39 protein-coding genes and 1 pseudogene are annotated in these 45,891 nt (G+C 68.8%); 16 read left to right on the top strand and 24 right to left on the bottom strand.

Annotated elements, in window-relative coordinates:
• The 3 genes from B1729_RS09825 to B1729_RS09835 all read left to right on the top strand — a co-directional run.
• The coding region (locus B1729_RS09825) for a glycosyltransferase (RefSeq protein WP_204318900.1) at positions 1 to 1,256 on the top strand (1,256 nt) is incomplete at its 5' end.
• Positions 1,257 to 1,434: 178 nt separating this feature from the next.
• Positions 1,435 to 2,952: a sugar transferase gene (locus B1729_RS09830; RefSeq protein WP_163632463.1), complete on the top strand. Its 1,518-nt coding sequence runs from the start codon at positions 1,435 to 1,437 to the stop codon at positions 2,950 to 2,952.
• Between the two features lie 23 nt (positions 2,953 to 2,975).
• Positions 2,976 to 4,166 carry a glycosyltransferase gene (locus tag B1729_RS09835; protein ID WP_163632465.1) on the top strand — a complete coding sequence of 397 codons (1,191 nt, stop codon included), beginning with the start codon at positions 2,976 to 2,978 and terminating at the stop codon, positions 4,164 to 4,166.
• Positions 4,167 to 4,611: 445 nt separating this feature from the next.
• On the opposite strand, the gene B1729_RS09840 is transcribed toward B1729_RS09835, so the two are convergent.
• From B1729_RS09840 to B1729_RS09865, 6 genes are read right to left on the bottom strand one after another with little or no spacing between them, the layout of a single operon-like run.
• A complete protein-coding gene (locus B1729_RS09840) occupies positions 4,612 to 5,583 on the bottom strand; it encodes a glycosyltransferase family 2 protein (RefSeq protein WP_163632467.1) in 972 nt (323 codons plus the stop codon).
• 38 nt (positions 5,584 to 5,621) lie between these two features.
• Positions 5,622 to 6,566, bottom strand: a complete 945-nt coding sequence (locus B1729_RS09845) for a glycosyltransferase (protein WP_163632470.1) — start codon at positions 6,564 to 6,566, stop codon at positions 5,622 to 5,624.
• Entirely contained in the window at positions 6,563 to 7,426 is an 864-nt protein-coding gene (locus B1729_RS09850) for a GDSL-type esterase/lipase family protein (protein WP_163620750.1), read from the bottom strand. The genes B1729_RS09845 and B1729_RS09850 overlap by 4 nt, the downstream gene beginning before the upstream one ends.
• Positions 7,423 to 8,280: a glycosyltransferase gene (locus B1729_RS09855; protein ID WP_163632471.1), complete on the bottom strand. Its 858-nt coding sequence runs from the start codon at positions 8,278 to 8,280 to the stop codon at positions 7,423 to 7,425. The genes B1729_RS09850 and B1729_RS09855 overlap by 4 nt, the downstream gene beginning before the upstream one ends.
• On the bottom strand, positions 8,277 to 9,851 hold the full coding sequence (locus tag B1729_RS09860) for an O-antigen ligase family protein (protein ID WP_163632473.1): 1,575 nt from the start codon (positions 9,849 to 9,851) through the stop codon (positions 8,277 to 8,279). The genes B1729_RS09855 and B1729_RS09860 overlap by 4 nt, the downstream gene beginning before the upstream one ends.
• Positions 9,852 to 9,881: 30 nt before the next feature.
• A complete protein-coding gene (locus B1729_RS09865; protein WP_163632475.1) occupies positions 9,882 to 10,775 on the bottom strand; it encodes a hypothetical protein in 894 nt (297 codons plus the stop codon).
• Between the two features lie 227 nt (positions 10,776 to 11,002).
• On the opposite strand from B1729_RS09865, the gene B1729_RS09870 reads away from it, so the two are divergent.
• The 6 genes from B1729_RS09870 (at position 11,003) to B1729_RS09895 (ending at position 17,363) form a co-directional block, all read left to right on the top strand.
• Positions 11,003 to 12,247: a glycosyltransferase family 4 protein gene (locus tag B1729_RS09870; RefSeq protein ID WP_275575841.1), complete on the top strand. Its 1,245-nt coding sequence runs from the start codon at positions 11,003 to 11,005 to the stop codon at positions 12,245 to 12,247.
• The gene (locus tag B1729_RS09875; RefSeq protein WP_163632479.1) at positions 12,234 to 13,166 is read left to right on the top strand and encodes a glycosyltransferase; all 933 of its coding nucleotides are present in this window, start codon (positions 12,234 to 12,236) and stop codon (positions 13,164 to 13,166) included. The genes B1729_RS09870 and B1729_RS09875 overlap by 14 nt, the downstream gene beginning before the upstream one ends.
• On the top strand, positions 13,163 to 14,518 hold the full coding sequence (locus B1729_RS09880) for a wax ester/triacylglycerol synthase domain-containing protein (RefSeq protein ID WP_163632481.1): 1,356 nt from the start codon (positions 13,163 to 13,165) through the stop codon (positions 14,516 to 14,518). Before B1729_RS09875 ends, B1729_RS09880 begins: the two co-directional genes overlap by 4 nt.
• Positions 14,515 to 15,078 (top strand): acyltransferase, encoded by a 564-nt coding sequence (locus B1729_RS09885; RefSeq protein WP_163620743.1) that lies wholly within the window; start codon positions 14,515 to 14,517, stop codon positions 15,076 to 15,078. The genes B1729_RS09880 and B1729_RS09885 overlap by 4 nt, the downstream gene beginning before the upstream one ends.
• Positions 15,079 to 15,121: 43 nt before the next feature.
• Complete coding sequence (locus tag B1729_RS09890) at positions 15,122 to 16,786, top strand: S8 family serine peptidase (protein ID WP_163632483.1); 1,665 nt, start codon at positions 15,122 to 15,124, stop codon at positions 16,784 to 16,786.
• 283 nt (positions 16,787 to 17,069) lie between these two features.
• Positions 17,070 to 17,363, top strand: a complete 294-nt coding sequence (locus B1729_RS09895) for a GIY-YIG nuclease family protein (protein WP_163632485.1) — start codon at positions 17,070 to 17,072, stop codon at positions 17,361 to 17,363.
• Positions 17,364 to 17,814: 451 nt separating this feature from the next.
• Here B1729_RS09895 and B1729_RS09900 read toward each other — a convergent pair whose 3' ends face one another.
• The 6 genes from B1729_RS09900 to B1729_RS09925 all read right to left on the bottom strand — a co-directional run bounded on the left by B1729_RS09900 (position 17,815) and on the right by B1729_RS09925 (position 24,275).
• Positions 17,815 to 19,425: a lipopolysaccharide biosynthesis protein gene (locus B1729_RS09900; RefSeq protein WP_163632487.1), complete on the bottom strand. Its 1,611-nt coding sequence runs from the start codon at positions 19,423 to 19,425 to the stop codon at positions 17,815 to 17,817.
• Positions 19,422 to 20,705 (bottom strand): hypothetical protein, encoded by a 1,284-nt coding sequence (locus tag B1729_RS09905; protein WP_163617000.1) that lies wholly within the window; start codon positions 20,703 to 20,705, stop codon positions 19,422 to 19,424. The genes B1729_RS09900 and B1729_RS09905 overlap by 4 nt, the downstream gene beginning before the upstream one ends.
• Positions 20,702 to 21,751 (bottom strand): acyltransferase, encoded by a 1,050-nt coding sequence (locus B1729_RS09910; protein ID WP_163632489.1) that lies wholly within the window; start codon positions 21,749 to 21,751, stop codon positions 20,702 to 20,704. Before B1729_RS09910 ends, B1729_RS09905 begins: the two co-directional genes overlap by 4 nt.
• A gap of 14 nt (positions 21,752 to 21,765) precedes the next feature.
• Positions 21,766 to 22,458 (bottom strand): hypothetical protein, encoded by a 693-nt coding sequence (locus tag B1729_RS20605; protein ID WP_204318901.1) that lies wholly within the window; start codon positions 22,456 to 22,458, stop codon positions 21,766 to 21,768.
• 153 nt (positions 22,459 to 22,611) lie between these two features.
• Positions 22,612 to 22,770, bottom strand: coding sequence for a hypothetical protein (locus tag B1729_RS09920; RefSeq protein ID WP_163632491.1), 159 nt, complete (start codon positions 22,768 to 22,770; stop codon positions 22,612 to 22,614).
• A 536-nt stretch (positions 22,771 to 23,306) separates the two neighbouring features.
• Positions 23,307 to 24,275, bottom strand: coding sequence for an acyltransferase (locus B1729_RS09925; protein WP_163632493.1), 969 nt, complete (start codon positions 24,273 to 24,275; stop codon positions 23,307 to 23,309).
• A gap of 355 nt (positions 24,276 to 24,630) precedes the next feature.
• On the opposite strand from B1729_RS09925, the gene B1729_RS09930 reads away from it, so the two are divergent.
• The 3 genes from B1729_RS09930 (at position 24,631) to B1729_RS09940 (ending at position 27,368) form a co-directional block, all read left to right on the top strand.
• The gene (locus tag B1729_RS09930) at positions 24,631 to 25,833 is read left to right on the top strand and encodes an acyltransferase (RefSeq protein ID WP_163632495.1); all 1,203 of its coding nucleotides are present in this window, start codon (positions 24,631 to 24,633) and stop codon (positions 25,831 to 25,833) included.
• A gap of 89 nt (positions 25,834 to 25,922) precedes the next feature.
• Positions 25,923 to 26,099 (top strand): hypothetical protein, encoded by a 177-nt coding sequence (locus B1729_RS09935; RefSeq protein WP_163632496.1) that lies wholly within the window; start codon positions 25,923 to 25,925, stop codon positions 26,097 to 26,099.
• 123 nt (positions 26,100 to 26,222) lie between these two features.
• Positions 26,223 to 27,368, top strand: coding sequence for a hypothetical protein (locus B1729_RS09940; RefSeq protein ID WP_163632498.1), 1,146 nt, complete (start codon positions 26,223 to 26,225; stop codon positions 27,366 to 27,368).
• 278 nt (positions 27,369 to 27,646) lie between these two features.
• Here B1729_RS09940 and B1729_RS09945 read toward each other — a convergent pair whose 3' ends face one another.
• From B1729_RS09945 to B1729_RS09995, 11 genes are all read right to left on the bottom strand, one after another.
• On the bottom strand, positions 27,647 to 27,979 hold the full coding sequence (locus B1729_RS09945) for a hypothetical protein (RefSeq protein WP_163632500.1): 333 nt from the start codon (positions 27,977 to 27,979) through the stop codon (positions 27,647 to 27,649).
• Complete coding sequence (locus B1729_RS09950) at positions 27,936 to 28,364, bottom strand: hypothetical protein (RefSeq protein WP_163632502.1); 429 nt, start codon at positions 28,362 to 28,364, stop codon at positions 27,936 to 27,938. The genes B1729_RS09945 and B1729_RS09950 overlap by 44 nt, the downstream gene beginning before the upstream one ends.
• Before the next feature lie 549 nt (positions 28,365 to 28,913).
• Positions 28,914 to 30,101 (bottom strand): hypothetical protein, encoded by a 1,188-nt coding sequence (locus B1729_RS09955; protein WP_163632504.1) that lies wholly within the window; start codon positions 30,099 to 30,101, stop codon positions 28,914 to 28,916.
• Positions 30,102 to 30,215: 114 nt separating this feature from the next.
• On the bottom strand, positions 30,216 to 31,199 hold the full coding sequence (locus B1729_RS09960; protein ID WP_163632506.1) for a glycosyltransferase family 4 protein: 984 nt from the start codon (positions 31,197 to 31,199) through the stop codon (positions 30,216 to 30,218).
• Positions 31,196 to 33,034: a glycosyltransferase gene (locus B1729_RS09965; RefSeq protein ID WP_163632508.1), complete on the bottom strand. Its 1,839-nt coding sequence runs from the start codon at positions 33,032 to 33,034 to the stop codon at positions 31,196 to 31,198. The genes B1729_RS09960 and B1729_RS09965 overlap by 4 nt, the downstream gene beginning before the upstream one ends.
• Positions 33,016 to 34,086, bottom strand: coding sequence for a glycosyltransferase (locus tag B1729_RS09970; protein WP_163632510.1), 1,071 nt, complete (start codon positions 34,084 to 34,086; stop codon positions 33,016 to 33,018). The genes B1729_RS09965 and B1729_RS09970 overlap by 19 nt, the downstream gene beginning before the upstream one ends.
• Before the next feature lie 96 nt (positions 34,087 to 34,182).
• Positions 34,183 to 35,325, bottom strand: a complete 1,143-nt coding sequence (locus B1729_RS09975) for a glycosyltransferase (RefSeq protein ID WP_163632512.1) — start codon at positions 35,323 to 35,325, stop codon at positions 34,183 to 34,185.
• A gap of 30 nt (positions 35,326 to 35,355) precedes the next feature.
• A complete protein-coding gene (locus B1729_RS09980) occupies positions 35,356 to 37,323 on the bottom strand; it encodes a sugar transferase (RefSeq protein WP_239539583.1) in 1,968 nt (655 codons plus the stop codon).
• Between the two features lie 75 nt (positions 37,324 to 37,398).
• The gene (locus B1729_RS09985; RefSeq protein ID WP_163632514.1) at positions 37,399 to 38,253 is read right to left on the bottom strand and encodes a hypothetical protein; all 855 of its coding nucleotides are present in this window, start codon (positions 38,251 to 38,253) and stop codon (positions 37,399 to 37,401) included.
• 38 nt (positions 38,254 to 38,291) lie between these two features.
• On the bottom strand, positions 38,292 to 39,950 hold the full coding sequence (locus B1729_RS09990; protein WP_163632516.1) for a polysaccharide biosynthesis tyrosine autokinase: 1,659 nt from the start codon (positions 39,948 to 39,950) through the stop codon (positions 38,292 to 38,294).
• Between the two features lie 69 nt (positions 39,951 to 40,019).
• Complete coding sequence (locus B1729_RS09995; RefSeq protein ID WP_163632518.1) at positions 40,020 to 40,610, bottom strand: low molecular weight phosphatase family protein; 591 nt, start codon at positions 40,608 to 40,610, stop codon at positions 40,020 to 40,022.
• Between the two features lie 34 nt (positions 40,611 to 40,644).
• Here B1729_RS09995 and B1729_RS10000 point away from each other — a divergent pair, with 34 nt between their 5' ends.
• The 3 genes from B1729_RS10000 (at position 40,645) to B1729_RS10010 (ending at position 43,070) form a co-directional block, all read left to right on the top strand.
• The gene (locus tag B1729_RS10000) at positions 40,645 to 41,499 is read left to right on the top strand and encodes a type II CAAX endopeptidase family protein (protein WP_163632520.1); all 855 of its coding nucleotides are present in this window, start codon (positions 40,645 to 40,647) and stop codon (positions 41,497 to 41,499) included.
• Positions 41,500 to 41,691: 192 nt separating this feature from the next.
• Positions 41,692 to 42,219, top strand: coding sequence for an LPXTG cell wall anchor domain-containing protein (locus B1729_RS10005; protein ID WP_163632522.1), 528 nt, complete (start codon positions 41,692 to 41,694; stop codon positions 42,217 to 42,219).
• Positions 42,220 to 42,413: 194 nt separating this feature from the next.
• The gene (locus tag B1729_RS10010) at positions 42,414 to 43,070 is read left to right on the top strand and encodes a CPBP family intramembrane glutamic endopeptidase (protein ID WP_163632524.1); all 657 of its coding nucleotides are present in this window, start codon (positions 42,414 to 42,416) and stop codon (positions 43,068 to 43,070) included.
• A gap of 85 nt (positions 43,071 to 43,155) precedes the next feature.
• Here the strand turns inward: B1729_RS10010 and B1729_RS10015 are convergent, their stop codons facing one another.
• Positions 43,156 to 44,013, bottom strand: coding sequence for a universal stress protein (locus B1729_RS10015; RefSeq protein WP_163632525.1), 858 nt, complete (start codon positions 44,011 to 44,013; stop codon positions 43,156 to 43,158).
• A 257-nt stretch (positions 44,014 to 44,270) separates the two neighbouring features.
• Here B1729_RS10015 and B1729_RS10020 point away from each other — a divergent pair.
• Positions 44,271 to 45,891, top strand: a pseudogene (locus B1729_RS10020) (hypothetical protein); the annotation flags it as partial.

Consider the following 45,891-nt stretch of genomic DNA (forward strand, 5'->3'; position numbering starts at 1 on the left):
CCGCCGCGAACGGTCGCCGTCGGCGCGCCGGCGCGCGTGGTGCGAGAGCTGGTGCCCGGGTGACGGAAGCGGACTCGCGCTTCCACCGCACGACGGCCGGGAGCACAGCCGAAGGCACCGACGACTTCGTCTTCACCTTCTCCTTCGAGACCTACGCCGACGCCGTGCGTCGTGGCATGATGCGGCCGCCGGATCGCATCGTCTCCAGCCTCATGCGCAGCCCGAACGTCGGCCGCTTGGTGGTGGCGAATCCGTTCCGCTGGCTGCCCCGCGTGACGATGTCGCCGGTGCTCGACCGGGACGCCCGGTTTCCGGCATCCGATCGGATCTGGCTCCATTCGCCCGCCCGCCGCAGGCGCGCAGACCGCCTCGATCCGACGGAGGTCGCCGCCGAGTACGCGGAGTACGACGCGTCGCTGCGTCGAGAGGCGCAGCGGCGCGGGCTCAGCGAACCGGTGGCGCTGACCTGCAACCCGCTCGTCGCCGGCTTCTCGCCCTTCGAGTGGACCCGTCACACCACGTTCTTCGCGCGCGACGACTGGCTGAGCTCGCCGGGCCGCAGCGAGTACTGGCCGGCCTTCCGCGAGGCGTACCGTCGCATCTCGGCGTCCGGTCGCAGCGTGGTCGCCGTCTCGGCGCAGATCCTCGAGCGCATCGAGCCGACCGGGCCCCACGAGGTGGTCCCCAACGGCGTGGAACCCGCCGAATGGCTGCAGGCGCCGCCGCCGGAGCCCGACTGGCTCGCCCGCGTGCCGCGATCGCGGGCCGTGTACGTCGGCACGCTCGACAGCCGGCTCGACGTGGAGGGGATCGCCGATTTCGCGCGTGCCCGGCCCGACGTGCACACCGTGCTGCTCGGTCCGCTGCCCGACGCGGCGTACATCGCGCCGCTGCGCGCGCTGGCCAACGTGCATGTGCACGGCAGCGTCGGCCGCGCAGAGCTCATCGCCACCCTGCGCAACTGCGATCTGGCCCTTGTCGCGCACCGGCGGACGCCGCTGACCGAGGCGATGAGCCCGCTGAAGCTCTATGAGTACCTTGCCGCGGGTCTGCCTGTGCTGTCGATCGATCTGCCGCCGGTGCGCGACATCAGTGACCGCGTGTGGCTGACGCCTGCGGTCTCGGACTTCGTCGACGTGGTGGACGACGCCCTGCGGGCCGGTCCGGCCGACGAGATCGCGAGGATCGCCTTCGTCGAGGGCAACTCGTGGACCGCTCGCCACGAGCGGATCATCGCGCTCGCCCGCGGCTGCTGACGCCGCGGTGTTTCGCGCGTGTCACGCGCACCCGAAGCCTGTGTAAACAGGTGGTGACCTTCCTGGCATCGGGCCGATGGCGAGGCTAGCGTGGCCTTCGCGAGCGGGGATCGCATCGACGGGCACTGGGGCCGATGGCCTCGTTATGCGTGTCGGTTGCGTTCTTGGGGGTGCGCCCGTGTCATCTGCTTTTCTCGATCTTCGTTCGACGGCCCGACCGGCGTCTCCCGTCGAGTTGTTCTCGACGGTCGCCGAGATCGCGCCGCAGCCGCGCAGGCTGGGCTGGCGTCGCCGTCTCGCCTGGGGCATGATCGCGACGGATGCCGCCGCCATCGCGGTCGCCGTGTTCACCGCTCAGCTCCTGAGGTTCGGCGACCCGGTTCGCGCCGGTGCCGTCTCGACCGCGGACGTCGCTTACGGGCTCATCAGCATCGCGCTCATCGTGGTCTGGCTGGTCGCGCTCACCGCGACACGCAGCAGGCTGCTGCGCAACACCGGCACGGGCATGGTGGAGTACCAGCGCGTGCTGCAGTCGACGCTGCTCACCTTCGGCGCCTTCGCGGTCGTCGCCTACCTGTTCCAGCTGCAGCCGGCGCGCGGCTACCTGGCGATCGCGCTGCCGTTGGGGCTCGTGCTGCTGATCGTGGGGCGCGGCGTGTGGCGCACGTACCTGCACGCGCTGAGGCGCGCGGGACGGTGCATGACGGGCGCGATCGTCGTCGGCGAGCAGGACGACGTGCTGCGCGTCGTGTCGCAGCTGCGCAGCCATTACCGCATCGGCTATCGCGCGATCGCGGTGAGCACGCCGGGGTCGCCGCACGCGGGCCCGGTCGAGGAATCGACCGAGGTGCTGCCGTTCGTGCCGCTCGACGAGGTCGCGCGGGTCTCGAAGAACCGCCGGGCGCGTGCGGTCATCGTCGCGGGGAGCCTGCCCGGCGGCAATGATGCGATCCGGCGGCTCGGATGGGAGCTCGAGAACTCGCAGGTCGAGCTGATCCTCATGTCGCGGCTCACCGACGTCGCCGGCCCACGCATCCATATGCGGCCGATCAGCGGCCTTCCGATGGTGCATGTCGACCTGCCGCAGTACTCGGGGTACAGCCATGCGGTCAAACGACTGTTCGACGTGTCGGTCGTCACGGTGGCGCTCTTGCTGCTTGCGCCGGTGTTCGCCGCCATCGCGGTGGCCGTGCGCCTCGGCAGCCCGGGTCCGGTGATCTTCCGGCAGGAGCGGGTCGGGGCCCACGGCGCACGGTTCACCATGCTCAAGTTCCGCTCGATGGTGGTCGACGCCGAGGCGCGGCTGGCGGAGCTGCGCGCGCTCGACGAGGGCAACGGCGTGCTGTTCAAGCTGAAGGACGACCCGAGGGTCACCCGCGCCGGCCACTTCCTCCGTGCGTACTCGCTCGACGAGCTGCCGCAGCTGTGGAACGTGCTGCGCGGCGACATGAGCCTGGTCGGCCCGCGTCCGCCGCTGCCGAGCGAGGTGGAGCAGTACGAGGGCCCGGTCAGTCGCCGCCTGCTCACCCGCCCGGGGATCACCGGGCTGTGGCAGGTCAACGGCCGCTCCAACCTCTCGTGGGAGGACAGCGTGCGGCTGGATCTGTACTACGTCGAGAACTGGTCGATCACCGGCGACATCGTCGTACTCGCGAAGACTGCCAAAGCCGTGCTGCACCGTGACGGCGCCTACTGAACCACCCGAGAGGTCGTAGGAACATGCCAGGTCTCATCGTCCAGGAATGGATAGAATGCTCGGGCGGCGCCGAACAGGTGCTGGACGCCTTCCGGCTGGCGCTGCCCGACTCACGGATGTTCGCGCTGTGGAGCGACGACGGCGAGCGGTTCCCTCGCAGCTCGGTGCGCGAGTCGTGGATGGCGCGCACGCCGCTCCGCCGCCACAAGGCGATGGGGCTGCCCCTCATGCCGGCGACGTGGCGTGCCGCCAAGGTCGGCTCGCTGCCGGACTGGGTGCTGACGAGCAGCTATGTGTTCGCGCACCACTGCGACTTCGGCACGCGTCGCGACGGTGTGCCCAAGTTCTCGTACGTCCACTCGCCCGCTCGCTACCTGTGGGAGCCCGAGCTCGACGGGCGCGGGAGCTCCGCGGCGCTGGCCGCCGCGCGCAGCATGCTCAAGCGCGTGGATCGCGCAGCGGCGGTGCACGCCGGCGATCTCGCGGCGAACAGCGAGTTCGTGCGCCGGCGCATCGTCCGCTCGTGGGAGCGCGACGCGCGCGTGATCCACCCGCCCGTGAAGGCGCGCGAGATCATCGAGGGCGGCGAATGGGCTGAGGCGCTCACCGGCGAGGAGCAGGCGGTGCTCGAGGCGCTCCCCGAGCGCGGCTACCTCATGGCGGCGTCGCGACTGGTGCCGTATAAGCGCCACGACGCGGTGATCCAGATGGGCGATCGGCTGGGCGTGCCCGTGGTCGTGGCCGGCACCGGGCCCGAACGCGAGCACCTGCAGGCGCTCGCCGCGTCGGCGTCGGTGCCCGTGCACATGCTGGGGTTCGTGTCGGACGCGCTCATGCGGGCCCTGTTCCAGCGCGCGCTCGCCTTCGTGTTCCCGCCGGTCGAGGACTTCGGCATCATCCCCGTCGAGGCGATGGCGGCAGGATGCCCCGTCATCGTGAATCGCGAGGGCGGCGCCGCCGAGTCGGTGATCGACGGCGTGACCGGCTTCACGGTCGATCCCGACGACCCGGTCGAGCTCGCCGCGGCGGTGGCGGGCCTGGAGCGCATCGACCCTGCTGCCGCGCGGGAACGCGCCGCGGAGTTCGACATCTCACGCTTCGTCGCCGAGGTGCGGACGTGGGTGCTGGGCGAGGGCGCGACGGATGCCGGGTCGCCACGTGCTTCGTCGGCGCCCGCGTCCCCGCGCACCGACGCCGCGCGGGTCTCGGCCTGACGCAGGGCCCGCACGGCCCCTTCCCGGTCGTTGAGCGAGCGAGGTGCGAGCGAGTCGAAACGCGCCGCTCTGCCCTGCTGCCGGTCGTTGAGCGAGCGAGGAACGAGCGAGTCGAAACGCGCCGCACCCGGCGCACTCCGACCCCGACATTCCCGCACACCAGGGGCGTTTCGACTGCGGGCGCTAGAGCGCCCTCCGCTCAACGACCGGGGGTAGAGGCCTCGTTGCGACTGCGGGCGCTAGAGCGCCCTCCGGTCAACGACCGGGGGTAGAGGCCTCGTTGCGACTGCGGGCGCTAGAGCGCCCTCCGCTCAACGACCGGGGGTAGAGGCCTCGTTTCGACTGCGGGCGCTAGAGCGCCCTCCGGTCAACGACCGACGGGGTGTTCCCCTCTGCCGGTCGTTGAGCGAGCGAGGAACGAGCGAGTCGAAACGCGCCGCACCCGCTACGCGGCGGCGGGCTCGGGCAGCGGCCGGCCGAACAGCGCCGCCTCGGCGTGGGGATAGCCCGATGCCCAGTCGGCGCGGCGCCGCCAGACCGTCGTCCACGGCCGGTTCGCCCGGCGCGTCACGGTCTCGAGGGCGGCGCGCACGGCGACGCCCGTCTTCAGCAGCAGCACGCCGACGGCCGTGCGTCGCGGCGGCCAGGACTTCTGGAGATAGGTGACCTTGCCGGCGAGCACCATCGAGCCCTTCGAGCTGCCCGCCGACGATCCGCCCACGGTGTGGATGATCGCCGCCGGGGGATAGACGACCCGGGCCATGCCCCGCGCGGCAGCCCGCATGCTGAACTCGGCGTCCTCGCCGTAGAGGAAGAAGTCCTCGTCCATGCCGCCCAGCTCGACGAAGTCGTCCCGGCGGATGAGCAGCAGGCATCCGGTGATGATCGGGACCTCGCGGATCGTATCGCGGGGCCACGTGCCCAGCGACTCGGGATCGAACAGGCGGGAGCGCCGGAAGACGGTCGACAGCATCGTCGCGTACATGCTGAGCGACCACAGCGTCGGCGCGCCCCAGCACGAGGAGGGCTCGAGCGTGAGGTCGGCGCGCAGCGTGCGCCCGCCGACGATGCGGTACTGCGGATGCTCGCGGGCGAACCCGATCATCCGTGGCAGCGAGTGCTCGAGCATGAGCGCGTCGGGATTGAGCAGCAGCACGAACTCGCCGCGCGCGAGGGCGGCTCCGCGGTTGACCGCGCGGGCGAACCCGAGGTTCTCACCGGCCTCGACCACGTCGATGCCCGGGTGCGCCGCGCGCAGCGCGGCCGCGCTGCCATCACCCGATCCGTTGTCGACCACGACGATTTGCGCATCGAGACCGCCCAGGTGCGCGAGCACCGAGCCGACGCACGCGACCGTGTCGTCGCGGGTCTCGTAGTTGACGATGACGACGGTGATGTCCGGGGCCGGGGTCTGCACGGGGTGGTCCTCCAGAGGTGGTCGCGTGGGTGCTGGACTCAGAGAGGCACGGGTGCGAGGTCGTTCGAGCTCACCGCGCGCCAGCGGCGCGCAGTGTCGAGGGTGGACGCGCGGAGCGAGGTGGGCTCGCACACGATGGCCAGCCCGCGCTCGCCCAGGAACCGCGCGAGATCCTGCTGGTGCGCGTCGACGTGCTCGCCGTGCTCCACCGACCGCGGTGCGAGCACCGGTACCTTGCCGGCGGACAGCGCGGCCAGGGCGGTGCCGGTGCCGGCGTGCCCGATGATCACGTCGGCCTGCCGCAGAGCCGCGCCGAGCTCGCTCGAGGGCAGCGACGAGACCGCTGTGATCGGAAGGTCCGACACGTCCGTGGCTCCGACCTGCCACAGCGTCTCGACGTCGCCGTCGAGGTCACTGAGAGCGGCGCGGGCGCCGTCCACGAGCCGTCGGTACCCGAAGTCGCCGTTACCGCCGACGGTGACCACGGCGCGGCGGATCGGCGCGGGGTCTTCGACCGGCTCGACGCGGAAGCCGTCGAACACCGAGAGCGCGTACCGCCACCGGGCGTTCACCGCGTGCGGGTACTGCACGTAGCGGTCGACCCACGGCACCCGCTCCATCACCTTGCCCGTCGCCGAGATCCCGGTGACGCGCGTCGCGCTCTCGATGTAGGTGAACGGCACGCGCCGCGCCGACGCGGGCACGAGCGCCGACAGCGCGATCTGGGCGCCCGTGCTGATGACGCGATCGACACGGTGGTCCCGCATCGCCTGCAGCGCGATGCCCGTGTCGCGCATGACGCCGGCGTAGTCGCGCGGCGGCCGGGTGGGCACGTGGTACACCGTCTCGCCCTCGAGCAGCGACCGGCTCTGCGCGGTGTCGTCGGTGAGCCAGACGACGTCGTCGCCGTCGGCGACGCGGGGGGCGAGCATGGTCAGCTGCGTGAGGTGGCCGCCCGAGATCGCGACGAGGAGCGTGGTCATGGTGCGGCCTCCATGAGGGTGTCCCAGGCGATCTCGGCGATCACCTGCTGGCCCGCCACGGACGGGTGGAAGTGGTCGATCGCCGAGATCTCGGCGGGCGAGAACTCGTAGGCGAACACGGCGCCGCCGTCCGAGATGCAGGCGCTGTCGGCGGCGCACACCTCGGCGATGACCGCGTTGAGCTCGTCGGTGCGGGCGGCGACGGCGTCGCGCCGTTCGGTCGAGGCCGCGTCGGTCGCGGCGGCGTCGCCGAGCAGGTTGCTGCACGACGGACTGCTGTCCCAGACCTGACGGGTGCCTTCGTCGTCGCGGCCGACCTCCCACAGCCGGTGGAGGTCGGGGATCGACAGCGCGAGCACGCGGGCGTCCGGCAGGCCCTCGCTCAGCGCGGCGAGCAGTGCTGTGTACGACGCCCGGAAGTCCTCGACGCTCGTCATGCCGTCGACGTCGGCGGCGCAGACGTCGTTGCCGCCCAGCAGCACGAGCACGAGCTCGGGCGCGGCCACGATCACCTCGTCGACACGCGCGACCGCGTCCGCGACCGTGCCGCCGTCCTTCGCGGCGTTGACGGTGTCAGGAACGCTGCCGTTGGCTGCGCCGATGCGCATCGCGACGGAGCCGACGGCGGGTTCGTCACCGGTGGCCCAGCTCGCGGCGGTGCAGCGCCCGGGCTCGGCGCAGGCGTTCACTCCCAGGGTCATCGAGTCTCCGAGTGCGCCGATCGTGGAGACCTGCGAGAGCGTGGGACTCGACTCGAGCTCGTCGAGGTCGACCGGCTCGGGTGCGGGCGCACCCGCGCAGGCGGTGAGCACCGCCAGGAGGAGTGCTATCGCGGCGGTCGTCGCGGCTGGTCTTCTCATGCCATCACCCGGCTCGTGTCGTCTCGGTTCCAGGTCCGTGTGCGCGCGCGAGCGATGTCGCGACGGGCGAGCACGTTGGGAAGCGTCCAGCTGACGCAGTACACGGCGAAGGGCACCCAGAGGCCCGGCCGTGCGGCGACCCGACGCGCGAGCCCGCCGCGGGATGCCGCGGACGGCCGCGCGGCATCCTGGTGCTGCATCCGGTCGGGCAGCTCGCGGTTGCCGCGGGCGATGCGGACCGAGCGGCGCAGGTGCGCGCGCATGTCGGCCGCCGAGCGCACACTGAACGTGTGGTCCGCGAGCATCGCGCGCTCGGCGGGAGCGAAGAGCTGCTGCACGAACCGGTCGTCGGCGATGACGTCGGGCCAGCCGTCGAACCGGGCGCGGCCCGCCCGCGTCAGCGCGTAGACCCCAGAGCCGATGTGGTCGCTGCGGCGGTAGTCGCTGAGCTCCCAGATCCGGTAGTGCTGACGCACGAGCCACGACGCCCCGGAGGTGTCCACGTGCAGCCGAGGAGATGCGACCTCGATCCCGGGCGCGTCGAGGGCGTCGGCGAGCGCCAGCAGCGCGTCGGGGTCGATCCGCACGTCGGCGTCGACGTAGGCGCGGGGGAAGGCGGTTGCGGCGTCGTCACCGGCCTGCAGCGCGGCGACCTTCGAGGTCTCGGATGTCTCGACGACCTGGACGCCGTCGTAGGCGCGTGCGCGGGCGGCGGTGTCGTCGGTGCAGCCGTTCGCCGAGACGATGATCTCGAACTCGTCCCTCCTACCGGAGCCGCACAGCGCGCCGAGCACGCGGTCGATCACCGCACCCTCGTCGTGCGCGGGGATGACGATGCTCAGCCGCGCGGTCATCGGCAGACCTCCGGGGTCCATGCCGGTGTGGGAGCCGCGGCCGTGCGCGATCCCTCGGTGACGACCCACGCGGCGACCGCGAGCAGCATCATGTGCACGAGGAACGACTGGAAGAAGCCGAACGCGTCGAAGAAGAACAGCGCCGCGCTGTAGCCGGCGATCGAGACGGCGAGGGCGAAGGCGAGCAGCGCGTGCCGGGCCTCGGCCGCCCAGCGCAGGGCGTAGACGAGGAGCATGACGACCGGCGTGAGCATGAAGATCGCGTAGCCGATGACGCCGAGTGCGCCGCCTTCCATCAGGATGCTGAGCACCTGGTTGTCGAGGATGAAGGAGTTCGCCTCGTCCCCGACGACGATGCGACTGCCGAAGCCCTGCCCGAAGAAGGGGTACTGGCGCACTTCGACGAAGGCCGGTTCCAGGTCGGCGAGACGCCCGGCTCCGGTCATCCCCGCCGAGGTGTACTGCGACGCGATGAGCGTGTCGACGTCGAGGAACGACAGCAGCATCGACTCGACCTGGGCCGGCACGAGGAACATCGCCAGCAGCAGTGCCGGCACGGCGAACGCCGCCAGCAGCAGCGCGACCTTGGGTCGCAGCACCAGGGTGAGCAGGAACATCACGCCCATCACCACGACGGCCGTGCGCGAGATGGCGGCGACGATTCCGCCGAACACGATGACGGTCCCGATTCCGTACGCGATGCGCCGATTCCACACGTTGCGCGGCCAGATGGCGTACTTCGCCAAGTAGATGAGGATGGGCAGGAACATGCACAGCATGACCGCGAGGGCGATCGGATGCTGCGCCGAGCCGTATGCGCGATTCACCCCCGCCCGCATGGCGTCGCCGCCGTCGTCACGGATCACGACCAGCGGCAGGAAGTTCGCGAGCATCAGGAACACATTGGTGCGGGCGACGCGCTCGAAGACGGCGAGGAAGGCCACGATCACGGCCATCCACGTGAGCACCATGAGGAAGCCCATCACCATGCGCTCGCTGGTCAGCAGCTGGCGCACCGAGAAGAACACCGACAGCAGGACGCCGAGCTGGAAGAAGCCCGACAGCGCGGTCGTGGCCAGCCCCTCGTTCACCAGCCGCGTGCCGTTCGCGATGAACGACACCAGCAGGGTCGCGAGGAAGATGCCGATGGGCCAGCCGAAGGCGACGGGCCGCCAGCGCCGTGACCGGTCGAACAGGAACGCGAGCCCGAGCGCGACGATCGCGACGAAGATCATGAGGCGGTACGCCTCGAGCGCGAAGGGCAGAGGGATCGGCAGCGCGTAGCGGCGGGCCGGGATGAACATGATGGTCGCCGCGAGCAGGAACAGCAGCGCCGGCCACGTGAACAGGATGCGGCGCAGCAGCACGATGAGCGCGATGCCGAGGAGGGCGGCCCCGACCGCGATCGGCGGAAGGAGGATCACCCCGGCGATCACGATCGCAGCGAACAGGACCGCGATCCCGGCGACGGCGCCCCAGCGGGGCCGTGTTCCGTCGCCGGGCGCGCCCTGGACAGGTGGAGCGTCGGCCTCGTCGGCGGGTGTGACAGGCGGTGCGCTGCCGGACGACATGTCGTGGCTCCGAAGCCGCGCGACCGACGCCTACGCGGTCTCGTTCTCGTTGACGGCGCGCCCGGCTCGGCGCGAGGGCGGGCCCGCGCCCACGAGCTCGCCGACCTCGGTATCGACCGCGATGCCGGTGGGCTCGGCTGCGGCGACGCCGGGGTCGGCATCCGTTCCGCTCGCCGGTTCTTCCGCCGCGTCGCCGGCCGCCTGTGCGCGAGCGGCCTTGCGCCGGGCGGAGCGCGAGCGCAATCCGGCGATGATGAACACCAGGACCACGAAGGCGAGGAACACGCCCACGAAGGTGACGACGACGGGGATCGCAGGGTTCGAGGAGTCGCCCTCGACGGCGTCGCTCGCGCCGAGCGGCTCGATGAGCACACGCAGCTCGGGCGCGATCTCCTGTTCGTCCTGCTCGGCGACGACGTAGGCCGTGAAGGCGGTCGCGGCGGCGCGCGAGATCTCCTCGGCGCGCGGGGCGGTCTCGGCGGTGCCGACGGCCTCCAGCACGGGCAGGTCGTAGCGACCGGGGAAGCGTTCGTCGCCGGTGGGCTGCGTGGTGCGTCGCAGCGCCGTGATCGACTCGGTGTCGTCGTCGAGCGGACCGATCTCGGCTTCGACCGTGTCCTGGATCATGTCGCTCGACAGGATGTACGCGTACACGAGCGCGATCGACGACATGTCGATGACCTGCGGGTCGGACGTCCCCTGTTCGATGGGAACACCCGGCACCTGCGACTGGTACAGCCGGTCGGACTCGCTGGTGAGCAGCATGGTCGTGGCGGCCGTCCACGTCTGCTGCGCTCGCGAGACGACCTGCCCTTCGACGATCGCGAAGCCGGCGAAGAACGCGGCCACGGCGGCGACGAGCGCACCGAAAGCCAGCACCCACTTGTAGTTCCAGAGGACTTGCAGATACTTCGGAGTCTCCATGAGACACCCTCTCTCCGTGTGCTTTCGGACGCAGACCGTCCGAACCCCCAGCACGCCATCGGGCCGTCCACGTCGCGCACCGGTCCCAGATGTGGTGTCGCGACAAGACTTGCTCTGCCATAGTCGCCCCGCATTGTTAACGGCGCCCTGTGCGTTTGTTGCACGGGTGTAAAGACTGAGCGACATTCGCCAGCCCGGGTTGTGTCCGTCTTGACGGCTCCCACAGAGTGGTCAGCGAGAGCCGGCATGGCTCCGTTGGTGGCGGGCCTCGTCCTGGGGGAGGTGGCGTTCTGGCAGTCCTGTACAGCTTTCCGTTTGCGCTCGGGTCACCCGGCATCGGCTGGACCGCATGGAACCAGGCGAATGAACTGGTGCGTGCCGGAGTCGAGGTGCACATCGTCGCCGCATCGATCGCGAAGCCGATCGAGGGCGCGGCATCCGTGCGTACAACCCTGACCGTTCGCGGCCGGCGCGTGCCGCACCGTGTGATCGGACGTGACCGCGCGATGCGCCTCCATGACGCCGTCGCTGCCGGTCTCGTCGGCCGGCTGCTGGACGGCGGCGCGGACGATGTCGTGCACGCGTGGCCTCTCGCGTCGGCCCGCACGCTGCGGGCGGCGCGGCGGCGCGGCATCCCGGGGGTTCGCGAGGTGCCCAATACCCACACGGCGCATGCGTACGAGGTCGTGGCGCGCGAGTACGCGACGCTCGGCCTCGAGCCCCGCCGAGGTGAGAGCCACACCGTCGACACGCGACGGCTCGCCACCGAGCAGGACGAATACACCGCGGCAGCGGGGCTGCTTGTGCCGAGCGAGGCCGTCGCCGGCTCGTTCCTGGAGCGCGGGTTCGATGACGACCGGCTGCTGCGGCACCGCTACGGCTGCACGGTCGCCGCGCCACCTGCCCGCGCCGACGGCGGCAGGCCGTTCACCGCGGTGTTCCTCGGCCGCGGGTCGCCGCGCAAGGGACTGCATACCGCACTGCGGGCGTGGACGGCGTCGAGGGCGGCAGCCGACGGTCGCTTCCTCGTGTACGGACTACTCGACGAGGACTACGCGGCGATCCTGGCGCCCCTGCTCGCCCACCCGAGCGTCGAGGTGCGCGGCGTCACCGCCGAGCCGATGAGCGTGCTGGCCTCCGCGGATGTCCTGCTGCTCCCGACGGTGGAGGAGGGCAGCGCCCTCGTGACCTACGAGGCGCAGGTGGCCGGATGCGTCCCGCTCGTCTCGACGGCTGCGGGCGCGGTGATCGACGAGGGCGTGACCGGGATGACGCACGGCGTCGGCGACGTCGATGCTCTGACGGCGCAACTCGATCTCCTGGCCGACCGACCCGAGCTGCTCGCCGCGATGTCGAGTGCCGCGATGGCACGGGCGGACGAACTGAGCTGGGCCGCGGCGACGCAGGCGACGCTCGCGGCCTACCGCGAGGCGGCACGTCTGGTGAGGAGATCGTCGGATGCCGCGGCCTGAGGACGTGACGCTCGCGATCTGCTCCCGCGAGCGGGCGGAGATGCTCACCGCGGCGCTCGCCTCGTTCACGGCGGTGACTCCGCCGGGCGTGCAGATCCTCGTGATCGACTCGGCGTCGACGACGACGGCGACCCGGAGCGTGGCGGACGCCGCGGGCGTCGACTACGTGCGCAGCGACATCAAGGGGCTCTCGATCGCCCGCAACCTGGCGCTCCAGACGAGCCGCCGCCCGATCATCGTCTTCACCGACGACGACTGCGCCGCGGTCGACGGCTGGATGGCGCCGATCCTCGAGGGCTTCGAGGCGCCCGTCGTCGGAGCGGTGACCGGAAGGATGCTGGACCACACGCTCGTCGGCACGCAGCCGGCTCCGCCGCCCCGGCGCTTCACCCGCACGATCGAGGGCATCGACGCCGGGCACGGCGCGATCATGGCGTTCCGGCGCGAGCAGCTCGTCGCCCTGGGGGGCTTCGATCCGGTGCTGGGCGCGGGACGCCGGCTCGCCGGCGCGGAGGACCTCGACATGTTCTGCCGCGTCCTCGATGACGGCGCGCACATCCTCTACGACCCCTCGTGCGTCGTGCACCACGTGCACACCCGAGCGGACGACGCCTACACCGCGCTGCACCACGGGTACGGACTGGGGCTCGGGGCGCTCACGGCGAAGTGGGTGCGCCTGCGCGCGATCGTCGGGGTGCGGCTGTTCGCGGTGGCGACCAAGCGCACGCTGTCGCGCGCGCTGCGCAATCGGCGCGAACCGCGGCGACGGGATGCCGACCTCGCACTGTTCCGCGGAATCCTCAGGGGGTTCTTCACCGCCGTGCGCTTCGCGCTCGACGGGCGCGTCTTCGTCGACGGCGACCCGCCGGCGCCGATCTCGCTCGGGGTCCCGACACGCAGCGGAGGCGACGACTCATGAGCGCGCACACCGATCTCCCGCGCCGGGCCGAGCTGATCAGCTCGCTCGACGAGAAGTACGTGTCGAATGCGGTCACCTTCGCGGCGATGCACGCGGCGGGCACGATGATCGTCGACGGCGCTGCGCTGCGCGCGCCCGACGGCACGCTCGACCGTGCCGCGATCCGCCGGCGGGTCGAGCGGCTGAGCTGGTTCGCGCCGGCGATGCGCCAGCGCCTGGTGCAGACTCCGCTGCGCTTCACGACGCCGGCGTGGGTGCCGGTGTCGAGTCTCGACCTCGACTATCACGTGCGGTTCGCCGACGGCGTCGAGCCCGATGACCCCGCCCGCGTGGAGCGGTTCACGGGGCGGCTGAGCCCGACCATGGATCCGTCGCGCCCGCTGTGGGACTTCGAGTTCGTCGAGCTGGATTCCGGGCGCGTGGCGATCGTCATGCGCTACCACCATGTGGTCGGCGACGCGCTGTACGGCCTGCGGATCGGCGACGTGATCGCCGGCACCGCGGCGATGGCCGAGCCGCCCGAGCCGGGCGAGGAGCAGTACCTCGAACTCGGCATCCCGCCCCGCAACGGCGTCGAGGTGCTCGCGCTCGCGTTCGCGCAGTGGCGCTCGCGACACCCGGGTGTGCGGCAGGCGTGGCGGGCGTACTGGCGCAAGTCGTTCCGCATGCGGCTGCGCCGGTGGGGCGGGCGCCTGCTGCGCCCGGTCAAGAACGCGCGCATCGCGCGGACGGGGCTGCTCGACGACGTGCGTGAGGGGCGCCGCTCGGCCTACGAGGCGGTCGACCTCGCGGCGGCCACCCGCCGCGCGTACAAGCTCGGCGGCACGGTGAACGACCTGGTCACGGCGGCGACGCTCATCGCAATGGCGCGCCAGCGGCCCGACGCCGAGTCCCTGTCGATCCTCGTGCCGATCTCGCGGCGCAGGGCGGGCGACGGCGTCGTGCGCAACGACATCAGCGTCGTCAAGGTGGTGGCGGCGGCATCCGCCCCGCTCGAGCAGATCGTGCCGAGCGTGCGCGCGCAGGTGCAGGCCGCGGTGGATTCCGGCGGCTCGGTGGTCGAGGGTGCCGAGGACTGGGTGGGCTATGCCACCTCCGTGACGTGGGGGCGCGACGACCGGTTCTTCGGCACCGCCCCCGTCGAGACGGTGACCGGCTGGCCGGCGGGCGATCCGCGCGACGAGGTGGCGTGCCTGGCGTGCTCGTACCGCCGCGAACTCGTGATCAGCGTGACGGCGCGCTCGTCGGTCGACCTGCCTGCGCTGATGGCGGTCTACCGCGAACTGCTGGCGCCGGCGCCGGTCGCGGCGGCGCCGGTCGCGGCGGCGACGGATGCGGGGGCGGCGCGATGAGCCGCCTCTGGGGTGCGCTGGCGTCGGTGTTCGACCCGCGCACGCTGCTGCACGGTCTGCGCCTGGCGCACTTCCACGGCTACTCGTTCGTGCGGCAGGTGCCGCTGATCCGGATGGGGCCGGGGGTGTCGATGGCTCCGAACGTGTCGTTCCGCAACGCGGAGCGCATCTCGATCGGCGCCGGCACGCACATCGGGGAGTTCAGCCTGATCTGGGCGGGCAACCAGACCGGCCGCATCGAGATCGGTGAGAAGTGCCTGTTCGCCCCGCACGTGATGGTGACGGCGTCGAACTACGGCATCGAGCGCGGACCGGTCCCGATCATGGATCAGCCGAAGATCGAGGCTGATGTCGTGATCGGTGCGGGCTCATGGCTCGGCGCGAACGTGGTGGTGCTGGCGGGCGTGACGATCGGCGAGGGCGCCGTCGTCGCTGCAGGGGCAGTGGTGACGAAGGACGTTCCGGCGTTCGCGATCGTCGGAGGGGTTCCGGCGCGCGTCATCGGCGAGAGGCCATCCGGCCAGAAAGTAGGGGCGAGCAGTGGGGAAGCTCAGCAATAGCGCCAGGTTCTCGGCGCGCGGGAGGAAGCACTCGACACGGGCGATGCGGTTCGCGGGACTGGCGGTGGGGACCGCCGTCGTGGCGTCGCTCCTCGGCGGCGGCGTGGTGTCGGCATCGTTCGCCGCCGGTGACGCGGCGGGCGTGTACACCGTCAGCTTCAGATCGATGGAAGGGCTGGATGCCGCGCTCACGGGCATCGCGTCAGAGCCCGACGCCGTCTACGACAGTGTCGTGAGGGGCTTCACGGGATATCTCACGGCCGACGAGGTCGCCCTGCTGCGGGTGTCGCCCACGGTGCGGGGGCTGTCGCCGAACAAGGTGGTGACCGGCGCCGCCCAGACGGTGACGCCGGCGGTGGGGACGGTCGAGGCCGATCTGCCGCCGACCAGCGCCACATCGGCGGGCGTGTGGGACGGCCCCGGACTCGCCATCATCGACTCGGGCGTGAGCGTGCACTCGGACCTCAACGTCGCCCGGCAGATCAACTGCTTCGGCAGCGGCGACGGCACCGACGCGAACGGGCACGGCACGGGTGTCGCCGGCGCTGCGGCGGCGATCAACAACAGCGTGGGGCTGGTCGGCATCGCGCCGGGTGCGCCCATCACGTCGGTGCGCGTGCTCGACAGCAAGATGCAGGGGACGCTGGCGACACTCATGTGCGGCCTCGAGTGGGTGATGGACAACCACGAGCGCTACGACATCGCCGTGATGAACATGAGCATGCAGTTCGGGCAGGCCGACGACGGCAACTGCGGCTACACCAACGGCGACGTCATCCATCAGGCGATCTGCGCGCTCGTCGACGACGGCGTCGTCGTGGTCGCGGCGGCGGGCAACTCGACGCGCGATCTGGCGCAGTACTCGCCCGGCAACTTCGACGAGGTGATCACCGTGACGAACGTCGCCGACTACGACGGCAAGCCGGGCTCGCGTGCGGCGAAGCTGTGCGCCGAGACGTCGGCTCCGGTCGACGACACGATCAACCCGAAGAGCAACTGGGCCGTGAGCGCGGCCGATCGCGCGCACACGATCGCGGCTCCCGGCACGTGCCCGTACACGACGAAGAAGGGCAACCGGTACGGCTACATCGCGTCGGGCACGAGCATGTCGGCGGCCGTGATGTCGGGCGTCGTGCTGACGTGCTTCGCCGAGGGCTCGTGCGAGGGTCGCACGCCGCGGGAGGTGTTCCAGGTCCTCGAGGCGCAGGCGCAGGCGGCCGCGACCACGCGCGGCAAGCGCTTCGCGGGCGACCCGCTCAGCCCGATCTCCGGGCGGTACTCCGGCTGGCTGGCGTCGACGGTGCCCACAGGCACCACCCCGACCCCGACGCCGACGCCGACGCCGACGCCGACGCCGACCCCGACACCGACGCCGACGCCGACGCCGACGCCGACCCCGACGCCGACGCCGACGCCTGACACGCAGGCGCCCACCGCGACGATCACCGCGCCCACGGCAGGCTCGACCGTCTCGGGCACCGTCGCGGTGCGGGTGGTCGCCACCGACAACGTGGCGGTCACCGGGGTGACGCTGTGGTCGGGTACGACGAGGCTCGGCACGCTGGCGAAGCAGACCGACGGCTCGTGGGGCGGCACGCTGTCGTCGCGCAGCTACCCGAACGCGACCTACCCCGTGCACGCAAGGGCGGTGGATGCCGCGGGCAACACCGGGTACAGCCCGACGATCTCGCTGACGCTGCTCAACTGACGGGTGCTTGTGGGTGCGGGGCGTTTCGACTCGCTCGTTCCTCGCTCGCTCAACGACCGGGAATCCCGGTCGTTGAGCGGAGGGCGCTCTGGCGCCCGCAGTCGAAACGGCGTTCCCCGCGGTCGTTGAGCGGAGGGCGCTCTGGCGCCCGCAGTCGAAACGCGTGGAGTGTCCGGGAGTGTTCAGGCCCCGCGGCTCCTCCACGTCGCGCCGCGGCTTCGGCGTATCCACATAGAGCCACCGCCCCGACTCGCAGCCTGCCCACCGCGAGCAGGATGAACCCATGGGGTTCGTCTACATCCTGCGGTGCGCCGACGGCACGTATTACGTCGGAAGCACCATCGACCTCGCCCGGCGCCTCGATGCGCACAACGCCGGCATGGGCTCTGCGTATACGCGGCGTCGGCTGCCGGTGGAGCTCGCGTGGGCGCAGGAGTTCGCGCGCATCGACGAGGCCTTCGCCTGGGAGAAGCGGATTCAAGGATGGAGCCACGGCAAGCGCGAGGCGTTCATGGCCGGCGGCATCGATGCTGTGATCGGTTGGAGCAAGCGCGGCTCGGCACCGCCCTCGCCATAGGAGAGCCCGGCGTTGCTCGTTGGTCAGGCGCGTTTCGACTCGCTCGTTCCTCGCTCGCTCAACGACCGGGAATCCCGGTCGTTGAGCGGAGGGCGCTCCGGCGCCTGCAGTCGAAACGCCTGGACTGTGCGGAAGGGTCAGGCGCGTTTCGACTCGCTCGTTCCTCGCTCGCTCAACGACCGGGGGAGAGGCTGCCCCCGGTCGTTGAGCGGAGGGCGCTCTGGCGCCCGCAGACGAAACGCCTGGAGTGTGCGGAAGGGTCAGGCGCGTTTCGACTCGCTCGTTCCTCGCTCGCTCAACGACCGGGGGAGAGGCTGCCCCCGGTCGTTGAGCGGAGGGCGCTCTGGCGCCCGTAGACGAAACGCCTGGAGTGTGCGGGAGTGTCCGGGGCGTTTCGACTCGCTCGTTCCCCGCTCGCTCAACGAACGGGAGGACGGGCTTGCGCGGATCGTCAGCGGTTCTGCTCGAGCTGCTTCTTCTCGATCTCGGCGTCGAGCACGTCCTCGGGCGTGGCGGCGTCTTCGAGCAGCACGCTCTCGAACGCGTCGGCCCCCGCTGCGGCGACGGGTGCGGCATCCGTCATGTCGCCGTTCTCCGCACCCGTGGCACGGTCCTTCGGCTTGCGCATCTGCTTAACGAAGCCCATGATCTGGGCCGCATCGCGCCGGTAGGCGGGGATCAGCAGCAGGGGCGCCAGCACGAGCGCGCCCGCGGCGCCGCCGACGATGATCTCGAAGATCGGGATGAGGTCGACGGCGCGGGTCGCGGCGAACGCCGAGCCGAAGGCGAGCAGCGCGAACAGTAGCGGGCGCAGCACGGGGAAGACGATGTCGCCGCCGCGCACGAAGGTGCCGCGGATCGCGAACGCGAAGCCGGGGATCAGCAGCAGGGCCGACAGGATGCCGTAGGTCAGGGCGAGCCCGTAGATCCCGCCCCACCAGATCCCGACAAAGAACCCGACGACCACGAGCGGCCGCGCGACGAGGTCGTAGAGCAACTGCTGATGCGAGCGGCCCATGGTGATGAACAGCCAGCCGCGCACCTTGCCGATGCCCTGCGCGATGCCCGCGATGGCGAGGATGCTGAACAGCACGGCGGCCTGCTCCCAGCCGGGGCCGAGCAGGATGGCGAACAGGGGCTCCGACACCGTCGCGAGGATCGCGTAGGTGGGCAGCGTGAGATAGCCGATCACGAGCAGGGCGCCGCGGATGTAGCGGCGGTAGCGGTCGCCGTCGTCCTGCAGCTTGCTGAGCACGGGCAGGGCGACGCGCCCGATCGGCCCGTTCAGCTGCTGCAGCGGCATGAGGAAGAGCGCGTACGCGCGCGAGTACTGACCGAGCACGGCTGGCCCGAGCTGGTGGCCGATGATCACGGTGTCGGCGTTGCGCTCGACGTAGTTGAGCAGCTCGGCGCCGAAGATGCTCCCGCCGCGCGTGACGAGGGGCAGCACGTCGCGGTGGATGCGTGGCCAGCCGGGCCGGGGGCGCATCGCGAGCCACAGCATCACGAGCCGCACGACCAGTCCGGTGCCGACCATGACGATGAGCGCCCAGTACCCCCAGCCGAGCAGACCCGCGGTGATCGCTGCCGCGACACCGCCCACCATCGAGACCACGTCGATGCGGGCCAGCAGCGCGAACTTCAGGTCGCGGGTCGCGCGCGCCTGCAGCGGCATGGTGAGTCCGTTGACGATGAGACTCGGCGCGATCACGAGCGTGATGAGCACGAGCTGGGGCTCGCCATAGAGGGTCGCGATGAAGGGCGCGCACGCCGCGAGGATGCCGCCCATCACCACGCCGAGGCTCAATGCGAGCCAGAAGAGGCTCCGCCAGGCGCGCTCCGAGATCTCGCGCGCCTGGATGATCGCACCGGTGAGGCCGAAGTCGCGGACGAGGTCGATGATTCCCGAGATCGCCGTGACCATCGCGACCAGACCGAAGTCCTCGGGGCTCAAGAGGCGCCCGAGCAGCATGATCGCGGCCATCTGGATGAGGGTCTTGCCCCACATCCCGCCCATGGTCACGACGATGCCGCGCGACGCGCGGTGAGCCAGGTCGGTCATTTCCAGATCGACTTCAGGTACGCGTCGGTGGGGGCGGGCACCAGGGCGTCGAACTGGCCGGCGCCCCATGAATCCATCGAGCTGTCGTAGGTCCAGCGGCCCGACGCGACAGGGTTGCGCGTGGTCGCCTCCGCGTACGAGACCTTGGTGTTCGAGACGCCGCCCCACTTGCTGCGGTACATCGAGCCGAAGATGTACGAGTCCTTGGCGTAGAGCTGGAAGTCCTCGCCGATCCCGTTGAGGGCCTGCGCGAGCTTCGGGGCGTCGGCGTCGGCGGGCTTGGGGTAGCGGGCGCGGATCGCAGTGGCCTGCGACGTGATGATGCTGTGGTCGAGCGTGAGGAATGGCGTGCCCGTGCTCGGGTCGTCGCTGCGCATGCCGCCGATCTGCAGGGCGCAGTTGAGCGAGCCGAAGAAGGTCGTGTCGCGCACGGTGAGCCCCCGGTACCAGCCCGACCCGTACATCTGGATCGTGTCGACGTGGTCGGTGGCGCCGGTGGGGCGGAACACCGGTGCCGAGTAGCATCCGTCCCACACACTGTCGGTGAGCACGCAGTCGGCGCCCGCGGCGTATCCGAGCGGGTCAGAGATGTCGGATTTCGCGTTGCCCATGACGATCTCGTAGGCCCCGCACTCGCGGGTCGTCGCGCCGTACGACGAGGCCATGCTGAGGCCGTCCGACATGGTGGACTGCGCCCAGGCGCTGCGCGTGCAGTTGGTCAGCAGCACGTCGACGCCGTTGATGCGGGCGAACGTGACGCCGTACACCTCGCGCAGGCGCGCCGGCTCAGTGATGATGACGGAGCCCCAGCCGTCGCGGGGCGAGACGAGGACGTTCTTGCTCCACTGCGCGCTGCCCAGCCCCTGCAGCACCGCCTTCGATCCCGACGACGCGCCCAGGCCGGGAAGGGTGCCCGGACGCACCTTGATGTGCACGCCGGCGGCGGCCTTCGATGCGGTGACCGCCAGCAGCGCGGTGCGGATGGCCGCCCACGTGCAGGCGACCTCGACCGTCGTGACGGGGTCGCCGATCCAGGGCGTGTGGGCGGGCCAGTGGGTGCCGTTGGGTCCGAACGAGCGAATCACCGCGGGGCGGGCGGCGCCGACGATGGCTGCGGGCGCAGCGGTCGGAACGGAAGATGCGGAGGCCGAGGGGACGGATGCCGTCGCCGACGGCGACGCCGCGGTCTGGGCGGGTGCGCACATGGCGGTGGCCGCCGCGGGCGCGGCGACGGCGAGCAGTCGTACGAAGGAGCGGCGGCTGAGCGGGTTCGCGGTCATCGTGGGGGCCTTCCGTCAGAGGTGGACAGCTTTCCGGATGACGAGGTGGTCGCGATTGTATGGCGGGAAGGCCACGCGAACAGCAGGTCGAGGGCGGGCAGCACGCGCAGCAGCCGCACCATGACGACGCCCGCGCCGAGCCCGAACGCGCAGCCGACGGCGAGGGCGATCCAGGCGTTCCCGGTGAGGGCGCCGAGCGCGACGCCGGCGCTTGCCGGCCACCAGTGCACGATGTAGTACACCAGCGAGTCGCGCCCGACGGCGCGCAGGGGTCGCAGCATCCGTGCGGATCCGATGCGCCGCGCGATCACGATCGCGATGCCGATGCCGCCGGCGGCGAACGGCGCCGACAGGGCGGTGTACCGCAGGCCGACGCCCACGGCCGCCGCGGCGACGGTGGCGAGGGCGAGCGCGGCGCAGCACCAGATGACCCAGCGGCGCGCGAGGGTGCGCTCGAGGGCACCGACGTGCTGCGAGAACCACACGCCGATCATGAAGAACACCAGCAGCAGGAAGAACCGCCGGGCGCCGAAGTCGGGCACGAGGGCGGCGGCGACGAGCGCGCCGGCGGCGATCCACAGCGGGGGAACCCGGGGTGTGACGAGCGCGACCATATAGAAGAGGAACAGGTCGTACAGGAACCACAGGTGCTCGACCGGGTCGTACAGCGGCAGCAGCAGGTCCCAGCCGGTGACGACGTGCGCGGTGACGCCGCCGACGATCCCTTCACGGATGCCGAACCCGTACAGCAGCGCGAGCGCGATGACCGACCACACGAGGTAGGGGTAAAGCACGCGGCGCACCTTGCCGGTGACGTAGGCGCGCGGGCCGCGGGCGAGTGAGGCGCTGACGAGCAGTCCGGAGAGGAACACCATCAGCGGCATGCGCACGGGGGAGAACACCGTGTTCAGCACCCACGCGACTTCGGGTGCGCCGAGAGGGGAGGAGCTCGCGAAGAGCACGGCGTGGTTGAACACCACGAGGATGATCGACGTCCCGCGGAGGACGTCCATCCATTCGATGCGCGACTTCTCGACCGCTGTCATCAGGTTCGGCGCGCTCAGGTTCTCCTGCGCCGGCTCAGCGCGATTCCGACGGTGATGGCCGCCACGGCGGCGAGGGTCGCGGCGACGGTCCAGCCGACGGCGGCGCCGGTGGCTGCGAGGGCGCCGTCGGCAGCGGTCGACGTGGGGGTCGCGGCCGCCGCCGGCACAGGCGTCGCCGAGGCCGTCGACACAGGTGTCGTCGGGGCGGGAGTCGGCGTCGCCGTCTGGGTGGGTGTCGGCGTCGGCGTCGCCGTCTGGGTGGGCGTGGGAGTCGGAGTCGGAGTCGGAGTCGGCGTGACGGCGCAGCCGATGACGGTGATGAGCGGGCTCGGGTAGGCGATGAGTCCGGTGGTCCACGACGGCTCGGCGTCGTCAGAGGTGGCGTAGCCGTAGGCGATCGCGGACGCGTCGTCGAGGTCGTCGCAGGTGTAGCCGTTGACAGTCGCGTCGTAGTTGCGCACTTCGCCCGGTTCGTAGCGGCTCGGCCCCCACGTGTACACCTCGCCGCCGGGAGCGGTGACGCGTGCGGCGCCCCACGCGGGGACGGACGACAGGTTGCGGGTGTACACCGAGATGTCCACCTCACCCGGCGTCGTGAAGTCGAGCACCACGCTCGCCTCACCGATGACTGCGCTGCTCTCGGCCGACGCTGCGTGGACGGCGGCGAGTGCTCCTCCGCCGAGGCCGAGAGTGATCGCGGCCGCCATGATTGTGACTCGTCTGCCTCTGTACATGTGCTCCCCAAGCCCAAAAGAGAACGCCCGGGCCGTTCCCTTCCGGCTCCGGGCGGCAGTGCCCCATCTAGGTGCCACGCTACGGCGATCTCGCCGACGGGGGGTTACTGTCGCGTTTCGTCTCGGTTAAGCCCGGTGTTCAGGACTTTCGGGTGCCGAGATGTCGCCGTAGTAGTGGCGCACGGACTCGCGCGAGTCGATGACGAGGAGCGCGTAGAGCGTGACGGCCGCTGTGGCGGCGACCGCGGCGAGCGCGATGGCGACGGTGGCGATGACTCGGATCACGGTGGGGACGAGGCTCCGGGACGAATGGGCGAGGTGGGAGTGCCCATCAAGCTTAGGCTCCCGGCGGGCGGTTCCGCGGTGGCGAGAAACGGATGCCATTTCGTCGTACGAACGGAATGATGCCGCCGTTGGCACGGGGCTGTCGCCGAAGTGTGGGGGCAAAGACCATGGGGGCCTGGAGGTTGGCGCTACGCTCACTCCATAGCCGGCGAAGAAGCCGGCGCATTCTGGGGAATGGGCATTCAGTGGGAATGAGTGATGAACACGTGGCGCGCGCCGTTTGCGTCACCGACGCTCGCGATGCTCGCTGTCACGCGTGCGGGCACACCGCTGAAGGGCATCGAACACCTCCGCTCCTTCGGCTGCGCGTCGAATGCGCCAGCTACTGGCGGGACGACGAGTTCGTAGGTGTCCAGGAGTGTAGGTGTCGGGAAGCGATCCACACGTCGGTGATTCATGAGCGATTCGAGGATCGTCCCGAAGTCGACGAGTGCTGACTGCCTCCGTGTGACATGGGGTCCCTCCAGGCGACTGGTTCAGAATGAGTCGCGGCGTTTCGAAGAACCCCGAGCCACTCCCTTCGTTGGCATCACGAAGAGCCAGTTCACGGGGGGCCAGAGGCTTATCAGCCAACAAACCGCGAAACCAGCCCCGACTCCGGCAATCAAGCCCGCGCCGAGTGTCAGCCACTGACTGTCAAATCGAGATGAGACCTGCACCGCCACACTTGTGGGATACCAGTGCACTAAGTAAAAGATCAGACTGTCGCGGCCGATGAACCGGACTGCCGTCAGTGATCGGGCCGAAGCGATCCTCCGAGCAAGGGCAATCGCGAGGATGATGCCTGCGGCGGCAACGGACGCAGACGCCAGCGTGTACCGCAAGTTCGCTCCCGCGAGCGCAGTCAATACGTTTGCCACACTGATCACGGCGGCAGCGAGCAACATCCATCGCGCGGAGACGGCGCGTTCCAGTCGCGTGGGTCGCCGCGAGACCCAAGCCCCCACCATGAAGAACGCCATCAGGATGAAGAAGCGACGGAAGTTCTCATCGGGGATCACACCGCAGGCGACCAGACTTGGGAAAATCACCCACCAGGGAGAGATGCGCCGTGTAAACAGCGCGATGAGGTAGTACGCGAGGAGGTAGTAAAGGAACCAGAGATGCGCGAGCGGATCGATGAAGATCCGAAGAATGTTGCTCAGATTGAATGACACTTCGTCGCGGGCGTCCGTGGCGAATCCTTGGACGAGCACGATCACGGACCAGGCCACGTATGGGTATGCAATGCGCTCGACCTTGCCTGACATGAACCTTTGGCGGCCCTTTGCCAACGATGGGGCGACCATGAGGCCCGACAAGAACACCAGCATCGGCATTCTGATCGGAGCGAGTATGTCATTCAGGATGACCGCGGCCTCAGGTGAGCCGATGCCATCACGGGCGAAGAGGATGCTGTGGTTCAAAACCACTAAAAAAATCGAAATCCCCCGAAGGAGATCCATCCATTCCATGCGCGCCCGGGGTTGAATCGCCAATGCGCTGACCTCTCTTCGGCTAACCCTGCAAACCTAATTGAGTTCCATCGGCTTCCAAGCACCAGGTCTTGGCCAGCGAGAGCATCAGGGTCTGTCGGGCGCGACTCCACACACTCACATCCATGACGCAGTGCGAAGAGCCACCGGGGCGGTGGGCGTGAGTAACTTGCGCTAGTCAGCTTGCCGGTGCGCATTCGGCGGACTCGTGACGCCGGCCGAATGGATCCATTTCCAGCTGAGTGCGTTCTTACATCGGAGTCGTATTACGCGCCAGAGAGCTGTCGTGCCTTCGCGGTAACGCCCGGCCGCTAAGGTCGGCGGGGTGCCTGACATTGCCAACGCAGTCCGCGCCCCGCACCGAATCACGAGTCTTGACGGGCTGCGCGGTGTCGCAGCGCTCGTCGTCGTCCTCAACCACGTACTCGTCACGTCGCCGATCCTTGCAACGGTCGCCAACGACACTGGACGCGCCGCCGATGGCTCTCTTGAATGGTGGATCTCCTACACTCCAGTCCACCTGCTTTGGGGTGGCACGGAAGCCGTCTTCATCTTCTTCATACTGAGCGGGTACGTCCTCACTGGGCCTGCCCTGAGGGCAAGTGCCTCCTGGTTGGTGTACTACCCCAAGCGATTGCTTCGCCTATACCTCCCGGTATGGGGGTCGCTGGTGGTCGCTGGCCTGTCGGCGCTCATCATCGTTCGAGGACCCGTAGACGGTGCCAGCTGGTGGGTGAATGCGCACGGTCCCCTCGACATCCCGTCAGCGCTGATGAGTGGGCTGCTTCTCTGGAAGATCGACTTCCTCAACAATCCCCTTTGGTCGCTGATGTGGGAGATGTGGTTCTCCCTCCTACTGCCCCTGTACGTCTGGATTGGCCGGTGGGCATCGAACCGCGTCTGGCGCACGATAGCTCTGCTGAGTCTCCTTGCTGCCGTCATGGCGAGCGGGTCAATAGTGGATTCGAACGCGCTCCGCTATCTCCCGATGTTCATGTTCGGAGTGCTGATGTACTTCTACCGCGGCGAAATCCAGGACATCGGGGCCCGCATGGGGGCGCGGCACGCTTGGTTGTTTTGGGTGTCGCTGGTTGTAGCCGTGCTAAGTCTCACCTCGTATTGGATGGCCCAGGCGCATACAGCGGTGCCCGGTTTGATCGTGTCCGCAGGGCGCTCGACTCAGGTGGTCGGTGCCTGCCTATTCGTCCTGCTCGCGCTTACGTGGCCAGCCGCTCAACGGCTACTCGACACACGCCCGCTCAACTGGCTCGGAAGGCGCTCGTTCAGCCTGTACCTCACGCACGATGCCGTCGTGATCTCCACGGTGTTGCTGCTCGGCGGGAACCCGCCATGGGCCCTGACTCTGCTGGTCGTGGTCCCGATCGCATTGCTCGCAGCAGAGCTCTTCTTCCGGCTCGTCGAAAGCCCTAGCCACCGCTTCTCACAGATGGTCGGAGGATCGGTCCAACGAGCTGTCGATCGGCGGCGTTCTCGATCGTTGACGAGGAGTTCGGTCGAAGCTCAATGACGCGATCCGCCGCGCGGACCGCAACCAGCATCATGCGTTCGATAGTGGGGCGAGCGCGGGGCTGTCTGGTGACCCGGTACGATCTGCGCATGGGCGAAGAGATTCCGGCGCACCACGTTGCCCGCTGGCTTCAGTCGAAGAACAACCAGCCGCCCCTAATCACGCGCGGGCTTATCGGCCTAGTGGTCGTCGCGACTATCATTGGGATGCTCTGGATCTTCTCCGCATCTGCATGGCAAGCGTTCGACCTGTGGGTCTCGAGCTAGATGACAGACAATCCGTTCGCGCTCGGCCTGGTGGCGATTGTCGCCCTGTACCTCGCGCTCGGTCTACGTAGGCACCCGCGAGCTGCGATCGTAGTCTGGCTCGCCTGCACGATATTGGTGCCGGTGTGGCTTCAAGTCGACGTCGGCGCGAGCCTGCAACCGCTGAGCATGCTCGCCGTGTGTCTCGTTCCGAGCATCCTGTACCACTGGCGGGGGAAGGTTCGGGCGGGCGACTGGTTGATGGTGGGCTTCGCGTTCGCCGCCACCGTCGCGTGGCTGCTGTTCGACGCGCCGCAGTTCGCATGGATGGCGGTTCTCACCCAGTGGGGAGCCGCTTACCTCGTTGGCCGCTCGCTAGGGCCTGCTGCCGGTGCCGACTGGGTTACGAAGGCGATGGCGATCGCCGGAACGGTCGTCGGTGCGTGGGCGGTGCTCGAGTTGATGTTCGGCTTGCACATCTTCGAGTACTTCGCCGTCGCGATGGACACGGCCGGCTGGCACAATATCCAGATTCGTGGGGCGTACGCGCGGAGCGAGGGCGCGTTCGGCCACTCGATCGCCATGGGCGGGTTCCTCGCGTTGTGCGTGCCTTTCGTCATCGCGTCGCGCGTCTCGGCATTCACGAGGGTTGCGATGCTCGCGATCGTGCTGGGAGGCGCGTTCGCGACGTTCAGCCGCGGGGCGATCATCGGCGCAGTCGCCGCGGTTGCGATCAGCCTGATCTTCCTGCCGAATGTCGATATCGCACGCCGCACGCGGGCGACGCTCGTCACCCTGTCGATCATCGCGACCGTGGCCGTCGTGCCACTCGCGTTGAACGTGCTCGACTCCGTGAGCTCCGACTTCACGGTGTCCACCTCGTACCGCGAAGACCTCGCGGTGTCGTTCGTCCCCGACCTGCACGCGTTTGGACTCGGCGACGGGGTCCAGTTCCTCAACGACCGCCAGTTCTACCGGCAGTTCACGTCGATCGACAACGCGTATGCGCTAATGGGGCTTCAACTCGGGTGGGTCCCGTTGGCGTTCCTGCTCGTTGGGGTCGTCAGCGTCGGTATCCGCTTGCTGCGTCGCCGCGGCGGGCCGGCCGATGCCGCTCTCGCGGCCCAGGCGATCGTCCTCTTCACAGTCGCGCTCATCACGCAGTACGGGTTTGCGGTGTTCCTCGTCGCTGGCTTCGCGGTGGGGTTCGGTCGAACGACCACCGCGAAGCCAGACCCGGCTGCTCCCCTGCCTTTGGCTCTGCCGCGCGAAGCAGTCCGTCCTCGTTGACGAGCTGCTCAATCTGCTGACGTCGCGCGTCCATCTGCGAGTACAGGTCGCTGATCAGAGCGAGAATCGCTGCGCGGCTCATGCGAGTACCACCTCTGCCGTGCGGACGGTTCCACCCGCTTCCTTGGCCTTGATTCGGAGCTTCGCCGCGCCGTTCGTGGAGTCGAACCTGAGCGCCATCTCACCGGCAGCGGGGTCCGCCTCTCCGGGGCCGGGTTTGCCTTTGTGATCACCGCACCGCCCGCGTGGATCCGGGCAACCGCGGTGCCGCCCGAGTTCTACCGGCGCGTCAGATCCGCAGTCTGCGCAGCGACCCCCTGAATGTAGACGGGGTCCTCGCCGCGGCGTTCGCGTAGACCGTCACCCGGCCCTGGCTGGTCGTGGTCGGCGCGCTGAACGAGTTCCTCGGCGATCAGGATCGAGCGTGCACGGATCTGGCCCGTGCCGCTCGCGTCCCGCTCCACGTCGAGATTGCCGTTGAAGTCGAGCCCGGTGACCTGGTGCACGCCCGCCTCGAGGAAGCGGAGCGCACCGGACGAGTTGTCGGCGCGCCAGTTCGTCGCACCGTCAGCGATGTTGATACCCGGCGTCGTGTCGATCCCCGAATGCACGCCGTTGGGCGAGTTCTGCGCGTTCGCGCCAGCGACACCGCCGGCACGGATGCCGCCGTTTGCGTCGAGGCCACCGTTCGCGATCGTCACCGCGGCGGCGTTGTACCCGCGGTGTAGATCGCGCACTTCGCGGTTCATCGGTCTGCTGGTCGACGAAGATGCCGTACTGGTTGTCGATTGTGCCGCCGCCCTTGCGGCTGTCCGACACAAGCAGGCCGCACGAGTCGGTGACGTGCGCGTCGACCGCGGAGTCTTCGATGTGCGCCTCAGCCGAAGGGCCGACGATCTTGTCGCCGCACCACGACGGGGCGTAGACGTGCACTTCGGACAGGCGTCCGTAGATGTTGCGGACGTTCAGCCCGTCGCCCGCGATGTCGTCGGTCACAACGAAATCGTTGCCGCCGAAGATGAACCGTGCGGGCAGCCGAGGGCGCTGGACACGTTGTCAATATGCCAGGTGGTTGGTGCCGTCCGCGAGCTCGACTGGCGGTTCGCGTCCGGACGCTACACCGCCGCCGACCGACACGCGCTTGCGGCAGCGCCGCGTTGGGGTAGGCGCATTCGGCCAGCGCCGCGGCACGTGTCCACGTCGCGAGCGAGAGGCCGGTGACTAGGCCGGGCGCGGTGATATCCGGCGGATCGAGGCGGTCACGGGATTCCTAGTGACCGTGCCAGCCTTCACCACGGGTCCGCGTCCCCAGAACGACACCTGCGAGTCGAAGTTGCGCCGGTCGCCGACGCCCCGAGCACGGTCCCGCCTGCCTGCGGAACAGGAGATACGGGCTGGCCTGACCCGAGTAGGCCTCCGCGGTGAACCAGCCGTCGATCTTCCCCCGAGAAGGTGTAGCGCACGTTGTCGGACGTTCCGGGAGGCAGCGTCGAGCCGGCAAGCAACCGAATCGGGGGCGTTCCGACTCATGCCTCGTTTGCCGCCCTACATCAAGCTAGCGATCCATACCCCAGCAATGCCGAGGCAGACCGTGGCCGCTACCGCCGCGACCCGCCAGCGGCTCATTGCAGCCAGGAAGAGCATCGCTGAAACCCCGTCGATTGCCGCGTACGCCGATACGAGTGTCTCAAGCTGAAAGTTCTTCGCGAACGACGACGTGATTGCAAGGGCTGCGACGGCGGGTACAACCACAATTGTGATACGGGATGCATTAGCGGGGAGGAATCGATAGGCAGCTCTCTGGGCAACTGAATTTCCGACTGACGCGGCGAGCCAGAGACCCGTGATTGCGGCTAGCTGAAGAAAGTCAGGCCGGAACGCCGCCGCAGCACCGACGAGCGTGAGGCCGATGCACCCTGCTCCGACATAGGCAAAGGCGAGGAAACGCATCGCGGGTCGGACGGTGTTGGTATCGCGGTGGACGATGCGCGGCATCACGGCGTTTACGAATGTGGCCACCACGGAGCCAACGATCTTGGTCGCGACGCTGAGTATCGTCAGCGCCGACGGTGGCAACGCGACTGCTAGCGATTGGATGACAGCGAGTCCTCCATATCCAACGCCCGCCTTTGTCAGGAACCAGCCGGCACCGAGCGACTTCGCGTTGGGATCTCGCGAGAGAGTGGTCCAGGACTGGGTTCCCACACCACGCACGGTTTGAGTGATCAGCAGGGCGATGTTGCCAAGCGCGAGCGCCGCGACCATGCTCGTGACCAAGTAGTCGCCGGGAATTGGGAGGAGCAACACAACGAGTGCAAGCGCGTTGGAGGGCAACGCGACCGCAGCCATCCACCGGGGATCCCCGATAGCTTCCGCGGACACCGCACGGATCCAAACGCACGACTGGAAGAAGGCATTGATTGCTACTGCTAGGACAACCGGAAAGAGCGTGGACTCCATTCGCCCGTTGAGCCACATCCAGAACGTCCCCGCGCCGACAAGAACGATCGCCAGCACGGGGGTAGAGACGCGAATCCTCTCCGCCAAACGACTCGTCATCTTGTGCTTGTTGAGCAACATTGGGAAGAGGACGCCGACGACGATGATCTGAGTAGGCAGCATCCCCATGTTGAACAAATACAGGTACGCATCGGTGGTTTCGTTCGCCCCCACGCGGGCTAGGAGCGTCAGAAGTTGGAGTACGCCGATGCCTTGCGATGCGATCGACAACATCGGGGCGATCGAATGGTTCCAGAACCTGATGATTACTACTCCTTGCGAGACGCGCGGCGTCTGGTGTGGACATCGAACCCCACGCGAGGCCTGGCGTGGCGGAGGCTCAGGCGCTCACCGCCGGCTGAGAGTAGACGCATGCCGGATGACGGCGTCTATCTGGCTCAGATAGACGGCCCTGCTGAACCGAGCGCGCCAGTGCTCGTGGGTCTCTGACCGGCCCGGAAGGCCGTTTCGGGCACCGACTAGAGCCTGCAATGGTGAGTTGTTTCTAGGGGCAATTTGGACGAACCGACCATCAATGTACCCGTCCATACCCAGCCCACCCGTGACAATCACAGGGACGCCCACCTGCATCGAACCGACGAGGATCATGTGGCCAGCGGCTCGTTCGCGGTCCAATAACGGCAGATAGGTCAAATGAGATCCCGCGATCGCGGCACCGAAGTCGACCTGCGAGAGCGATGGCAGATAGTGGACGACTGCCGGGCCATTCCGAAACGTACGCTCTGGACCTCCCACGGCCACGACAAGCTCGATGGACTCGTTGGACGAAAGTACTTGTTGCTCAAGTAGCGCGACAGCCTTTAGATCCCGGTCCGAAGAGCCGCCCACAAAAATGCGGAATGGTTCGTGCAGCGGAGGGTCGCTCGGGTTGTACGGGAAGTCGTTCCCGTAGATCACAGAGACAGCTCGGCCACCAGAACGATTCCAGTTCTCTGCCTCGACGCGGGACAAAGTGATGAACAGGGCCTTCGGCAGGAGCTTGCGAAGTATGGCCCAGTTTCTCGTCCCAGGGGTCGCGTAGATACCCGTCACCACAGTTCGCTGTCGCCCGAGCATTCTAAGTGCGACCGCGATCCAGGGATTGGTGGCGAGATACGTCTCGCTTCGAGGACGGCCGATTGTTTTCAACGCGACAATGAACGAGTCCAGACCCAAACCGAGTGCCCGGCGCCCGGCCCGGGAACCGCTTTCGCTTGCTCCCACGAAAGTTATGACGTCGCCTACCGACCCTGCAGCGAGCCACTGCTCCGCGGACGCAATGGGGCCGAGCGTAACGACAGTTACCTGCGCCTCGTTCGCGTGGCGCGTCACGATGACTCCATCTCTCGCCAACCTGCGATGGCATCGTGCATGACTCGCTCCTGAACGGCTGCGATCTGCGCAGCATCGGCGGTGACTGCGGCGATGATGGCTGAGCGCCACGACTCTGCGTCGTCGGTTGCTAGCCAGGCGCTGTCACCCCCTAGCACATCGTCCAGGACGGAACCATGGGGGCCTACCACTGGAGTCCCTGATTCGAGCGCCCGAATCGCCACGCCACTTTGATAGAACCGTCGATAGGGGATCAAGATAACGCTGGCCGCCTCAAGCTGCTCGCGGAACTCTGCCTCCGAGAGAAACCTCGCATCGACTCGCCACCCAGGCACGTTGGGCCATCCCCGTCCAACAATCGAAAGTTCCCATTCCGTGTCTGCGATACCCGCTAGCGATTCCAGGAGATCTAGGTCGCGGTCGGGCTTGAACTGACCTAGCACCACGACGCGTGTTGAGGAAGTCCTACGCGGAGGGCTTACGCGAGTCGTGATCGGGTGCGGAACTCGCTGGATTCGACTGGGAGGCACGCCGATTGACGTCGCCAAAGTGTTGTGCGCCGATTCGCTGTGGGTTAGAAGGGAAATCCTTCGAGCGAGCAAACGAGCAGACAGGCGACCCACCCAGCCGTAGCCCACGGCCCGAACCAGCGGGACTGGATCGTGGATCACCAACCGACCCCGGCCAAGGAAGAGGCGAATCAAGATCGAGTCGAAGAACCCCAATATCGGCCAAACGACAATGGTGTCGGAACCAGGCATGGAACGTCGAAGCCTTCGCGCGCGTCGCAATAGGGTGACATATCGAAAAAGCCAGCGGACCCCACCGCCGTCCGTTGCCGACGGCTCGAGCGTCGCCAATCGTTCCGATGGCCTCCCGGTGGCGTCGAGGATCTGGCCTGCCTCGTCGGTGTAATGCTTCAGAGCAGCACCGAGTGGATTGACGAGCAGCGTGCGATCCGGACTGGTGGGGAGCGTGACAGTGGCACCGCGCAGTAGATCTCGCGCGTTCTGCCAGCGCCCGTTCAACACCGCGGAGCACATTCGTCGGAGTATCAGCACGATCGACTGGAGCGCTCCTATGCCCAGCGGGGCGTGTCGACGGTGCAGCAGGCGAATGTTTCGTGCGAAGTAGAACGCGGGTGTTCCAGACGATTGCTGAGACGCCTTTGCTCCCGACACCACCGCTAGCCGCCCGCCGGCGTAGCCGAGCCGGAGGTGCAAGTCGACCTCTTCCATGTACAGGAAGAACGACTCGTCGAACGGTCGAGTGGGAAGCGCCACCGTTCGATAGAGCACTACCGCACCGTCGAGCCAGCTGCAATCGTTGGCGGCGGGTCCGTCGTTCGACTCCGTTGTGCGGTGCACGGGCAGGCGAAGGAGGGGCGAGATTGATCCGCCCAGCGACCAAATGGTGCCGGAAGATAAGTCACTGCGTAGTTCGGGACCGACCGCGACGAGCGAAGGGTCGGCGTCGAGCGCCGCCGTCAGCAGCTGCAGGCACTGCTCGTGGAGTTCGACCTCGTGGGTCGCTACAAGTGTGTAGTCGCCGGCAATGCCGGCTGCCGCTAGCGCCTCCAACCCAGCGTTCACTGCGGCACCGTAGCCATCATTTCGGACGAAGAGCGTGCGTGTACCAGCGGGCAAGTCCGCTTGAAGTGCGACAGCAAGGTCGGGGCGCTCGGAGTTGTCTACGACTACGAGGCGCTCTGCCGACAAGCCACGATTGACGAGCGCGTGGACAACTTCTCCGATTGCGTTGTGTCTGTTGTGGTGCACTACGACCGCGGACAGGTGCGGCAGCGTGGTTCGGGGGATCATCCACTCCTCAACCATCTGTCAGACTCTTCGCGCCCGTCGCGCGCGGGCAACGTGCTGACTACGAACGCGGGGTTGAGTGGCGACGCAATTGCCGCTTCGAGCGCAGTCGACAGCGCTTCGGCTGAAACAACCGAGTGGCCGTTATCGGTGAGCCATTCGGCAAACCCGGTCTCGCCGCTCGTGACGATCGTGAGTCCGTGCGCCAACGCTTCTTTGATCGGCAGCCCGACCTGCTCACGCCACCGCCCGTCTCGTTTGGAGGGAGCGATCAGTACACGGTGCCGCAGGTAGAGGCTGCTGATGGCCGCGTGCTCAACACGAGACACGTGTGTTCTTCGCTCGGGGCGTTCGGTGACCCAGGAACGTACTACCGGCGCGAGGGGTCCGTCACCAACAAGTGTGATGCGCGGCTGGACATCAGAGACGCCGCCAGCGTCCTCGATTGCCTCCCACGCTCGGAGCACCGCTAGGACTCCCTTCCGGTCTTCCATTCGACCGACGAACAGGGCGTCTCTGTTGGATCCATCGGTGACTGACGGAGCAGGGGCCGGTAGCTCGAGGATGGTTCGCGTGCTGGCGGCGCCGACTCCCATCTCTGCATACGTATATGCGGCTCCCGGAGTCCCAAACACCGCCCTGTCGAGGGTCCGCGCAAGACTGAGGCGAATCGCGAGGCGGACGCCCCGAGTCACCATTCGGCGAAGGGGTCCGCGGTAGCCCACTAACGCATCCGGAGCGTTGTTCTCGATGCAGTAGGCCACGGTTTGTGCGCGTCGCGCTTTCATTGCTCGGATAAGCCATGCGATCACGATTGTCCGCGGAAGTTCGCGCATCCACAGAGGCTCCGGCAATTCCACAATGGGCGTATCCACGCGACGCAGCTCTTCCACGAGTCGACGAACGGTTAGCCGCTGAAACCGTGGATCGAGAGGCGCGGCGCCGAGATCCCATTTGCACGTCCGGTACAGCACCACGTCGGCGGCGGCCGCACCCCACTCGGTGTATCGCTCCACGTGCGCGGCTCGCAACTCGGGAACGATGTGAATCAGCGGCGCAGGCTCAGTCACGGCCCGACTCAACACCCTTCATGTATTTTCGATCGACCCGCTCCCAAGAGTCGGGCGTCGCTCGCGTGCTATCCGCGCGGGCGATTGCGAAGTCGCTCACGACGTGGCGGCCGAACGCATGGCGCTGCTGGTTTCGGTGGTTCGTGTTCCCACCAGGTCGCGCAAGGCCGACTCATAGCCGCCGCAGATGTTCTCCCATGAGTACCGCTTGGATGCTCGCAACTGGTTTCGCGCGGAGGCGGCCTCCTGGCGGCGCGAATCGTGCAGCAACCCTCGAATCGACGCTGCGATTGCATCCGCGTTAGGTTCACACAGCTGACTTCCGTCTGCAAGAACCTCTGCGTTGTACACGGTGTCTCGTGCCACGATCGGTGCTCCCGACGCCATCGCTTGTACTAGTGCTGGATTCGTGCCCCCGACGGAGTGACCATGAAAATAGACGCCCGCGTTTTGCCATAGGGCGGCAAGCAGATCGTCGTTGCTGACGTGACCGAGCCATTGCACCCGCTCGTACGCGGCAGCGAGTGCCGCCGCACGCTCGTCGAACTCGCCGCCGTAGCCTGTGGAACCGACAATCACCACTGGAGCGCTTTCCTGAATCCGGGGCACGGCGTCAAAGAAGGCGCTGATTGTATTCTCAGGGACGAACCGCGCCACCAGAAGCACATATCCACGCCTCGGAAGGCCAAGGGGTGCCGATTGTGGCGCTGATGGCTCGCCACCGTAGGGAAGGAAGATTCCCTCGCGTCCGAAGTCCGTTTTCCAGCGGTCACCAATCGCCTCAGCGTCGAAGACCAGCTTCGTGGCATGCTTTGCGGTGAGGCGCGCTCCTTGCTTGAAGGCTCGCTTCGCGATCGCGCTCCATTTGTCGCGATCCCATTCGATTCCGTCGACGTTCACCAAAGTCGGGATGTTGGCCCTGCGGAGCGTCGGCAACCAGAAGCCATTTGCAACATTCATCACGAGGGCGGCGTCCACCTTGCGCCGAACAGCGTCATTCGTCGCGGAGTAGCCGAAACTGAGGGTCGAGAGCGACTTCGACTCTATGCCGAACGTCTCCACGGCGTTCACACGCTCGTCGCGCTGCGCATCATGCGGAAGTGTGGCTCCCGGCCGCCCATACACCGTTACATCCCAGCCGGCATCGCACAAGAATGGCGCCAACTTACGTACCGCCGTCTCGAACCCGCCGTAATAGCTCGGGTACCCACGCGTGCCGATGATCGCGACAGATGGCAAGGTTCATCCCTCCAGATAGTTCAAACATGACTAATGCGCAGAGTTGCCAGGGGTTAGGGCCGCACGCGCGGTCTTGACGAGGATCACGAAATCGCCGAGGAGCGACCAGTTCTCGACGTACGCGAGATCGAGCCGGACGGAGTCTTCCCATGAAAGCGACGAACGGCCGCCGACCTGCCATGCGCCAGTGATCCCAGGTTTCATGAGGAAGCGGCGGTGGACGTGCGCGGCGTACTTCTCAACCTCAGCCGGCAGCGGCGGGCGTGGACCGACGAGCGACATGTTGCTCGCGATCACGTTGAGCAATTGCGGCAGTTCATCAAGGCTGTACCTGCGCATGAACTTGCCGACCGCTGTCACGCGCGGGTCGTCAGCCATTTTGAACAGGACCTCGTTACCGGAGTTCTGATTTTCGCGGAGGTCGGCCAAGAGATCTTCGGCGTTGACAACCATTGTCCGGAACTTGAGCATCTCGAACTCGCGACCCCGCAGGCCGATTCGCGTCTGACGGAAAAGGATCGGGCCCTCGGAAGTTAGTCGGACGCTGATGGCGAGGAACGCGAACAGTGGGCTAATCAGAATCAGCCCGAGCACTGAGATAACAAGATCCATCGTGCGCTTTGCGATGCGCTGACCGCGGCTGAACTTCGGGGTTTCGACATGGATCAGCGGCAGGCCGGCCACCGGGCGCGTGTGGATGCGCGGGCCCGCGATATCGACGATGCTTGGGGCCAGCACGAGATGCTGATGGCCGGCCTCGAGCGCCCAGGAGATCTGCTTCACCTTCGTCGGCGGCAGGTCGTCGGTGCTGGTCACAGCTACGGTGTCGGCGCCCGTGGCCGCGATGGCGCGCTCGACGTTGTCGACGGTTCCCATGACCGGGACGGTTGTGCCGGGGATTACGTCGGCGACCTTGCCCGATGGGACGCAGGCGCCGACCACCCGGTAGCCGGCGGTGGGGGAGCGGTGAAGCTCACGCGCGATCGCCGCGACCGAGTCGGCAGAACCGACGAGCAACACCTTGGCGGAGTACTCACCGAGCCACCGCTGCGCGATGAGCCACTGACGCCAGAGCCACCGCTCGAAGAGAAGCGTGAAGATGCCGAGCGGCAGGGCGATGAGGAGGTAGCCGCGAGCGACGTCGACCCGGAAGAGGAACGCGAAGATTGCGATCGCGCCGAACAGGGTGAAGCTCGCGCGAGCCACGCGGACGTACTCCGTGTTGCCGGCGCCGATCACGCGATGATCGCGCGAGTCGATGAGGGCGAGCGCCCACATCCATGCGACCACCAGCCCAGCGGAGAACACCCAGTACGAGAACTCGTTGAAGCGGGCATCCTCGCGGATTGCGACCTGGGCGTTGCCCCAGCCGAACCAGAGGAGCTGCGTGCCGTAGACCGTCCACACAAGGATGAAGAGGTCGCTGAACCATAGGCGCCTCGCGTAGGCGCGGCGCCAGGGGGTGCGGCGCGCTTCGACAGGCTCAGCGACCGAGGGCGGCTCAGCGACCGAGGGCGGCTCAGCGACCGAGGGCGGGGTGGGTGCGGAGGCTTGGGGCGTTTCGTCTCGCTCGTTCCTCGCTCGCTCAACGACCGGAGAACCGCCGGCTTGCTCAACGACCGGCGAGGCGTCGGCTTGCTCAACGACCGGCGAGGCGTCGGCTCGCTCAACGACCGGCGAAGCGTCGGCTCGCTCAACGACCGGCGAAGCGTCGGCTCGCTCGACGACCGGCGAGGCGTCGGCCGGCTCAACGACCGGAGAGGTGTCGATGACCGGAGCGGCATCAAGCGCTGCGGCGGCGGGGCTCGCCGAACCGGCGGCTGCCCTGGCCTGGGGAATGGGCGGCGTCTCCATTGGCGCGTCGATGTGGGGACTCGACGTCACGGTGCCTTCTCGCTTTTTGGCGGATTTTTCCGCCACCACCGGCAGGTTAGCAGTCGGCCGTCGCGGGGGAATGTACGAGGTGGGCATCCAGATCCTGATGTGGGAAAGCGTCATTCCCATTATGAGAGCGCCCTCATGCATTCGTCGACATGTTTCGCCCCGCGGCGGCATGTCAACCTCAGGATTGGCTTAAGGCCCCACCGTGACGAGGGAATCGCCCGCCCAGACCATGACCCCGCCGCCCGCCGAGTCGATCGCCACCGGGGCCGCGGCATCCGTCTCAGCGGCGCAGCCGAGCACCGCAGCAGACTCCGTATCGCCGACCGACACCCGCGAAACAGCCACGCCGTCGCAGTCCTCGGCGCGATGCCCGACGAGGATGTCGGAGCCATCGATCCCGACCGCCACCGCGCCCTCGGGGGGCAGCTGCGTCCACTCGGAATCCGACCACGACCACGCGCGGCCATCGCACACCAGCGCCACGACGTCGCCGAACGCGTGCAGCCCCGCGGCAGCTGGGCACGGCGCGGGCACGGGGCCTGAGGAAAGGCGCACGGAGCCGGCATCCGTCGGATCGACGTAGCGCGACGCGGCCAGCACGTCGGGATACGACTCCCAGAACTCGCCGCGCGTGTACGTGCGCAGGGCCTGCGCCTCGCAGCCGGACATCGCCGCCACGATCTCGGCGTCGCGGCCCGAGAAGGCGTCGAGCGTCTGCACCTGGGCGATGCCGAGGTAGGCCGGCGTCACATCGGCCCACGTTGCGCCCTCGTCGGTCGAACGCTCGATGACCGGTGCCGGCCCGCCGCAGGCGCCCGCCGTGGCCCGCCACCAGACCTCGGACCCGATCGACAGGAAGCGTGTCTGCTCGCGCCGCACCTGCTCGGCGGTCGGGGTGGGCGTCGGCGCCTGCACGCCGAGAGTGAAGGTCGGCACCGGCTGGGCCGCGTCGCCGGCGGAAGCGGGGCGGGTGTGCTGGTACGCCGCCCAGGCGAGCACGGCGACCACGACGAGCAGCGCGAGCACCCCCGTGATCGCGAACAACCTCGCTGCGCCGAACCGTGGCATACGCGGCCGGCGACTCAGGGCAGCGGGTCGTTGCGGCGGGGGGCGTTCGACGCGCCGCCCGCCTGCCGGATGATGTCGTCGATCGTCAGCTCCGCGTTTTGCTGCGGTGCGCGCGGCTGCTCAGCCGGTGGCGCGGGGATCGAGCGCACCGGACCGGGAGCCGTGGTCGGCGCTGCCGGTGCCGAGGGACGCGTGGGCGCCGACGGGCGTGCCTGCGCGGTCGACTGTCGCGCCGGAGCGAACGACGACGGCGCGGCGCTTGCCGCGGCCTTCTTCGGCGCCTTGCCGAACCGGCCGCGCTTGACGGGCTTGTCGTCGACGTAGCCGTACGACCCGTACCCATACCCGTAGGCGTATGAGTCCGGCCCGCGCGTCGGAACCATCGTCATCGCAACCCCGGCGATGTGGGCGCCGGCGGTCTGCAGCGCATCGATCGCGCCCGCCAGCTGGTGCCGATTGGTGTGGCCGGCCGAGACCACGAGGATCGCCCCGTTGGTCTCTTTCGCCAGGATCGCGGCATCCGTCACGGGAAGCAGGGGAGGAGCATCGCAGAGCACGATGTCCACATCGCGCTCGAGCGCCTCGAGCAGCTGGCGCATGCTCTTCGAGCCCAGCAGCTCGCTCGGGTTCGGCGGGATCTTGCCGGCTGGCAGCACGTACAGGCTGCGGTTGCCCCACGGCAGCATCACGTCGCTCAGGTGCGCCCGGCCGATCAGCACGTCGGTCAGGCCGACGCCGCCCTCGATCCCGAGGTACTCGGCGACCTTCGGCTTGCGCAGGTCGGCGTCGATCAGCACGACGCGCTTGCCGGCATCGGCGAGTGCGATGGCGAGGTTGATCGTGGTCGTCGACTTGCCCTCGCTCGGCAGGCTCGAGCTGACCACGAACGACGCGCGGCCCTCGGTCTCGAGGAACTGCAGGTTGGTGCGCATGGCGCGGAACGACTCCGCCCGGGGGCTGAGCGGATCGGCGTGCACGATGAGCGGGCGTTCCTTCGCCCTCGGGTCGAACGCGATCGCGCCGATGATGGGGCGGTCGGTGACCTGCTCCACGTCACGCGGTGTGCGGATGCGCGTGTCGAGCACGGCGCGCAGCACCGCGACGCCGATGCCCAGCGCGAGACCGACCAGCGCACCCAGCGCCAGGTTGAGCGGCACGTTGGGGCTCGACGGCTTGAGCGGCGGCAGCGCGTCCTTCACACGTTCGAGGCTCACCGGGCTGGTGTCGGTGCCGTTCGGCGTCTCGAGCTCTTCGACGACCGAGGTCAGCGACATCGCGAGCGCGTTCGCGGTCTCAGCGGCCCGCACCGGGTCGGTATCGGTCACCGTGATCGTGATCAGCGTCGTATTGAGAGCAGCGGATGCCTCGACCCGCGCCTCGAGGTCATTCGCCGTCGTGCCGAGCCCGAGTTCGGCGATCACCGGGTTCATGACGATCGGCGTCGTGACCAGGTTCGTGTAGGTCTGCACGCGGGACTGCGTGAAGTTCGATCCCTGCTGCAGATCCTGGATCGTCGAGCCCGACTGGGTCGACACGAAGACCGTGCTCTGCGCCTCGTACTCGGGCGTGCGGGTGAGCGACCAGACCGCGGCGAGGCCGACGCCGACGAGGGTCGCGACGACGATGATCACCCAGTTCTTGCGCAGAATCCGGATGTAGTCGGTGAGCTCCATGTCGCCTCTCGCAGGTGCCGGTGTGCTCCGTGCATTCTTCCACAGGGCCTGGCTGCGGCCGGGAAAGCGTTACGCGAGCGCCGCCCGCACGGTCTGCGCGACGACCGTCACCGCCGGCTCGATCTGCTGCGCCGACAGCAGATACGTCTCCCACGGCTGCCGGTACGGGTCGACCACGTCGTCGTCGGCCGGATCGTCCGGCGGCGGCACGAGACCCCGATACGAGGCGATGACGGATGCCGCGGCCCGCACCTTCTCGGACGCCGAGGTGGCGGCATCCGTCGCGGCACGCAGCTCGTCGGCAGGCACGGCCGGGGCCAGCCGTGCGAACTCGCGGATCGTGAACGTCGACCGCAGCCGCGACGGCGCGAGCTCGGCGATCGCGCGGCGGTGCGTGCGGGTCATCGCGAGGATGAGGTCGGGCTGGAGCAGGTGCTGCTCGGTGAGGAAGCGCGAACGGTGCTCGGCGGTCTCATTGGCGGGCACCCCGAGCGCCTGCGCGATGTGCGCCGCCTCGCGCGTCATCGGCGCGGCGGGGAGGCCCCGCGTGCCGGCGCTTGCGACGTGCGGCGCCAGGTCGGCCAGGCGAGCACGCAGCAGCTGCTCGGCCAGCGGCGAGCGGCAGATGTTGCCAGTGCACACCGTGAAGATCTCGAACAAAGGGGTGCCTCCACGGGGCGGGTAACGTAGGCGCGTGCCCGATCAGCCTAGCGACGCCGCGCCCGCGGTAGACGTCTGGGCGATCCAGCCCCCGCCTGCGGACGACCTCGATTCGAGCGGCGGCGGGATGGATGAGGGTGAACCGGCGCAGCGGCGCTCGCGGCGCTCGTCGCACCAGCCCCGCACCGACTGGCGCCTGGGCGGGCGCACCGTGCTGCGGTGGCGCGAGGGGCTTCTCGCCATCGCACTCATCTCGCTCGGCGTGGCCGTGCTGGCCGGGTCGATGATCGCCACGGTGTGGCCGTCGCCGTGGGCCGCGGCATCCGCCACCGTCATCGTCTGGATCGGGATGCTGGTGCCCGTCGTGTGGGCCTTCAGCCGGTCGCGACCCATCGGCCTGCTGCGCGTGCGCGCGCTGGACGTGCTCTACGGCCTGGTGCTCGGCGGGCTGCTGCGTACGACGCAGGGCTGGATCGAGGGCCTCGACGGCACGCCGGCAGCGCTCCCGACCCTGACGCGGATCGACGGCTCGTGGGGTTTCTCCACCATCGCTCTCGACATCGTGGTGCCGGTCGTGGTGGCGCCGGTCGTCGAGGAGTTCTTCTTCCGCGCCGTCGTGCTGGTCTCGCTCTACACGGTGCTGCGCCGACCGTTCGGCAAGCCGACGGCGGGGATCGTGGCCGCTCTCGCGTCGACCGGGTTGTTCGTGGTCGTGCACGGCATCTCAGGCGGGGTGGCCGTCAGCGACGTCGTCTCACTGTCGCTCCTCGGCGCAGTGTGCGCTGCCCTCGTGATGCTCACGGGGCGCATCTGGGGGGCCGTGCTCGTGCACGTCGTCTACAACGCGTCGTACGTGGTGCTGGCGCTGCTCGAAAGCGCAATGTCCTAGATCAGGGCGCATTCTGCTCGAAACTGTCCCCCTTATGGGGGACAGATGATGCAACTTGTTACCTTCTGGTAACCCCAGGCCTCGCGGCGAACTCTCAGGATGCAGTAGCGTGGCACCCGTCGGCTCATCGGGTGAACGCTTGCCGACCCCTCTTTTCGCCGAAGACGCGAACATCAAACCTCGGGAGTTCTCATGTTCAAAAAGGCATTCGCCACGATTGCTGTCGCCGGCCTGCTCGTTCTCGGTGGCGCGGCGGCCGCGTCCGCCGATTACCCCTCTGACGTCACCATCACCGCCGGTGACGCGACCCTCACCGTGGGTCAGTCCACCACCGTCACCGCCGGCAACCTGGGCGATCGAACGGCTGTCTCCTTCTCCGTCAGCCCCACCACCGGCGGCTCGCTGTCTTCGATCGTGCTCGCGAGCGCGGGTAGCAGCGTCGAGAAGTCCGTCGTCGATGGCTCGGCTTCCGCCACGTTCACGGCCGACGCCGTCGGCACGTACGTCGTCAGCGTGTCGGACGCCGAAGGCACGCTCGGTTCGGTGACCATCTCGGTCGCCGCGACCGGCAGTGGCACGGGCAGCGGCTCGGGTGAGCTGCCCGCCACGGGTGGCACCGTGCCCGCCGCCTTCATCTGGCTCGGCGTCGGCGCCATCGGCCTCGGCGGCATCGCCGTGGCGGCCGCGGTCGCCCGCCGTCGCGCGGCCGGCAACCGCTGAACAACGACTCCTCGAAGACCCCGGGCCTGAGCCCGGGGTCTTCGTCGTCGTCTGCGCTCGGTTCGGGCGACGTGCCGGGTGCCGCTGAAGCGCAGGCTTCCGGCGACGCCCGGGGTTCCGGTGACGCCCGGGGTTCCGGTGACGCCCGGGCATGGCGGAGGCCGTGGCCGGCCCTGGTCGTCGCCGCGGGCGGAGTGGCCGCCACCGCGGCGGTGCTGCTCCTGCTTCCGCGGGTGCACGCGGCCACGGTGCTGTGGCCGCCGATCCTCGTCGCCGTCGCTGATCTCCTCTTGTTATCGGCACCGCTGATCGCGGCTGTGATCCTCGCCGTCCGGGTGTCCGGCGACCGGTTCGCGCCGGCGACGGGTCTGCGTGGCTTCTCGTGGATCGACATCGCGGCGGGCATCGGCGTCGGCCTGCTCGCGCGCGCACTCGTCGAACTCGCCGCACCCACAGCGGGCGGGCTCGGCGCGGGGCTCGGTGCTGGGCTCGGTGGCGCCGAAGAAGCCGGCGTGGTGGCCGCGACGGTCGTCGCCCTGGCGGGCGCGGTGCTGGTCACGCCGTTCATCGAGGAGCTGTTCTTCCGCGGACTCCTGCAGCGCGCGCTGGCAGACGCGCTGACGGATGCCGGACCCGCCGTCGCCGGGGTGGTCGCCGTGCTCGTCAGCACCGCTGCCTTCACGGCGCTGCACGTGGTGGCTGCAGGGAGCGTCGTCGGCGTGGGGCTCGTGCTCGGCACCGTGGCGGTGGGGCTGGGCTGCGGCATCCTGAGCCTCCTCACCGGCAGGCTCGGCGGCGCCATCACGGCGCACATCGTCTACAACGCGATCGGCGTGGCGCTGCTGCTGTGACGGCGCGGGCTGTGACGGCGCGGTGGGCGGGCCGGTCGGCGGCGATCTGCGGGGGTGGAGAGCGGTGGAGGCGAGGCGGTGCGCGTCAGCGCACCACGGCGGTCACTGTCGACAGCTCGGCCAGCACATGCTCGCTCACCGAGCCGAGCAGCAGTCGGGATATGCCGGTGCGGCCATGCGTTCCGACCACCGCGAGTCGGGCTGCGCTCGCAACGTCGTTGATCGCCGAGCCGGGATCGCCCTCGGCGACGTGGGTGTCGATGTGCAGTGACGGGTACTCCGCGCGCACCGGCTCGACCAGTCCCTCGACCATGCGTTCGGTCTCGTCCTGCAGATCGATGAGGTACGACGAATCGGGGTAGTAGCCCGCGCCCAGGCCGTAGTCCGCGGTCAAGGCAACCGGCATCCACACCGACACCGCCGTCAGAGTCTCATCGGCCTTCGCGGCTTCATCGGCCGCGAACGCCAGCGCGCGCTGCGACAGTTCGGATCCGTCGACGCCCACGACGACGCCCGACCGCGCCGACACATCGATGTCGGGCACCACGACGACCGTGCTGTGCGCGCCCGCCACGATGCGACGACCGTGCGGGCCGCGGCGGCCGTCATGACCCTCGCCACCGATATCACTGCCGATCACGAGAAGCGCGGCATCCGTCGACTCCTCGATCAATGTCGCCGTGGGATTGCCGTGCGAGACGGCGATGCGCATGCGGAGGCCGCGGCCGGCCATGCGTTCGACCTCTTTCGCGGCGAGAGCGTCGGCGCCGGCCAGGGCATGCGTCAGCACCTCGTCGCGCCCGACCCTGCCGAGGGAGCCGCCCACGACTGAGATCAGCACGAGCTCGCGACCCTCGGCGACCGCGCGATCGGCGGCCCAATCCGTCACACGCCTCGAGACCGGGCGATCCGTCACGCCCGCGACGATTGGACCAGCTGCCATGACGGGCCCCCTCCGATGGCACCAGGCTAGCGAGGTGTGCGGAGCCTGCACAGAGACCGCGATGCTGTTGTGGCGCCGACGCGTTCGAGCCGGGGCCTCGCGACGAGGGGGCGGGCGGTGCGACAGCCGGGGGCAGTCGATATCCGTTGTCGTTGCCCTCGTACACGATGGGACCGCGCACCGCAAGCGCTGGCGGGGTGTGGCGTAGAGACAGGTACTCTAGCCCGCCCAGCCCCGACACAGGAAGGCGCGCGACGTTGGTCCGCAAGTCGAAAAGCGGCAGCCCGAGCCGCGACGTCGGCATCTCTTCGGATGATGCCGACGGGCGAAGGCGCGCACTCGATGAGCTCTTCGGGGCTGCCTCCGCGAGCGCGGGGCGGCCGACCGACACGGTCGAAGAGGCCGACGCCCACGAGCGCCTCGCAGCATTCTTCGGTCAAGCCGCACAGCCTGACGCGCCGACATTGAGTGCTCGCACTGCCGAACCGGATCGCGAAGAGCCGGCCGCCGTGCCGACGCCTGCCTCGGCGATCGTTGGCGCGCCCGCGGTGCCGACGCCTGACTCGTCGAGGGATGCCACGCCCGCCGTGCCGAGCCCCGACTCGTCGATCGGGGTCGACCCAGTCGAGGATCCGGACGCGGCGGTGCTGCCGGAGGATCTGCGAACTCCCCCGGAGGATGTCGACGCGTTGATTGCGCCGCACGGCGATGATGACCTCTTCCGCCTTGACCGCGACGGGGAACCGTTCCTTGACGGCGGCGAGGAGCCCTTCCTCGACGGCGACGAGGATCCGTTCCTTGACGCCGACATGCAGGCCCTGTTCGGCGAGCTCGCCGAAGAGGACGAGCCGGCGGAACCGCCGATCACTGGACCCACCGTCGCGGCCGCGGTCGTCGCACCCGCCGAGCCGACCTCCGCGCCGCGCACGAAAGGTCAGAGCAAGCGAGCCGCGAAGGCGGCGGCCGCCACGCCGCAGCTCGAGGGCCACGTCGCGTCGACGCCCCGCAGCCGGGGCGTCTGGGGGAGAGGGGCGTGGTGGGCCGTCGGAGTCGCGGTGGCCGTCGTCGGTCTTCTCCTGGCTGGCAGCGTCTACGTCGCGCAGATCGCCCCCGCGCAAGAGGGAGAGCTGCGCGCGGCCGTTGTGGAGTTCCAGAACGCCGCCGACGCCGCGAAGGAGCCCGTTTCGGCGCTGGATGCTGCGTACGCCCAGTACGAGACGACGGCAGCCGCTGCCCGGGCTGCTGCCGACGGCGCGGGCCCGGCTCTCGCGGCTGTCGCCGGCATGGCCGATCAGCCGACGCTCGACGCAGCGACAGCGGCCCACGTGGCGCTCGTCGCGCTTCTCGACGACACGAAGCTGCCCGAGCGGCCCGCGGACTACACCCCGCCGGCCGTCGAGACGATCGACGACCCCACTGCTGCCGACGCGGCGGCGTCCGACGCGCGCGAGTACGCGGCCACCGTCGAAGACGTCACCGCGGAGGTCGTCGCCGCGACCGAGGCGGTGACCCAGAAGGCCACAGCGCTCGCCGAGGCGCAGCGCGCGCTCGGGGCGAGCCTGCCGGCGACGGCGGAGGCCATCGGTCTGGAGAATCCGCTCGCGCTGCGGTCGTTCCGCGACGCCGTCATCGCCGCGGCGGCCGCCGTCGTCGCCGCTCAAGCCGCGGGCGGCAGCGGCGATGGCGAGCTGCTCGCGTATGCCGCGGCCGTGACTGCCCTGCGTGCCGACCAGGTGCGTGCCGAGCAGGTCGGCACGTCACGGCGTTCCACGGCCCCGATTCCCGCGCCCCAGCCGAGGACCGAGCCCGAGCCGGCGCCTGCCCCGGCGCCAGCACCCGCACCGGCCCCAGCACCCGCACCGGCACCGGACCCAGCGC

Source organism: Microbacterium sp. B35-04, assembly GCF_010634885.1.
In the GTDB taxonomy this organism is placed as follows: domain Bacteria; phylum Actinomycetota; class Actinomycetes; order Actinomycetales; family Microbacteriaceae; genus Microbacterium.

Excerpts from the sequence above, each read along its gene's own strand:
- B1729_RS09980 (WP_239539583.1), bottom strand. The coding sequence starts at position 37,323 with ATGACGCTTTCCCACATCAGGATCTGGATGCCCACCTCGTACATTCCC.
- B1729_RS09905 (WP_163617000.1), bottom strand. The coding sequence starts at position 20,705 with ATGACCGCGAACCCGCTCAGCCGCCGCTCCTTCGTACGACTGCTCGCC.
- B1729_RS09900 (WP_163632487.1), bottom strand. The coding sequence starts at position 19,425 with ATGACCGACCTGGCTCACCGCGCGTCGCGCGGCATCGTCGTGACCATG.
- B1729_RS09955 (WP_163632504.1), bottom strand. The coding sequence starts at position 30,101 with ATGTTGTCGATCGCATCGCAAGGCATCGGCGTACTCCAACTTCTGACG.
- B1729_RS09855 (WP_163632471.1), bottom strand. The coding sequence starts at position 8,280 with ATGACCGCGCGGCTGAGCATCGTCATCCCCGCGCACGACGAGGGTGCG.
- B1729_RS09965 (WP_163632508.1), bottom strand. The coding sequence starts at position 33,034 with ATGGTTGAGGAGTGGATGATCCCCCGAACCACGCTGCCGCACCTGTCC.
- B1729_RS10015 (WP_163632525.1), bottom strand. The coding sequence starts at position 44,013 with ATGGCAGCTGGTCCAATCGTCGCGGGCGTGACGGATCGCCCGGTCTCG.
- B1729_RS10005 (WP_163632522.1), top strand. The coding sequence starts at position 41,692 with ATGTTCAAAAAGGCATTCGCCACGATTGCTGTCGCCGGCCTGCTCGTT.
- B1729_RS09890 (WP_163632483.1), top strand. The coding sequence starts at position 15,122 with ATGCGGTTCGCGGGACTGGCGGTGGGGACCGCCGTCGTGGCGTCGCTC.
- B1729_RS09935 (WP_163632496.1), top strand. The coding sequence starts at position 25,923 with ATGGGCGAAGAGATTCCGGCGCACCACGTTGCCCGCTGGCTTCAGTCG.
- B1729_RS09845 (WP_163632470.1), bottom strand. The coding sequence starts at position 6,566 with ATGACCACGCTCCTCGTCGCGATCTCGGGCGGCCACCTCACGCAGCTG.
- B1729_RS09910 (WP_163632489.1), bottom strand. The coding sequence starts at position 21,751 with ATGACAGCGGTCGAGAAGTCGCGCATCGAATGGATGGACGTCCTCCGC.
- B1729_RS20605 (WP_204318901.1), bottom strand. The coding sequence starts at position 22,458 with ATGGCGGCCGCGATCACTCTCGGCCTCGGCGGAGGAGCACTCGCCGCC.
- B1729_RS09850 (WP_163620750.1), bottom strand. The coding sequence starts at position 7,426 with ATGAGAAGACCAGCCGCGACGACCGCCGCGATAGCACTCCTCCTGGCG.
- B1729_RS09875 (WP_163632479.1), top strand. The coding sequence starts at position 12,234 with ATGCCGCGGCCTGAGGACGTGACGCTCGCGATCTGCTCCCGCGAGCGG.
- B1729_RS09925 (WP_163632493.1), bottom strand. The coding sequence starts at position 24,275 with ATGGATCTCCTTCGGGGGATTTCGATTTTTTTAGTGGTTTTGAACCAC.
- B1729_RS09885 (WP_163620743.1), top strand. The coding sequence starts at position 14,515 with ATGAGCCGCCTCTGGGGTGCGCTGGCGTCGGTGTTCGACCCGCGCACG.
- B1729_RS09865 (WP_163632475.1), bottom strand. The coding sequence starts at position 10,775 with ATGGAGACTCCGAAGTATCTGCAAGTCCTCTGGAACTACAAGTGGGTG.
- B1729_RS09895 (WP_163632485.1), top strand. The coding sequence starts at position 17,070 with ATGGGGTTCGTCTACATCCTGCGGTGCGCCGACGGCACGTATTACGTC.
- B1729_RS09835 (WP_163632465.1), top strand. The coding sequence starts at position 2,976 with ATGCCAGGTCTCATCGTCCAGGAATGGATAGAATGCTCGGGCGGCGCC.
- B1729_RS09860 (WP_163632473.1), bottom strand. The coding sequence starts at position 9,851 with ATGTCGTCCGGCAGCGCACCGCCTGTCACACCCGCCGACGAGGCCGAC.
- B1729_RS09880 (WP_163632481.1), top strand. The coding sequence starts at position 13,163 with ATGAGCGCGCACACCGATCTCCCGCGCCGGGCCGAGCTGATCAGCTCG.
- B1729_RS09990 (WP_163632516.1), bottom strand. The coding sequence starts at position 39,950 with ATGGAGCTCACCGACTACATCCGGATTCTGCGCAAGAACTGGGTGATC.